Origin of the sequence: Pedobacter borealis DSM 19626 (assembly GCF_000708285.2) — a bacterium.
GTDB classification, from domain to species: Bacteria; Bacteroidota; Bacteroidia; order Sphingobacteriales; family Sphingobacteriaceae; genus Pedobacter; species Pedobacter borealis.
Map to the genome: position 1 here is coordinate 1 of NZ_JAUG01000010.1, position 57,671 is coordinate 57,671.

The 57,671-nt window shown below is 38.7% G+C and carries 56 protein-coding genes, 1 tRNA gene and 1 pseudogene (1 of these 58 running past the window's edge); 27 read left to right on the top strand and 31 right to left on the bottom strand.

Translation table 11 applies throughout. The features are described 5' to 3' along the window. Positions 1-502: 502 nt before the first annotated feature. The 3 genes from AW17_RS04585 to AW17_RS04595 form a co-directional block, all read right to left on the bottom strand. Positions 503-2,179 carry a sodium/sugar symporter gene (locus AW17_RS04585; protein WP_029274944.1) on the bottom strand — a complete coding sequence of 559 codons (1,677 nt, stop codon included), beginning with the start codon at positions 2,177-2,179 and terminating at the stop codon, positions 503-505. A gap of 267 nt (positions 2,180-2,446) precedes the next feature. After that, positions 2,447-3,778, bottom strand: a complete 1,332-nt coding sequence (gene xylA, locus AW17_RS04590) for a xylose isomerase (RefSeq protein WP_029274945.1) — start codon at positions 3,776-3,778, stop codon at positions 2,447-2,449. 72 nt (positions 3,779-3,850) lie between these two features. After that, positions 3,851-5,335: a xylulokinase gene (locus AW17_RS04595; protein WP_029274946.1), complete on the bottom strand. Its 1,485-nt coding sequence runs from the start codon at positions 5,333-5,335 to the stop codon at positions 3,851-3,853. A 192-nt stretch (positions 5,336-5,527) separates the two neighbouring features. Here AW17_RS04595 and AW17_RS04600 point away from each other — a divergent pair, with 192 nt between their 5' ends. The 5 genes from AW17_RS04600 (at position 5,528) to AW17_RS04620 (ending at position 8,298) form a co-directional block, all read left to right on the top strand. Next, a complete protein-coding gene (locus AW17_RS04600; RefSeq protein ID WP_029274947.1) occupies positions 5,528-5,863 on the top strand; it encodes a tRNA-binding protein in 336 nt (111 codons plus the stop codon). A 276-nt stretch (positions 5,864-6,139) separates the two neighbouring features. After that, complete coding sequence (locus AW17_RS04605; RefSeq protein ID WP_029274948.1) at positions 6,140-6,607, top strand: nucleoside deaminase; 468 nt, start codon at positions 6,140-6,142, stop codon at positions 6,605-6,607. Positions 6,608-6,852: 245 nt separating this feature from the next. Next, positions 6,853-7,461, top strand: coding sequence for a superoxide dismutase (locus AW17_RS04610; RefSeq protein ID WP_029274949.1), 609 nt, complete (start codon positions 6,853-6,855; stop codon positions 7,459-7,461). A 96-nt stretch (positions 7,462-7,557) separates the two neighbouring features. Continuing rightward, the gene (locus tag AW17_RS04615; protein ID WP_029274950.1) at positions 7,558-8,019 is read left to right on the top strand and encodes a hypothetical protein; all 462 of its coding nucleotides are present in this window, start codon (positions 7,558-7,560) and stop codon (positions 8,017-8,019) included. Between the two features lie 39 nt (positions 8,020-8,058). Further along, positions 8,059-8,298, top strand: coding sequence for a hypothetical protein (locus AW17_RS04620; RefSeq protein ID WP_029274951.1), 240 nt, complete (start codon positions 8,059-8,061; stop codon positions 8,296-8,298). A 267-nt stretch (positions 8,299-8,565) separates the two neighbouring features. Here AW17_RS04620 and AW17_RS04625 read toward each other — a convergent pair whose 3' ends face one another. Both AW17_RS04625 and fcl read right to left on the bottom strand, forming a co-directional pair. Then, the gene (locus tag AW17_RS04625) at positions 8,566-9,498 is read right to left on the bottom strand and encodes a hydrogen peroxide-inducible genes activator (RefSeq protein WP_029274952.1); all 933 of its coding nucleotides are present in this window, start codon (positions 9,496-9,498) and stop codon (positions 8,566-8,568) included. Between the two features lie 99 nt (positions 9,499-9,597). Further along, a complete protein-coding gene (gene fcl, locus AW17_RS04630) occupies positions 9,598-10,524 on the bottom strand; it encodes a GDP-L-fucose synthase (RefSeq protein ID WP_029274953.1) in 927 nt (308 codons plus the stop codon). A gap of 113 nt (positions 10,525-10,637) precedes the next feature. Here fcl and trmB point away from each other — a divergent pair, with 113 nt between their 5' ends. Beyond that, positions 10,638-11,288 (top strand): tRNA (guanosine(46)-N7)-methyltransferase TrmB, encoded by a 651-nt coding sequence (trmB, locus tag AW17_RS04635; RefSeq protein WP_029274954.1) that lies wholly within the window; start codon positions 10,638-10,640, stop codon positions 11,286-11,288. Then, on the top strand, positions 11,288-11,620 hold the full coding sequence (locus AW17_RS04640) for an MGMT family protein (RefSeq protein WP_029274955.1): 333 nt from the start codon (positions 11,288-11,290) through the stop codon (positions 11,618-11,620). Before trmB ends, AW17_RS04640 begins: the two co-directional genes overlap by 1 nt. Here the strand turns inward: AW17_RS04640 and AW17_RS04645 are convergent. Next, a complete protein-coding gene (locus tag AW17_RS04645) occupies positions 11,610-11,969 on the bottom strand; it encodes a hypothetical protein (protein ID WP_029274956.1) in 360 nt (119 codons plus the stop codon). The two genes, AW17_RS04640 and AW17_RS04645, sit on opposite strands and share 11 nt — an antisense overlap. Before the next feature lie 51 nt (positions 11,970-12,020). On the opposite strand from AW17_RS04645, the gene AW17_RS04650 reads away from it, so the two are divergent. From AW17_RS04650 to AW17_RS04660, 3 genes are all read left to right on the top strand, one after another. Next, entirely contained in the window at positions 12,021-12,374 is a 354-nt protein-coding gene (locus AW17_RS04650; protein ID WP_029274957.1) for a carboxymuconolactone decarboxylase family protein, read from the top strand. 103 nt (positions 12,375-12,477) lie between these two features. Beyond that, positions 12,478-12,852, top strand: a complete 375-nt coding sequence (locus tag AW17_RS04655) for a four helix bundle protein (RefSeq protein ID WP_029274958.1) — start codon at positions 12,478-12,480, stop codon at positions 12,850-12,852. Between the two features lie 40 nt (positions 12,853-12,892). After that, the gene (locus AW17_RS04660; protein WP_029274959.1) at positions 12,893-13,483 is read left to right on the top strand and encodes a DNA-3-methyladenine glycosylase I; all 591 of its coding nucleotides are present in this window, start codon (positions 12,893-12,895) and stop codon (positions 13,481-13,483) included. A 70-nt stretch (positions 13,484-13,553) separates the two neighbouring features. Here AW17_RS04660 and AW17_RS04665 read toward each other — a convergent pair whose 3' ends face one another. Next, the gene (locus AW17_RS04665; RefSeq protein ID WP_029274960.1) at positions 13,554-14,234 is read right to left on the bottom strand and encodes a hypothetical protein; all 681 of its coding nucleotides are present in this window, start codon (positions 14,232-14,234) and stop codon (positions 13,554-13,556) included. Positions 14,235-14,292: 58 nt separating this feature from the next. On the opposite strand from AW17_RS04665, the gene AW17_RS04670 reads away from it, so the two are divergent. The 4 genes from AW17_RS04670 (at position 14,293) to AW17_RS04685 (ending at position 19,267) form a co-directional block, all read left to right on the top strand. Further along, the gene (locus AW17_RS04670; protein WP_029274961.1) at positions 14,293-14,991 is read left to right on the top strand and encodes a CPBP family glutamic-type intramembrane protease; all 699 of its coding nucleotides are present in this window, start codon (positions 14,293-14,295) and stop codon (positions 14,989-14,991) included. A 95-nt stretch (positions 14,992-15,086) separates the two neighbouring features. Continuing rightward, positions 15,087-17,894, top strand: coding sequence for a DNA polymerase I (gene polA, locus AW17_RS04675; RefSeq protein ID WP_029274962.1), 2,808 nt, complete (start codon positions 15,087-15,089; stop codon positions 17,892-17,894). A gap of 1 nt (position 17,895) precedes the next feature. Continuing rightward, positions 17,896-18,762: an energy transducer TonB gene (locus AW17_RS04680; RefSeq protein ID WP_051691636.1), complete on the top strand. Its 867-nt coding sequence runs from the start codon at positions 17,896-17,898 to the stop codon at positions 18,760-18,762. 163 nt (positions 18,763-18,925) lie between these two features. Then, entirely contained in the window at positions 18,926-19,267 is a 342-nt protein-coding gene (locus AW17_RS04685) for a hypothetical protein (protein WP_029274964.1), read from the top strand. Between the two features lie 275 nt (positions 19,268-19,542). Here the strand turns inward: AW17_RS04685 and AW17_RS04690 are convergent, their stop codons facing one another. The 4 genes from AW17_RS04690 to AW17_RS04705 form a co-directional block, all read right to left on the bottom strand. Next, a complete protein-coding gene (locus tag AW17_RS04690) occupies positions 19,543-20,220 on the bottom strand; it encodes a metal-dependent hydrolase (RefSeq protein WP_029274965.1) in 678 nt (225 codons plus the stop codon). A gap of 78 nt (positions 20,221-20,298) precedes the next feature. Beyond that, positions 20,299-20,604 (bottom strand): YbaB/EbfC family nucleoid-associated protein, encoded by a 306-nt coding sequence (locus tag AW17_RS04695; protein WP_029274966.1) that lies wholly within the window; start codon positions 20,602-20,604, stop codon positions 20,299-20,301. 433 nt (positions 20,605-21,037) lie between these two features. Next, positions 21,038-22,270 (bottom strand): serine hydrolase domain-containing protein, encoded by a 1,233-nt coding sequence (locus tag AW17_RS04700; RefSeq protein WP_029274967.1) that lies wholly within the window; start codon positions 22,268-22,270, stop codon positions 21,038-21,040. A gap of 68 nt (positions 22,271-22,338) precedes the next feature. Continuing rightward, positions 22,339-22,890 carry a cupin domain-containing protein gene (locus AW17_RS04705; RefSeq protein WP_029274968.1) on the bottom strand — a complete coding sequence of 184 codons (552 nt, stop codon included), beginning with the start codon at positions 22,888-22,890 and terminating at the stop codon, positions 22,339-22,341. 285 nt (positions 22,891-23,175) lie between these two features. Here AW17_RS04705 and AW17_RS04710 point away from each other — a divergent pair, with 285 nt between their 5' ends. Next, positions 23,176-23,553, top strand: a complete 378-nt coding sequence (locus AW17_RS04710; RefSeq protein WP_029274969.1) for a GxxExxY protein — start codon at positions 23,176-23,178, stop codon at positions 23,551-23,553. A gap of 131 nt (positions 23,554-23,684) precedes the next feature. Here AW17_RS04710 and AW17_RS04715 read toward each other — a convergent pair whose 3' ends face one another. The 4 genes from AW17_RS04715 to pdhA all read right to left on the bottom strand — a co-directional run bounded on the left by AW17_RS04715 (position 23,685) and on the right by pdhA (position 29,756). Next, on the bottom strand, positions 23,685-24,890 hold the full coding sequence (locus AW17_RS04715) for a DUF418 domain-containing protein (RefSeq protein ID WP_051691637.1): 1,206 nt from the start codon (positions 24,888-24,890) through the stop codon (positions 23,685-23,687). Between the two features lie 236 nt (positions 24,891-25,126). Then, entirely contained in the window at positions 25,127-26,905 is a 1,779-nt protein-coding gene (locus AW17_RS04720; RefSeq protein ID WP_029274971.1) for a DUF885 domain-containing protein, read from the bottom strand. A gap of 148 nt (positions 26,906-27,053) precedes the next feature. Then, positions 27,054-28,730 carry a pyruvate dehydrogenase complex dihydrolipoamide acetyltransferase gene (locus AW17_RS04725; protein ID WP_029274972.1) on the bottom strand — a complete coding sequence of 559 codons (1,677 nt, stop codon included), beginning with the start codon at positions 28,728-28,730 and terminating at the stop codon, positions 27,054-27,056. Between the two features lie 30 nt (positions 28,731-28,760). Next, positions 28,761-29,756: a pyruvate dehydrogenase (acetyl-transferring) E1 component subunit alpha gene (pdhA, locus tag AW17_RS04730; RefSeq protein ID WP_029274973.1), complete on the bottom strand. Its 996-nt coding sequence runs from the start codon at positions 29,754-29,756 to the stop codon at positions 28,761-28,763. Between the two features lie 496 nt (positions 29,757-30,252). Between pdhA and AW17_RS04735 the strand changes: the two genes are divergently transcribed. The 3 genes from AW17_RS04735 to AW17_RS04745 all read left to right on the top strand — a co-directional run bounded on the left by AW17_RS04735 (position 30,253) and on the right by AW17_RS04745 (position 32,517). Next, positions 30,253-30,810: a C40 family peptidase gene (locus AW17_RS04735; RefSeq protein WP_029274974.1), complete on the top strand. Its 558-nt coding sequence runs from the start codon at positions 30,253-30,255 to the stop codon at positions 30,808-30,810. Between the two features lie 191 nt (positions 30,811-31,001). Beyond that, positions 31,002-32,099, top strand: a complete 1,098-nt coding sequence (locus tag AW17_RS04740; protein WP_029274975.1) for a CapA family protein — start codon at positions 31,002-31,004, stop codon at positions 32,097-32,099. Between the two features lie 235 nt (positions 32,100-32,334). Then, positions 32,335-32,517, top strand: a complete 183-nt coding sequence (locus AW17_RS04745) for a hypothetical protein (RefSeq protein ID WP_029274976.1) — start codon at positions 32,335-32,337, stop codon at positions 32,515-32,517. Positions 32,518-32,642: 125 nt separating this feature from the next. Here the strand turns inward: AW17_RS04745 and AW17_RS04750 are convergent, their stop codons facing one another. Both AW17_RS04750 and AW17_RS04755 read right to left on the bottom strand, forming a co-directional pair. Next, positions 32,643-32,828: a hypothetical protein gene (locus AW17_RS04750; RefSeq protein WP_029274977.1), complete on the bottom strand. Its 186-nt coding sequence runs from the start codon at positions 32,826-32,828 to the stop codon at positions 32,643-32,645. Positions 32,829-32,941: 113 nt separating this feature from the next. After that, positions 32,942-34,984 carry a M13 family metallopeptidase gene (locus tag AW17_RS04755; RefSeq protein ID WP_029274978.1) on the bottom strand — a complete coding sequence of 681 codons (2,043 nt, stop codon included), beginning with the start codon at positions 34,982-34,984 and terminating at the stop codon, positions 32,942-32,944. Between the two features lie 90 nt (positions 34,985-35,074). On the opposite strand from AW17_RS04755, the gene AW17_RS04760 reads away from it, so the two are divergent. Further along, a complete protein-coding gene (locus AW17_RS04760) occupies positions 35,075-36,013 on the top strand; it encodes an SPFH domain-containing protein (RefSeq protein ID WP_029274979.1) in 939 nt (312 codons plus the stop codon). An 856-nt stretch (positions 36,014-36,869) separates the two neighbouring features. On the opposite strand, the gene AW17_RS04765 is transcribed toward AW17_RS04760, so the two are convergent. Continuing rightward, positions 36,870-38,270, bottom strand: coding sequence for an MBL fold metallo-hydrolase RNA specificity domain-containing protein (locus tag AW17_RS04765; RefSeq protein WP_029274980.1), 1,401 nt, complete (start codon positions 38,268-38,270; stop codon positions 36,870-36,872). Between the two features lie 63 nt (positions 38,271-38,333). Next, on the bottom strand, positions 38,334-38,561 hold the full coding sequence (locus AW17_RS04770; RefSeq protein WP_029274981.1) for a YtxH domain-containing protein: 228 nt from the start codon (positions 38,559-38,561) through the stop codon (positions 38,334-38,336). Between the two features lie 78 nt (positions 38,562-38,639). Between AW17_RS04770 and AW17_RS04775 the strand changes: the two genes are divergently transcribed. Further along, a complete protein-coding gene (locus tag AW17_RS04775) occupies positions 38,640-39,263 on the top strand; it encodes an HAD family hydrolase (protein ID WP_029274982.1) in 624 nt (207 codons plus the stop codon). A 516-nt stretch (positions 39,264-39,779) separates the two neighbouring features. Here AW17_RS04775 and AW17_RS04780 read toward each other — a convergent pair. Continuing rightward, entirely contained in the window at positions 39,780-41,453 is a 1,674-nt protein-coding gene (locus AW17_RS04780) for a DUF6600 domain-containing protein (RefSeq protein ID WP_029274983.1), read from the bottom strand. Positions 41,454-41,732: 279 nt separating this feature from the next. Here AW17_RS04780 and AW17_RS04785 point away from each other — a divergent pair, with 279 nt between their 5' ends. Both AW17_RS04785 and AW17_RS04790 read left to right on the top strand, forming a co-directional pair. Beyond that, on the top strand, positions 41,733-42,434 hold the full coding sequence (locus tag AW17_RS04785) for an SAM-dependent methyltransferase (RefSeq protein ID WP_029274984.1): 702 nt from the start codon (positions 41,733-41,735) through the stop codon (positions 42,432-42,434). Positions 42,435-42,624: 190 nt separating this feature from the next. Continuing rightward, on the top strand, positions 42,625-42,804 hold the full coding sequence (locus AW17_RS04790; protein ID WP_029274985.1) for a hypothetical protein: 180 nt from the start codon (positions 42,625-42,627) through the stop codon (positions 42,802-42,804). An 89-nt stretch (positions 42,805-42,893) separates the two neighbouring features. On the opposite strand, the gene AW17_RS04795 is transcribed toward AW17_RS04790, so the two are convergent. After that, positions 42,894-43,418, bottom strand: coding sequence for a DinB family protein (locus AW17_RS04795; RefSeq protein ID WP_051691638.1), 525 nt, complete (start codon positions 43,416-43,418; stop codon positions 42,894-42,896). Positions 43,419-43,556: 138 nt separating this feature from the next. After that, entirely contained in the window at positions 43,557-43,874 is a 318-nt protein-coding gene (locus AW17_RS04800) for a hypothetical protein (RefSeq protein WP_029274987.1), read from the bottom strand. A gap of 309 nt (positions 43,875-44,183) precedes the next feature. Between AW17_RS04800 and AW17_RS04805 the strand changes: the two genes are divergently transcribed. Continuing rightward, positions 44,184-44,954 carry a M57 family metalloprotease gene (locus AW17_RS04805; protein ID WP_029274988.1) on the top strand — a complete coding sequence of 257 codons (771 nt, stop codon included), beginning with the start codon at positions 44,184-44,186 and terminating at the stop codon, positions 44,952-44,954. An 87-nt stretch (positions 44,955-45,041) separates the two neighbouring features. Here AW17_RS04805 and AW17_RS04810 read toward each other — a convergent pair whose 3' ends face one another. The 3 genes from AW17_RS04810 to ppsA all read right to left on the bottom strand — a co-directional run bounded on the left by AW17_RS04810 (position 45,042) and on the right by ppsA (position 50,907). Then, positions 45,042-45,713, bottom strand: coding sequence for an NAD-dependent epimerase/dehydratase family protein (locus AW17_RS04810; protein ID WP_029274989.1), 672 nt, complete (start codon positions 45,711-45,713; stop codon positions 45,042-45,044). A 101-nt stretch (positions 45,714-45,814) separates the two neighbouring features. Further along, the gene (locus tag AW17_RS04815; RefSeq protein WP_029274990.1) at positions 45,815-47,944 is read right to left on the bottom strand and encodes a S9 family peptidase; all 2,130 of its coding nucleotides are present in this window, start codon (positions 47,942-47,944) and stop codon (positions 45,815-45,817) included. Between the two features lie 347 nt (positions 47,945-48,291). After that, entirely contained in the window at positions 48,292-50,907 is a 2,616-nt protein-coding gene (gene ppsA / locus AW17_RS04820) for a phosphoenolpyruvate synthase (protein WP_029274991.1), read from the bottom strand. 310 nt (positions 50,908-51,217) lie between these two features. On the opposite strand from ppsA, the pseudogene AW17_RS04825 reads away from it, so the two are divergent. Beyond that, a pseudogene (locus AW17_RS04825) lies at positions 51,218-51,451 on the top strand (helix-turn-helix domain-containing protein); the annotation flags it as partial. A 19-nt stretch (positions 51,452-51,470) separates the two neighbouring features. On the opposite strand, the gene AW17_RS04830 reads toward AW17_RS04825, so the two are convergent. The 5 genes from AW17_RS04830 to AW17_RS04850 form a co-directional block, all read right to left on the bottom strand. Beyond that, positions 51,471-51,555 (bottom strand) — tRNA-Ser (locus tag AW17_RS04830). A 2-nt stretch (positions 51,556-51,557) separates the two neighbouring features. After that, positions 51,558-51,800, bottom strand: a complete 243-nt coding sequence (locus AW17_RS04835; protein WP_029274993.1) for a GIY-YIG nuclease family protein — start codon at positions 51,798-51,800, stop codon at positions 51,558-51,560. A gap of 220 nt (positions 51,801-52,020) precedes the next feature. Further along, complete coding sequence (locus AW17_RS04840; RefSeq protein ID WP_029274994.1) at positions 52,021-52,362, bottom strand: hypothetical protein; 342 nt, start codon at positions 52,360-52,362, stop codon at positions 52,021-52,023. Between the two features lie 222 nt (positions 52,363-52,584). After that, positions 52,585-54,015, bottom strand: a complete 1,431-nt coding sequence (gene pyk / locus AW17_RS04845; RefSeq protein ID WP_029274995.1) for a pyruvate kinase — start codon at positions 54,013-54,015, stop codon at positions 52,585-52,587. 147 nt (positions 54,016-54,162) lie between these two features. Continuing rightward, entirely contained in the window at positions 54,163-54,582 is a 420-nt protein-coding gene (locus AW17_RS04850) for an IPExxxVDY family protein (protein ID WP_029274996.1), read from the bottom strand. Positions 54,583-54,740: 158 nt separating this feature from the next. Here AW17_RS04850 and AW17_RS04855 point away from each other — a divergent pair, with 158 nt between their 5' ends. From AW17_RS04855 to rnc, 3 genes are all read left to right on the top strand, one after another. Further along, positions 54,741-54,977 carry an acyl carrier protein gene (locus AW17_RS04855; protein ID WP_008508386.1) on the top strand — a complete coding sequence of 79 codons (237 nt, stop codon included), beginning with the start codon at positions 54,741-54,743 and terminating at the stop codon, positions 54,975-54,977. Between the two features lie 21 nt (positions 54,978-54,998). After that, a complete protein-coding gene (gene fabF, locus AW17_RS04860; RefSeq protein ID WP_029274997.1) occupies positions 54,999-56,252 on the top strand; it encodes a beta-ketoacyl-ACP synthase II in 1,254 nt (417 codons plus the stop codon). Positions 56,253-56,347: 95 nt separating this feature from the next. Then, positions 56,348-57,076: a ribonuclease III gene (gene rnc / locus AW17_RS04865; RefSeq protein ID WP_029274998.1), complete on the top strand. Its 729-nt coding sequence runs from the start codon at positions 56,348-56,350 to the stop codon at positions 57,074-57,076. Positions 57,077-57,250: 174 nt separating this feature from the next. On the opposite strand, the gene AW17_RS04870 is transcribed toward rnc, so the two are convergent. Further along, positions 57,251-57,671, bottom strand: partial view of a hypothetical protein gene (locus AW17_RS04870; RefSeq protein WP_029274999.1) — the 3' portion only. The gene runs 290 nt beyond the window's last position; only the last 421 of its 711 coding nucleotides appear in the window; the start codon falls outside the window, past its right edge; its stop codon occupies positions 57,251-57,253.

The window sequence follows — 57,671 nt, forward strand, 5'->3', positions numbered from 1 at the left end:
AAATTATATCTTATTTACGCCTAATCCCGCTTTATCGTCCTGCTGAATTTATTTCAGCATCTTTTTAGCGTGAAAGACCCTGAAATAAATTCAGGGTGACGACCGTCTTAACAGAAAACTTGATTAAAACGCCACAAAATGAGATTTAATAATCGAACTCAGGTTACTATTAATGGCTGGGTCTCATAGCATAATTTCGCTACGCTCTGCAACCGTAAATAGTGCCTACCTCCCTTGCCATTTAAACCTGATCGTAGTGGTTCCGATCCTTTACCGATAAATTGGCACTAAACTAGCATCGGAAGTAGCGGAGAGCAGGGTTGTCATTAACCCGTGCTGCTGTATCTGCTTTCCAAAAAAAAATGATCACTTTCATAATTTGCTCAAATAAGCTTTTTTGGGAAAAATTTAATTGCCTATTGTAAATGATTAATTCGTATAAAAACAAAAAAGCTTTCCTGTTTCCAGAAAAGCGTTAGAAATTATAATAAAAAGATGTTTCCTACCAGTATATACTGTAAAGGGCTACCAATAAACCGATAATAATCAACGAACCAACAGCGAAACCTGTGGTGGTTTTGAACATTTTCGAATCGATTTCCAGTCCTTTTGGATTAACACTGTTTTTGTTTTCGAATAAACTGATAATCACCATACCGATCACACAGAATACGAATACAAAGCCCATTCTATCTAAGAATGGAATTTCATATACACCCACTCCGTTTTTAACCGAGAAACCCATTCCTGATAACCAGGAAAGATCGGTCCATGTAGGAAGAACCTTTAACAATAACGATAATCCGAAGCCACCAACTGTTGCAAAAAGTGCTGCATTTGAGGTTGCTCTTTTCCAGAAGAAACCGAGAATGAACATGGCAAATATACCCGGAGAAACAAAGCCTGTATACTCTTGGATATATTGGAATCCACCTTTTTTATCGATACCTAAGTATGGTGCAATAATAACGCCCAACACCATGGCTACAACTACGGCAATTTTACCTGTAAAAACGAGGTTCTTTTCAGAAGCATCGGTTTTTAATACTTTTTTGTAAATATCTAATGTGAAAATGGTTGCAATACTATTTGCTTTACCAGCTAATGAGGCTACAACCGCTGCAGTTAATGCTGCAAACGATAAACCTTTTAATCCGGCAGGTAATAAGTTTAACAGTACCGGGTAAGCACGGTCTGGATTAACAGCTCCATCCTGCAGCATTTCCGATTGGAAAGCCCCATCTTTATACAGTACATAAGCGGCAATACCTGGCAATACCACGATAATTGGCATTAATAACTTTAAGAATGCAGCAAATAAAATACCCCCACGGGCAGTTTTTAAATCTGCACCTAAAGCACGTTGCGTAATGTATTGATTACAGCCCCAATAGTTAAGGTTTACAATCCACATACCACCTACTAATACGCTTAATCCCGGTAAATCAATGTAATTTTCATTATCAGGTTTTAAGATCATGTGGAAGTGTTCTGATGCTTTTGAGGTCATAAGGCTATAACCTTCAAAAATACCTGAGGTTCCGTAATGGGTAGAAACCAGGTTTAATGCCAGGTATGTTGTGGCCAAACCACCCAGAATTAAGAAAAATACCTGAATAACATCAGTATAACCGATTACTTTCATTCCACCCAATGTAATTATAATGGCGAAAGCAGCAATAGCATACATACAGAACTTTAAATCGAATCCAGAGATACTGCTAACAGCTAAAGCACCTAAATAAAGAATTGATGTTAAGTTTACCACTACATACAACAATAACCAGAACACAGCCATAATCATGGCAACGGTTCCGTTGTAGCGTTGGTGTAAAAACTGCGGCATTGTGGCGATCTTGTTTTTCAGGTAAACCGGAATAAAAAAAACAGCAACAATAACCAGGGTAAGGGCAGCCATCCACTCGTAAGTTGCAATTGCCAATCCCATCTTAAAGCCCGATCCGCTCATGCCGATAAACTGTTCCGCAGAAATATTCGATGCAATTAAAGATGCACCGATTGCCCACCATGTAAGTGAACCTTCAGCTAAGAAATAATCTTTTGAGCCTGTGGATGCGGATTTTTTCTTATTGTAGATGTACAGACCGTAAGCAGCCACAATAACGAAGTACACCGCAAATACAATGTAATCCTTCGTGTCCAATAAATTGTTTTTCATTAATATAATAGTGGTTATTTGGTTTAGAAATCTAAATGTAGTAAAATCATAAATTAATCTCTGCTTTTTTTTTAATTAAAAAGTGTTAAAGTAACGTTTATTAATTTGAATATTTACTCTTACTGTCATTCTGAACGCAGTGAAGAATCTTTTACCTATGGAGACAGCACCCTGAAAGTAAAGGATAACCGTTTTAATGGCATAGGTAAATTACTAATCCGTGGTCTGTGAAGACACAGACCACGGAGATTACATTTTATAAATAAATTAAATATACCTGTTAATTAAGTTTTCCAGGTATTCTTGCTTTCCGCTGCGTACCTCTGGTTCGCCGTTTTCTGCAGCGTAATTTCTCAAATCTTCTAAACTTAGTTTACCTTGTTCAAACTCGGCACCCTTTCCACTATCAAATGAAGCGTAACGGTCTGTTCTTATTTTTTTGTAATCAGATTTTTGAAGAATGGCATCTGCAGTAATTAATGCCCTTGCGAAGATGTCCATGCCGCCAACGTGTGCATAGAAAAGGTCTTTGGGGTCTGTAGAGTTACGGCGGATTTTTGCATCGAAGTTTACACCTCCACCCTGTAAGCCACCACCTTCTAAAATGATCAACATCGTTTCCGTTAGTTCGTTAATATCGTTCGGGAACTGATCGGTATCCCAGCCATTTTGATAATCGCCACGGTTTGCGTCGATAGAACCTAATAAGCCGTTATCTACTGCAACCTGTAATTCATGCTGGAAAGTATGACCGGCCAAAGTAGCGTGGTTAACTTCTAAATTTAATTTGAAATCGGCGAGCAGATCGTATTGTTGTAAAAAGCCTTTTACGGTTGCCGCATCGTAATCATATTGATGTTTAGAAGGCTCACATGGTTTCGGTTCAATGAAGAATGTGCCTTTGAAACCCTGTTTGCGTGCATAATCTTTAGCGGTATGTAAGAATTTTGCCAGGTGTTCCTGCTCACGTTTCATGTTGGTGTTCAATAAACTCATATAGCCTTCTCTTCCTCCCCAGAACACATAATTTTCGCCACCAAGGGCAATGGTAGCATCTAAAGCAGCTTTAACCTGTGCAGCTCCGTGTGCCAGCACATGGAAATCGGGATTGGTAGATGCACCATTCATGTAGCGCTTATGGCTGAATAAATTTGCTGTTCCCCAAAGTAATTTTACCCCGCTATCTGCTTGTTTTTGCTTGGCGTATTCAACAAGGGCCTGTAATCTGCGCTCGTTTTCGGCAATATCGTCGCTATAATCTACCACATCCACATCATGGAAACAATAATAAGGGATCTGCATTTTAGTGATAAATTCAAAGGCAGCGTCCATTTTATCTTTTGCCCTTTCTACTGCATCTTTTTTCTCATCCCAAGGGAAAATGTGCGTTGCGCCACCAAACGGATCTGCACCATTGCCGTTAAATGAATGCCAATACGCGCAGGCAAATTTAAAATGCTCGTTCATGGTTTTGCCTGCTACTACTTTGTTGGCATCATACCATCTAAATGCTAATGGATTGTCACTTCCCAGGCCTTCAAACTTGATCTGCTCAATGCCCTTAAAAAATTCCTTTGCTCCTGTTACTACTTTTGTCATGTTATTTTGTTTTTTGGTTGGTGGTCTGTTGGTCAATAGTTCATAGTCGGTCTTGCTATGTACGATCAATCATTAACCAATTGCTAATTGTTTCTCTAATATTTTTTTCCAATCCTGATAAATGGGTTCGTATGTTGCCGAATGTTGTGGGATTAAAGTTTTAATTACTTCGTGGTTGTTAAAAGCTTCTTCTGCGTTTTTGAAAATCCCAGCCCCTATACCGGCACCTAAGGCTGCGCCAACACTGCCGTCGTTTTCGTAAAGTTCTACCGGAATGCCTGTAACGTCGACAAAAGTTTGTGCAAATACATCACTTAAAAAGAGGTTGGCCCTCCCAGCACGGATTACCTTAGGTTTCATGCCGTTTTCTCTCATAATATCCAGTCCATAGCGGAAAGAAAAGGCAATCCCTTCTTGTACTGCCCTAAAAATATCTGATTGATTGTGGAGGTTTAAGTCGATACCTAACAACTGGGCGCCAGTATACTTGTTGTTTAACATCCGCTCGGCACCGTTTCCGAAGGGGAGCACTTTTAAGCCATTGCTACCTATTGGCGCTTTTAATGCCAGGTTATTCAGTTCAGGATATGTAGACTGTGGTGCGAAATTATATTTTGCCCAACGGTACATGCTGCCAGTGCCATTGATACAAAGTAAAACGCCGGTATGTTTTTTCTCTTCTGAATAGGTTACATGTGCAAAGGTATTCACCCTTGATTGTTTATCGTAGGTAAGATTGTTGCTTACCCCGTAAATCACACCTGATGTTCCGGCCGTTGCAGCAACTTCCCCAGGCTTTAATACATTTAAAGAAAGCGCGTTATTGGGCTGATCGCCGGATTTATAAGCGACAGGGATACCGGCTGACAGGCCAAGAGACGTTGCAATATCGGCCTTTAAATGACCGTGTTCGGAAAATAAAGCTTTCACCTGTGGAATAACGTTGCCTGAGATTCCGTAATAATCCATTACATCTTCAGAAATTTCATGATTTTCAAAATCCCAGAAAATGCCTTCAGATAATGCAGAAATACTTGTTGTAATTTCTCCTGTTAATTTCATTGCGATGAAATCGCCAGGCAGCATTATTTTATCGATGCGGTTATAGATCTCTGGCTCATTTGCTTTTACCCAGGCCAGCTTGGAGGCTGTAAAGTTTCCCGGAGAGTTTAGGAGGTGTTTTAGCGATTTTTCCTCTCCAATGGCCTCAAAAGCACTATTGCCTAGCCCGACTGCCCTGCTATCGCACCAGATAATACTATCGCGGAGTACGTTTTGATCTTTATCTACTACAACCAGACCATGCATTTGGTAAGCAACACCAATGGCTTTAATCTCTTTAGGGTCAAATAAGCCGGTGGCATTTAATTTAAGGATTGCCTGTTGAACATTTTGCCACCAATCATCAGGTGATTGTTCTGCCCAGCCCGATTGCAAAGATTTAATTGTTGTTTCCTCTTCCGGGTATTGTGCTGTCGCAATGTTTTTTTGTGAAGCTACATCAACAACTGCAACTTTTATAGATGAGGTTCCTAAATCAATCCCTAATAAATACATGGTTTTAAATTATTTTAATATTTGGTTATGCAAACGGTTGCATAAAGATAGTAGTTAAAATATAAAACGCAAATTTTTTGTAAAATTCTATTCCGCTTTATGCAATCGGTTGAATTGAATGCTATTCCTAATTTAAACTACAATCGAATTATTTTAATAATTTATATTTTTGCCGTTACATTAAAATTATTTATGGAAGAGATTACCTGGAATGATTTCGAAAAGGTAGAATTGAGGGTAGGCACTATTTTAGAGGCTTTCGAGTTTCCTGAAGCCCGACGGCCTGCCTATAAAGTTAAGGTAGACTTCGGCGAATTCGGCATAAAAATGAGCAGTGCGCAGATTACCAAACATTATACTTTGGACGAATTACCAGGGAAACAGATTGTAGGGGTGATCAACTTCCCTAAAAAACAGATCGGCAAATTTATGTCCGAATTTTTGGTTACCGGTTTTGCCGACGAAAACGGTGATATCGTATTGACTGCCGTACAAAGTAAAGTTCCTAATGGGAGTAAACTTGTGTAATGCGCAGACTTCCGAAGTTTTGCTGGCCCCTGCCCTTGGGAACTTCGGAAGTCTGCGCTCAGGTCTTGCTAAATAGCCCTGATTGAAGTGAAAAGACCGCAAGCGAGGCACGAGTGCGGACTTGCAACGGAAAGCAGGACTGAAGCAGCCGACAGGCAGTAACATTGCGCTCCAAAACCTAATGAAATTTTCAACTTAGACTTCAGAAGTTTACCACGCCCATGGCTACCGAAACTTCGGAAGTCTTTTTGGCCAATATTACCCTATATTTGCTCCATGAGTTTTTACAACTTCGAAAATACCGACCCTGAAGAAGAGGATATCCATTATATGAAATTGGCTTTGGAAGAAGCAAAAAAAGCTTTGGCTGATGATGAAATTCCAATCGGCGCGATAGTGGTTAGTAAAAACAGGATTATTGGCCGTGGCTACAATTTAACGGAGCGCTTTAATGATGTTACTGCGCATGCTGAAATGCAGGCTTTTACCTCTGCAGCGCAAACGATAGGCGGCAAATATTTAAGGGATTGTACCTTATATGTAACCATCGAGCCTTGTGTAATGTGTGCCGGTGCAAGTTATTGGACACAGATTGGCCGCATTGTGTATGGTGCCAGGGAAGAAAAAAGAGGCTTTATATCCAAAAACGCGAATCTGCTGCATCCCAAAACGATATTGAAAGGAGGGATAATGGCAGAGGAATGTGCATTATTGATGAGGGATTTTTTTGCAAAGAAAAGATGAGTTAATGGCTCATGGTTTATAGTTCATAGGCAAGTGGGCTATCAACTATAAACCATGAACCATTGACCAATTTTTTTTATTATCCTACTATGGCTATCGTCCTGAACCTTACAGCTTTTAAATCCTCCCAGCTTTACAACAACTGAACAGAAAACGATTTGATGATAATAACATGAACAAATCTTAACGTTCTAATGTTATATTTGCTACAAGAAACATTTTTAAATCTTTAAACATAAAACATTATGGCTTTTGAATTACCTGCGTTACATTACGCAACCGATGCATTAGAACCGCATATTGATAAAACTACCATGGAAATCCACCATGACAAACACCATCAAGCTTACGTTACCAACCTAAATAAAGCTTTAGAAGGCAAGCCAGAAGCGACTTCTAGCATCGAGGAAATTGTAAAAAACATTTCAAAATTCCCGGCTGCTGTGAGAAACAACGGTGGAGGTCACTATAATCACTCTTTGTTCTGGAACATTTTAGGTCCAAATAAAGGTGGTGAGCCAACTGGCGATTTAGCTAAAGCAATTAACGAAACTTTTGGTTCATTTGCTGATCTTAAAACTAAATTACAAGAAGCTGGTGCTACCCGTTTTGGTTCTGGCTGGGCTTGGTTATCAGTAGGTGCTGATAAAAAACTTCAGGTTTCTTCTACACCAAACCAGGATAACCCTTTAATGGATGTTGCTGAAGTTAAAGGAACGCCAATTTTAGGTATCGATGTTTGGGAGCATGCATACTATTTAAAATACCAGAACAAACGCCCTGATTATTTAGCGGCAATTTGGAATGTAGTTAACTGGGATGCAGTTGCTGAGCTTTATAAAAAAGCTTTGTAAGCTAGAAGTTCAATGAAATTTAGAAAGTCCCGATGCAAATCGGGACTTTCTTGTTTTAAGATAATTAAGTAACTTCGCAGATATAAAATGTTCGAAATGAAAAGGCTTGTAATTTTATTTTTAATTATTGTTGGTGTAAATGGATTGGTGCGTGCACAGCAAAATAAAGTACCTACTCCAGGAGAAATTGCACAGAAGAATGTGGAGGATCTGGATAAGCGATTAAAACTAAATGGCACGCAAAAAAGCGTAATTTACAGCTTTACCTATAACCAGGCGAAGGAACAGGCTGATTTAATCAAAAGACAACAGGCAGGCAACTCGCGCGAAGAGGATGTAGATAAATTCTACAAACTACAGAACGAAACCTCAAAAAATATCCGCAATGTTTTAAGGCCAGAGCAACAAACCGAATATGATAAAATCATTGAGGAACGTTTAAGCGGTAAAGGCTTAAAAGCAAAAAATAAGAAAAAGAAAAAAGGCGAGGAAGAGGAAGTAGAGAGTGATATTAAAGGATTGTTATCAGCACCCCCAGTAGGAAAACAAGATCTCTAAGCAAGCTAGTGTTTTTGTAATCGATTAATTCAATAACAAATGCCAGAGATAATCGTAGGCACTATTGTACTCGGACTACTATTGTCGCCACAGTTACTTGCAGGTTTTTTGGCAAAGCGAACAGGCCGGAATTTTTGGTTCTGGTTTTTTATTTCCTTTTTAATCCCCATTATTTCATTAATTGTTTTGATCTTTTTAGAAGATAAAAACCCCGCTGCATCAGGCTATAAGTTGGCTGATCATGTAGATAGAGACCATGAGCTAACTCACGAAGTTTAAAAGCCTCTTTTATTGATTTAGTACTTATTAAGTATTATCAAAATACAGCAGTACAGTCGTCATTGCGAGGTACGAAGATAACCGAACGATTGAGCTCATGAATACCTTTAAAAAGAACTGCAAAAATGAATAATCTTAATGCACGTGCTACTAACGATCGTTGTAAGATTGCTTCGTCGGCTGAAAAAGCCTTCTCGCAATGACGACCATATTAAAAGCTTTCGAAGTTTTTCCATCGCTTCACCCTTTTAAACTTCGCAAGAAGAACTATATCCCAACAATATCTTTTTTCTTCTTTTGCTTCATGGCTTTTGGGATAATTTCTAAAATCTCATCTTTTAAAGCATTAAGCATCCGTTTTTTAATAAAGTTTTTATGGGTTACCAGGCTGATCTCACGCACAGGCTCAGGCGATTTAAAATGACGGATTTTGCTAGTCTGTTTTGCATTTAATTCTGCTATGGCCAGCTCAGGCAATAATGTTGCGCCACCGTTTAAATCGACCATTCTAACCAGCGTTTCTACACTGCCTGTATTGTATTCCAGTCCCTGTAATCTGTTGTTTTTTGTAGAGCGGCAAATGTTCAATACCTGATTGCGCATACAATGACCTTCGTTCAAAAGCCAGATGTTTTCATCATTCAGGTCTTCCGTATCAACGGCTTTCTTTTTATAAAGCTTGCTGTTTTTGCTGATATAGCTTACAAAGTTTTCGTAATATAATGGAATTTCGGTAATGTTCGGATCGGTAAGTGGTGTGGCTAAAATACCACAATCCAGTACACCTGTTTTGAGGTGGTGAATAATATCTTCGGTGGTATATTCCCAGATTAAAAGTTTTAATTCAGGATATTTATCCAGCATGGCAGAAATTACTTCGGGGAGCAGGTATGGCGCAACAGTTGGAATTACGCCTATTCTTAGTTCGCCTAAAACATCCTGCTGCTGACTGCTGATCAGTTCTTTTATTTTTCCGCTTTCCTGTAAAATAACCCTGGCCTGGGCAATAATCTGGGCGCCAATTTCGGTCGGACTTACCGGTTGTTTGCTCCTGTCGAAAATTTTAACGCTGATCAGTTCTTCCAGTTTTTGCACCTGCATACTTAAGGTAGGTTGCGTTACAAAACATTTATCTGCAGCGGTAACAAAACTTCTGTAAGTATCTACGGCAACGATATATTCTAGCTGAACTAAAGTCATATAGTTAAAATTTATTTATAAAAACAAATATATAAATTTTAACTATACAAAATAATCGAATGAGAGAATTGACTGGCAATTAAAGCATTCTCTCATTTCTTAATACCGGCTTTCAAAATCCTGATAAGCCAACGCAATACCTTCGCGAAGTTCTATTTGATGTTTCCAGCCTAAATTATGAAGTTTGCTTACGTCCATCAGCTTACGCGGTGTTCCATCTGGTTTACTCGCGTCAAATACCAATTTGCCTTCAAAACCCAAAACATCTTTGATCAATAAAGCCAGGTCTTTAATGGTTAGATCGTGTCCGGTACCAATATTGATCAGATGCGGTTCGTTATAGTTTTGCATCAGGAAATAACAGGCGTCTGCCAGATCATCGGCGAACAAAAATTCGCGCATGGGCGATCCTGATCCCCAAACCACAATCTCTTTTTCGTTATTTGCTTTTGCCTCGTGTACCTTACGGATCAAAGCAGGTAAAACATGCGAATTTTGAGGGTGATAATTATCATTAAAGCCATATAAATTTGTTGGCATCACCGAGATAAAATTACAGCCATACTGATCGCGGTAGGCATCGCACATTTTGATCCCTGCAATTTTTGCAATCGCATAAGGTTCATTGGTATGCTCTAATGTTCCGGTTAAAAGGTAATCTTCTTTTAAAGGCTGTGGGGCCATTTTTGGGTAAATACAGCTCGATCCCAAAAACATGAGTTTCTTAACGCCATTTACATAAGCATTGTGGATCACATTATTTTGTATGGCTAAATTCTCGTAGAGGAAATCGGCCCTGTATGTATTGTTGGCTACAATGCCACCTACCTTTGCTGCGGCAAGAAATACATAATCTGGTTTTTCTGCTGCAAAGAAATCGGTAACCGCCTGTTGGTTGCGTAAATCTAGCTCGCTCGAAGTTTTGGTTATAATATTCTCGTAACCCTCATTTTGCAGTTTGCGGTAAATGGCCGAACCCACCATACCACGATGACCCGCAACATATATTTTAGCGTTTTTTTCCACGGTATTTTTTATAGGGTACAAAAATACGATTCCTAAATAAGAATGACATTAATCTTTCTGGCAAAAGAAACTTCGATTATTGATTTAATTGTATTTTTGCAGAAAAAAAACTTTTGGGTAAAGATAAACTTAGGCGTTTTGCAGAAATTGAAACATTTGCAAACGTATATCAATTAGAACAAGGAAAAACTTTAAAGGGAAACTGGGCTTCAGCACATTTTAAAAATACGAACCCCATTGTGCTCGAACTGGCATGTGGAAAAGGCGAATATTCGGTAAACTTAGCCAGGTTATTTCCTGAAAAAAACTTTTTAGGTGTTGATTATAAAGGTAACCGCATTTGGAGAGGTGCAAAAACAGCTATTGAAGATGGAATTAACAACGTTGCTTTTTTAAGAATCCAGATTGAAAATTTATTGGATTATTTTAACGAAGGAGAAATTGACGAGATCTGGATCACTTTCCCCGATCCGCAACCACAAGATAGCCGTGAGAAAAAACGTTTGACTTTCCCCGCATTCCTGAACCGTTATAAACTTGTTTTAAAACCAGGTGGCAATGTTAATTTGAAAACGGATAACGACCATTTGTATACTTATACTTGCGAAAAGGTGGCAGAATTAGGATTACCTGTACATAAAAACACCGACCATCTGTATACTTCTGATCTGGTTGATGAAGTATTGTCGATCAAAACCTATTACGAAAAAAAATACTTGTTACACGATAAAAATATTAATTATATTCAGTTTTCTTTTGAATAATGGACACCAACTTTTACGAACAGGTTTATGAGATTGCCCGGTTAATTCCGAAAGGAAGGGTTACGTCTTATGGGGCTATCGCGAAAAGTTTAGGTGCAGCAAAATCATCAAGAATGGTGGGGCATGCCATGCTTTATGCCGGAACAGCCCACCCTGGTGTACCTGCCCATAGGGTGGTAAATAGTAGTGGTTTGCTTACCGGAAAGTTTCATTTCAAACCGCCCGAACTGATGGAGGAGCTGTTGAGGAACGAAGGCGTCGAAGTAAAGAACGATAAGGTGGTGAACTTTAAAAAAGTATTCTGGAATCCGCTCGAAGAAATTATAGTATAACGGGTAAACTTCGTTTATAATCGGTAAGGGTAAAAATAATCAGAATCAATAAACCTAAACAGGCGTAGAAAATTTCGTCGGTTAAATTCCCCTTAAAAAGCGTAAATGCTAAAATAACAAGAACAATACTGACGAAAAACTCGATAAGACCGTGAAGTTTAAGGTTAATGATCTTAAAAATACCCCCGCTGAAATTAGTGGTTATCGTTAATAAAAAATGAATGATGCCCAATGTGTAAGCCAGTGTTGAAGCGGTTTTAGAAAGACCAAAAATATCGGGCGAAGCCAATAAAAGCATTACCAATAGGTAATCTAAAACGGCATGAAATTTTGGAGATATCATTTTCATAATCAAATGTTTATATCCCTAACAAATAACAGTTAAAAAAGATTTTAAAATATGGGAAAGCTTGTAGAAGAATTTAATGGCTATCGTGAAAAAATGAACGATAGAATTATGGAGACAGCGAATACAAATATTAAACGATTTTTTGCGCTCGATACAACCTCCTATGCTGATGGAGCCTTAGATGTTAAAACGAAAGAGATGTTAGGGCTGGTCGCCTCGATGGTTTTGCGTTGTGATGATTGCATTAAATACCATTTGGGCAAATGTTTCGATGCAGGAGTAAATCATGATGAGATGAACGAAATTTTCATGATCGCCAATCTTGTAGGCGGTAGTATTGTAATTCCGCATTACAGGAGAGCGGTGGAGTATTGGGATGAGTTGAGTTTGGAGGCGGGAGTTTAGAGTTGGGAGTTTCCTTGCATGTCCCAGATTGGAACTGTGAGTTTTTAGAGTGGGAATTCTTAAAATCACTAAATAATGCAATTGAATGTTCTTATATTTAATCATGGGAACAATTAAGGATTTATTGGCTTATCAGAAAGGATTTAAACTTTCAATGGAAATATTCCATATCTCTAAAAGGTTTCCATCAGAAGAAAAATATAGTTTAACAGATCAGGTCAGAAGATGCTCAAGAAGTGTTTGCGCGAACCTAGCAGAGGCTTATAGAAAAAGGAAATATCCTAACCATTTTGTTAGTAAGCTTTCTGATGCTGATACTGAAAACGGTGAAACTCAAACTTGGCTAGAATTCGCTCTGGCCTGTAGTTACATTTCTGAGGATGAATTTAATATGTTAAATGGTCAAGCAGAGGAAGTTGCAAAGTTATTGGTATACATGATGAATAACCCAGAAAAGTTCTTAATCAAATTGTCTTAACGTGTTGCTTTGAATGACTCCAAGCGCCAAGCTTAGCCCTATGCCAACTCAAAACTCCCATCCCCAAACTCCCAACTCGATAATCCGCTGCAGCTGGGCAGGCTCCGATCCACTTTATATCAAATACCACGATGAAGAATGGGGAAAGCCTGTTTATGATGATAAAATTTTATTCGAATTCCTGATTCTCGAAGGTGCGCAGGCTGGCTTAAGCTGGATTACTATTCTCAGAAGGCGCGAAAACTATCGTAAGGCCTTCGCCGATTTTGAGGTTAACAAAGTAGCTGCTTTTACCGAAAAAGATGTAGAGCGGCTGATGAACGATGAAGGTATTATCCGCAATCGTTTAAAAGTTAACGGAGCCATTACCAACGCTAAACTGTTTATCGAAATCCAGAAAGAATTTGGCAGTTTTTCTAAATACATGTGGGCTTTTGTTCCAGGTGGCAAACCGATCCAAAATCACATCGAAAAAATGAGCGATGTTCCTCCACGAACTGAACTTTCCGATCAGATTAGTAAAGACATGAAAAAACGTGGCTTCAAATTTTTCGGCACCACCATCTGTTATGCACATATGCAGGCAACCGGAATGGTTAACGATCATTTATTAAACTGCTGCGCAAGATAAGACCTACGAATCTAATTAGAAACTTTAGGCGTAACGATCTTACAATCTTATAATCGCTTAATAATCCTATTTACTTTTTAGTCGCGTTATACTCCTTAACCCATTCTATTACATCTCTGCTATTAAAATCTGTTCCAGCTTCAACTTTAGCTTTTAAAGCAGGTTGGTCGCCCATTTTTTGCAATAAAATATTTTTAACTTCAGTTTTTTTAGTGTCTTCGGTTATCGCTTTCATCGGTACTTCCTGTAAAGGACCAGCGCCAGGTTTTTCAATAAAGTAGCGAACAACAGGCGCACCTGCAGGTCTTTCTGGTGCAGTATTACGACCACCGCCGATGCTAATGCCTCCGCCCATACCCATGCCGCCATACCCGCCGGTTCCCGTTCCAATACCAATTGATGGCCTGAATTTTACCTTTTTCTCTTTCACCTCAGGAACCAAGGTGCCTCCTCCAAAAGAATAAAGATTAACCGTTCCCATTTCGATTACCTTAACAAAACGGTATTCAAAATTGCGGCCATTTGCAAAACCTTTGCTCACAAAGCTATCACCGTTCCAAAAGAAGTTTTTAATGTCCTTTGCAGGCAAAATCACATCAGCCTCATCATTGGCACTGATAAAAACAGAAAAATAATCAGTACCCTTTATTGTTCCGCGGATGACCTCATCATTGTTTTTAACAATAAAATCCTGGGCATTACCGGTAATAATTATTGAAAAAAATAAAATAAAAAAGCTAAAAATCTTCATATGTTAGTAATCTCGGGATATAACGCAAGTTATTCAAAAATAATATTCAATTATACGAATGATACAAACGCTCTCTGCATTTTGGCAATTCTTAAAAAAGCCAAAACCTTTAAAACTCAGTAAAGATAATAAATCTCTTTGGAGAGATATGTTATGGCTGCTCATACTTGACCTTTTATTTGCAGGTTTAGTAATAAGCACCTACTGTATTCTAGTGCATTTTAACATTATTAAAGAATATGTTCAGGAAATCGATATCCTTAAAAAGTATGGGTTAATTGTGACCTTACTTTTGGTCTGTATTTTTGCTCCAGTACTAGAAGAGTTTTTATTTAGATGGCACCTGAGAAAGAAGTATCTGCCAATATACTTTGTGTGTTTTACCTTGGGCCTCATATCAAATTACTTCATAAAGAGCAGTTTTCTTACCTGGCCTGTTTATATCTTTTTTCTTTTTGTGGCATTAATTATTTCAGGATATTTTAAAAGGATAGACATACGCAAGAGGCTGGTTTTTCAGCAAAGATCATTTGGCTATCTCTTTTATTATTCTGCTATCATATTTGGTTTAACACACTTAGGCAATATTAAAGGTTTAACCCTAAGTGATCCTGCTTTCATTCTATTCGTCATTTCCCAAACATTTACAGGTATATCACTTGGTTTTATACGCATCAAATATGGCTTGGGCTATTCAATATTATTACATGGCTTCTTTAATTTTATCCTGGTATTATTAACGGTCTTTTTCTGTTAAATTGAAACTATATCTTTTCTAAACCTTTAACTTTGGTTACTTTTATCACCTGATAAATCCATTTATCAGTGTAATCATTAAATCGGTGTAATCACATGAATAAAAAACTCTTTCTCCTAGATGGTATGGCGCTGATGTACAGAGCGCATTTTGCATTAAGTAAAAACCCTCGTTTCACCTCTACAGGCATTAATACATCGGCAGTTATGGGCTTTACCAATACTTTGTTAGATGTTTTGAAGAAAGAAAAACCAACACACATTGCAGTTGTTTTCGATACCGAGGCGCCGACTGAAAGGCATACTTCTTTCGAAGCGTATAAAGCACACCGCCAGGCCATGCCCGAAGATCTGGCTGCGGCGATGCCTTATGTGATTAAATTAATTACGGGTTTTAATATTCCCGTGATCACCTCTGATGGTTATGAGGCCGATGATATTATTGGTACACTGGCTAAAAAAGCCGAACAGAAAGGCTATCAGGTTTATTGCATGACGCCAGATAAGGATTTTGCGCAATTGGTTTCTGAAAATATTTTTATTTACAAACCTGCCCGTATGGGTAACGATATGGAAATATTGGGCGTAAAAGAAATATTAGTGAAATGGGAGATCGAAAATGTATTACAGGTAATCGATATTTTAGGATTATGGGGCGATGCGGTAGATAATATACCGGGCATTCCAGGCATAGGAGAGAAAACGGCAAAAGCGCTGATTAAACAATACGGTTCTATGGAGAACATTATTGCAAATTCGCACGAACTAAAAGGCAAACAGCGCGAAAACGTAGAAAATTTTGCAGAACAAGGCTTAATCTCAAAAAAACTGGCAACAATTCTGTTGAATGTTCCTGTTGAATTGGATGAAGCGAGTTTGGAACTCTGCGATCCGAGCCGCGATTTATTAGAACCATTATTTACCGAATTAGAATTCAGAACTTTAGGGCGTAGGGTATTTGGCGATGAATTTTCGGTTACTACAGCACGCTTTCAGGAAGGTACGCAGACCGATTTATTCGGAAATCAAGCTGGCGAAGCCATTCAATACACCAACACACTTGAAGAAGAACCAGCAGAAAAGCTTCCGGCCAAAACCATCGAAAATACAGAACACGATTATCAGTTGGTTGATACTGCTGAGCAACGCGCCGATCTGATCAAATTATTGCTGGCCGAAAAAAGGATCTCATTTGATACAGAAACCACAGGTACCGATGCAAACATGGCCGATTTAGTTGGTTTATCTTTCTCCATAAAACCAGGCACAGGTTATTACATTCCGGTTCCGGCAGTGAGAGAAGAGGCTCAGCTTATTGTAGACGAATTTAGAGTCGTATTGGAAAATGAAGAAATTGAAAAAATTGGTCAGAATACCAAATACGATATTTTAGTGTTGAAATGGTATGGTGTTCAGGTGAAGGGTAAACTTTTTGATACCATGCTTGCGCACTATTTAATCGACCCTGATACCCGCCATGGTATGGATGTTTTATCAGAGAACTACCTTGGTTATTCACCGATCTCTATTACCAAATTGATTGGTGCAAAAGGCAAAAACCAAGGCACCATGCGTGATGTGCCTGTAATAGATGTGGTAGATTACGCGGCCGAAGATGCTGATGTGACATTACAATTAGCGCACATCTTTGAACCAAAATTAAAACAACTAAATGCAGCCAAGCTAGCCGAAGAGATTGAGAATCCGTTGGTTTATGTTTTGGCAGATATAGAAAAAGAAGGTGTTCGCATTGATATCGAAACCTTAAAAGCTTATTCTAAAGAGCTCGAAACTGAAATTATCAAGTTCGAACAGAATGTTTACGATAAAGCAGGAGTTAAATTTAATCTTGCCTCGCCAAAGCAATTGGGAGAGGTTTTATTTGATAAACTTCAGTTAGATCCGAAAGCAAAAAAAACGAAAACCGGTCAGTACCAAACCGGAGAAGACGTTTTAATGGCCTTAGCCAGCAAAAGTGATATTGTACAGGATATTTTAGACTTCCGCCAGTTACAGAAACTTAAATCAACCTATGTTGATGCATTGCCATTAATGGTTAACCCTAAAACAGGTAGAGTGCATACATCCTACAATCAGGCTGTTGCAGCAACGGGAAGATTAAGCTCCAATAACCCAAATTTACAGAATATTCCGATCCGTACCGAGCGTGGCAGAGAGGTGCGCAAAGCCTTTATTGCAAGGGATGAAAACCACATTTTGTTATCGGCCGATTATTCGCAGATAGAATTGCGCATTATTGCCGAAATCAGTAAGGAAGAGAATATGCTCGATGCTTTTAACAAAGGGATCGATATCCACACGGCAACTGCAGCTAAAGTGTATGGCGTAAGCATCGAAGAGGTAGATGGAACACAGCGCAGAAATGCCAAAGCCGTTAACTTCGGAATTATTTATGGTCAGTCTGCTTTTGGTTTATCGCAAAATTTAGGTATTCCACGTAAGGAAGCTGCAGAAATTATTGAACAATATTTTGCACAATACCCAGGTATTAAACGCTACATGAGCGATACCATGAACTTCGCACGCGAGAACGGATTTGTAGAAACCATAATGGGCAGAAGACGTTATTTAAGAGACATTAACTCTGCCAACCAAACCGTAAGAGGTTTTGCAGAACGAAATGCCATTAATGCACCCATTCAAGGTTCTGCAGCCGATATGATCAAGATTGCGATGATCAATATCCATAAAGAAATGAAAGCGCAGCATATGCAGTCAACCATGACCATGCAGGTGCATGATGAGTTGGTGTTTGATGTACTGAGATCAGAAAAAGAAGCGATGAAGGCAATTATTCAGGATAAAATGGCCAATGCCATTAAATTAACCGTGCCCATTGTTGTAGAAATTGGTGAAGGAGATAATTGGTTAGCTGCGCATTAAGATGAAACAGATACTATTTATTTTGATAAGTACGATTTGTACTAATGCTTTTGCACAAAAGAGTGACACTACTAGATTATATACTGATGCTAGTATGAAAACGGTTGAGGCTAAAGATGCCACATTCAAATTCAAATATTACAAAAAAGCTCCAAATCAATTCATTTTTGAAATGTTTGATAAAAATAATAGCATTTTGAAAAGTGAGAGTTATTTAGATAGTCTGATCCAAATAAAGCAAGGTCCGTTTATTGAATATATTGCGGGAAATCCAAGTGTTAAAGGTTCATATTTAAATAACCAATTACATGGCGATTTTAGTTATTATAACAAAGAGGTTTTAAAGCGAACGGCTAAATTTGAAAATAATTTATTAAACGGAGCAATGATAGAATATTTTGCAAACGGGCAGCCAGAGCTTACCGGGCAATTTATCAATGGAAAAAAAACCGGTGAATGGAAAGGTTATCTTGCTTCTGGACGACATTTTAAAACACAAAATTTTGACAATGATAAATTAGTTGATGAATTTTATTATGATGATAATGGGAAGAAATTAAAAAAAGAGGAATATGAACGCGTACCTCAATTCTATGGTGGAACAGTCGCGTTCTCAAAATTTATCTCCCAAAATCTAAAATACCCTAAAGAAGCTATCAGAGACAGAACTCAAGGAAAAGTAGTCGTATCGTTTGTGATTGATTTTGATGGGTCGGTTATAGATGTGAAAATTAGCAAAGGGGTAGATATGTTTCTTGATGATGAAGCCAAAAGGATTATCGAACTATCGCCAAAATGGATTCCAGGATTGCAAAATGGTAAGCCTGTTAAAGTTGCTTATTCAGTTCCTATTACATTCTCACTTTAATCTTTGGTATAGCATTATTAAGCCCAGTTTTTATAAAAAGATGTGATAATATTTTTTGGAGAAAATTAAACACCTTATTTTTATTGCTATCTTCATCATATCTTCATCCCGATTAATCAATTTTATATCAACAAATAAACGAGTAAAACAAAAATCGAAAATTATGAAAAAGTTATTGAGTTTAATCGCAATCGCAGCATTTGGTTTAACCACAGCATTTGCTCAAACGCCGGCTACCGCTCCTGCGGCTAAAGCTAAAACAGTAGTAAAAAAAGAAGTAAAAACAACAACAGCACCTGTTAAAGCAGGCGTAAAACAAGAGGCTAAAAAAGTAGAAACTAAAACAACTACTACAGCTGCTAAAGTAAAAGCAGATGGTACGCCAGATATGCGTTTTAAAGAAAATAAAGCAAAAGCGGTAACTAAAGTTGCTGGTCCAACAAAAAAAGACGGAACAGCCGATATGCGTTACAAAGCAAACAAAGCTGCAGCTAAAAAGAATTAGGTTCAGGTTTATAATTTGAAGGGTCTCCAATGAAAATCGGAGGCCCTTTTTTTGTTTTAATGGTGCCTGTTCGAACGACACATTAGGTGCATTCAAAGAGATGTCGTCATCTCGACTGAAGCGCAGCGGAACGGAGAGATCTATCTAGACAGATTTAGCTTCGCTGAGCAATCGTGGTTCTCGACTACGCTGCACTCCGCTCGAAATGACGGTTTTCGTTGGTCGTGATTTGCAATCACGACCGTTCAAACGGCGGATTTGTAATCCGCACGAGGCTATAAGTTTATTGTTTCACCAATTTCTGGCAATAATAAAGTTTTGTTTTCGCGTTTAAATTTATCTAACGCAGCCTGAGTATCAATTTCGATTACCGGAAAGGTATTGTAGTGTACGCCGATTACATGATCACAGTCGAAATATTTAGTCGCAACCAAAGCATCATCAACATCCATGGTATAATTTCCGCCGATAGGTAAAATGGCATAATCCAGGTTGTAAATATCAGCCAAAACTTTCATCTCGATGGTTAAACCTGTATCGCCTGCAAAGTAAATCTGTTTGCCATCCACTTCAAGTACAAAGCCTGCCGGGTTTCCTCCATAACTTCCATCTGGCAAACCCGATGAGTGGGTAGCTGGCACCATGCGTACCGTTCCCCAATCGAAAGTAAATTTGCCAAAATTCATTGCATGTACTTTTTCTACGCCTTGTTTCTCTGCCCAGCTGGTTACCTCTGGTATGGCAATAACGGTGGCTTGCGTTTGCTTGGCCAGTGCTACCAGATCGGCCACATGATCGCCATGGCCATGGCTAACCAGTATATAATCGGCCTCAATGGCTTTAATATCTATATGTTTAGCTAATGGATTATGTGATATAAAGGGATCGAATAGTAATTTTTTGCCGGCTGCCTCTAACAGGAAGCAAGATTGGCCGTAATAGGTATATTTCATAATAATAGTATCAAGATTTGAGTCTCGAGTAGCAAGATCGATTCTTCTTAGGATAAACAGTTAAGTTAACTAATGGTTTTATTGTCCAAACATACCGCCTAAGCTCCCGAGCATATCTTGTGCCGATGCCTGCATTTCGGCGGCACTTACCTGTTCGGCGCTAGCCATAGCCTTATTAATAGCCGTTAACAAAAGTTCTTCTAATTCTTCCTTATCGGCATTTTTCAAAAACTCCTCATCAATGGAAATTCCGGTGATGGCCTTGTTTGCTGTAGCGGTGATTTTTATGGCACCATTTTCAACTTCGCCAAATACTGAGATCGTATCCAGGCGTTTTTTAATTTCCTCGGCTTTTTGTTGAGCCGAAAATAATTTATCGAACATAACTTGTTGTTTTTATTATAAAACGAAATTAAGGTAAATTGATTTTTAGTGAAAGAAATATTTGTTTTTGAAGCGCAGGTGCAGCAACCAGATCAATGTTTGTTCCCGTTCTTCGTTATATCCTTTCGCTGCGCTACAGGGATACCACTTCGCCCAGGGCTATGCAGTTAAATCCTGTTCAATTAGGCTCTGCTAACAACCCAATCAATTAAACCTGATGGGCAATGTCAATGGAGTTGAGTACTCTGCCGTTGTCAGTCTGAGCTTGTCGAAGGCCTTTCTATAGTCAAAAACGAAAAAACATTTGTCCTTCGACAGGCTCTCCGTAGGAGTCCTTTGGACAGGATGACAATGTTTTTTGTTTTCTCTTTAACTTAATGACACTACTCGACAGGAGCAAAATGCTGATTTCTCTGTTGTCTAAATATCGTAATTAATCTTCATCACTTCCAGGTAAACTGCCATTGCCATGGTAAGCCCCTTTGCGGATAACCGGCATATTGAAGTGTTTGTACAGCTCGTCAAGATGCATCAAACTGCCATTAGTAAGGTTACCTAAAAATATGATTACAATATTCTTGTCTAAATCTCGCACATAAATATGGCGGAAACCATGCCACCAACCTGTGTGGTAAACTACTTTGTCCATCTTTTCACCATCGAACATCCTCCAACCATAGCCATAGTTAAAATGACCATTTATAGGTTTATTGCGACCCACATATGCCGAATCAAGGCTTTTTTTGGTCAGTAATCTTCCGTTTTTCAAGTATTTATCAAATAATACCAAATCGTGTACCGTGCTATAAATGCCTTTATCTCCAACAGGACCGTCTAAAAAATTCTGCGCAACAGAATATCTAAAACTATTGCGGTCATGACCAACCACATCAACCGGAATTTTTTCATACTCAGTGGTGCTATACACATGCGTGTGCTTTAATCCGGCTGGTTTAAACACATGCTCCATCATATACTGTGAGTAACGTTGTCCGGTAACCTTTTCTATAATGGCACCCAAAACCATAAAGTTTGAGTTGTTATAGTGAAAGCGGTTATCGGGTTTAGTATATGGGTTTGGTTTTCGCTCAGCAATAACATTCATTACTTCCTGATTGGTTACACCTTTTTTCATGTTGCGCTTTTCCTTACGCCAGATATCGTCAATAAAATAAACATAGTTCATCATGCCACTACGGTGAGAAAGTAATAACTTCACCGTTATGCCCTCATAGGGGAAATTAGGATAGAATTTTTTTACGTTATCGTTCAATGAAAGTTTGCCGGCTTCTACCAATTGCATAATCGCTGTACCGGTAAAGGTTTTGGTAATCGAAGCCAGTTCAAATTCCGAGTTGATGGTTAAACTATCGCGGTGCAGGTAATCGGCCCATCCGACGGCTTTTTCGTAAAGAATTTTTCCATCTTTGGCTACCAGCATATTTCCGTTGAAATTGAATTTCCGGTGTAGGTTATCTACAAAATCAGCAATCCATTTATCACCTTTTTGCGGATTATAAACCAGTAAGAGGCTATCAGCTTTGTCGTCGTCTTTGGTGCGGATTTTTTTTTCAGCGGCCTTTTTCTCTTCAGATTTTTTGCTTGAACATGCAGTTAGTAAAGTTACAGAGAGGGCTAATGCTGAACATATATATCGAAAATTCATTTATATTAGGGATAGTGTATTTAAAACCCGAAAATTAAAGAATTTTAGACGGTTAAAACGAAAGAGTTTTACACATTTTCGCAATTTTGATTGTACCAGCATTCAAATAAGTGACCTTTACTTCCATAAACGGGGTCGCTGTCTGGATTTTTTACTTTGGCTATGGTTTCATCTGCTTCAGGGCGCTCTTCGGCTTTGCCATATTTAATATCGTAGTCTGAGCCATTCGGGTATGCGCCAACAACAGTGAAGTCGTCGGTTGAGTTCAGTTTTTTATGTGCCACACCTGCAGGGATAATAATTACATCACCTTTATCCAGTTCTATACAAACACCATGATCGCCTCCAAACTGTACATCGGCCTTGCCACAAAATACCCCCATTACTTCGTGCGTATTGCTATGGTAGTGGTGGTAATCAAAAATACCATCAACCCAGGCATTGGTATACCCGTTCTGTGCAAAAACTTTCTTGATTACTTCTTCGGTATCATCAGGGTGCAACCTAAATGTACCTTTGTAAATCATTAACGGTAAAGTAGGATTGTTCGGAAAATTGCCATTCTCCTCTATTTTATGTGCAACTAAATAAGCTTCTTGTATCAATTTTTCTTTGTCCATGATTTGCGGGTGTTTAATAGTTAACAAAGTAATGGGCAAAGGGTTTACAGATCGCGATCTTTTCTCCCGCAGATCCAAGGAGATTATCGCAGATTGTGGTTCATTTATCTATCCGCGTCCGTTGCGATATCTGCGGGAACAATATTGCGTTTAGGTTTTCTCCCGCAGATTTAAGAAGATCGACGCAGAGTCGCTTTCTTTTTCTTAGAATTTTGATAATTACAGAGATTATAATATTTTTAGTTAATCATCCTGATTTAAGAATACCCATTAAATTTTTATACTATGGATGAGAACGATATCTCCTATCAAATAAGGGGTGCAATATTTACAGTTTACAATGCATTAGGCCCCGGGCTATTAGAATCCGTTTATGAAACGGTACTGGCTTATGTTTTAACCGGAAATGGCTTAGATGTTAAGCAACAGGTAAAATTGCCAGTTGTTTTTGAAGGTATAACCCTCGATGCTGGCTATCGGATAGATTTATTAATAAACGATTTGGTCATTATCGAAATAAAATCAGTAGAAATACTTGCGCCAGTTCACCATAAGCAAGTACTTACTTACCTGAAACTTTCTGGCTTACGACTTGGAATGCTTGTTAATTTTAATTCTTCAAACATATCACAATCAATCTGGAGAAAAGTGAACGGCCTTTAATAAATGTTTTCTATAGATCTAAGAAGATTAATTCAGATTTCAACTATTTTTATCTGCGCACTTTGTGATATCTGCGGGAAACAATTTGCTATTTGGGTTTTGTTCCACAGATTTAAGAAGATTCGCACAGATTAAGGTTGTTGATATTCAGTACTAGAGTTAAGAGGCTTCCCAGCTAACTTTTTAAGCGGTAATCTTTTTCCATAGCTTAACTGGCGCCAGATCCACTCGATGGGGCCATAATTATACCTCGAAAGCCACCATTTGCTAAAGTAAACCTGCAATGCGTAAATAATAATCGCCAATATTAAATAAAAGCCTATTGGCATTGATGTCCAGATACCAAGACCAAAGCCAGAAAAAATAAGCAGGCCGATCAGGTTTTGTACCATATAATTGGTCAGGGTCATTTTGCCCATAACTGCCAAATTACCCAAAAAGGTTTTGCATTTACCTGAAATATACAGCCAGCAAATGGCGCTGGAAATAAATAACATGGTGCTTAAAATTAGCCAATAACGTATGTTATAATAATCCTTAACGTTCCACTTTAATTTATCGATAATAGGAAAATAGGCAGAAAGCATTAGGGTAACACCCAATGAAATCCAAAACATTTTTTTTACCAGCTTTATTTTGGTTGGCAATGCATTAAAGAAATTGATCTTGTACAGGCTAAAACCCCATAAAAAACAACAGAACATTACAACATGTACGGTATATAAGTACGGCTTACTGATCATTTGGGCAACATAGGTGCCTTTTAGTCCGAAGTACAGTACATCTACCAGGTGATTGCTCCTGTAGAGGTAAAACAGTTTTGTGATATCCTCGCGGCCAGTGTCGTGCAGCGAGTTGACAAAAGCACTTAATGCCGGGATAATCAACAAGAGCACCAGGCTTACCGCAAAAGTGGTTTTAGCTGATCTTTGATAGAAAAATAACAGTAATATTCCTAAAATGGCGTAATCTTTTAGAATATCGCCAAAAAACAATGCACTGTTAATTAATGCGAGCACCAGCAGCCAGAACATGCGACCTGCAAAAAAAGTATAAGGATTCTGCCCCTTATTGCCTATGTTGTTCATTAGAACAGCAAAACCGTAGCCAAAAAGCAAACTCAACATTGTCCACGATTTGGCTGCAAAAACTGTTTTTGAGAAATACATCAAGCCGTCGGTTAAACCATCTGGCTTGAAGAGAACAGGGTCTTTATCCAGTACAAAAAAATCATAATAATTCATCAAAACAACACCTAAAAGCGCCCAGCCTCTAAGTATATCAATAATCATCGTGCGCTGATTGAGTTGAATAGGTTGGCTTGGTAAGGTATTCATACAGTAGAAATTAATTATCTTGCTTAAAGGCACGATAGAATATTTTATTAGAATCTAATGGTCCCGGTTACAAATAATATAATGATGATGAATGACAAAAAAGAGGCTGTGTCATAAAGGCGATTTCACCTCAGATGCTGTCATGTTGAGCCTGTCGAAACACCTTAAAGCGTATTTAAACGGGTCCTTCGACAAGCTCAGGATGACATATATATTTATGATACAGCCTCTCAATTTTACTTCTGGCTTTCTGCCCAGGTATCCATCTTCGCTTCAAAAACAGATAAAGGGAACGATCCATCTTTTAAAACTGCAGTATGAAAAGCGGCTAATTTAAATTTCGGACCTAATTCTTTTTCATATTTGGTTCTCAACTCTCTTATTTTCATTGCACCTGTTTTATAGCCTAAAGCTTGTGCAGGTATGCCCATGTAACGTTCAATTTCTGCTGTTGCACCTTCAGTGCTGATGGCTTCATTGTCTGTCATATATTTTATGGCTTCTTCCCTGCTCATGTTTTTGGTATGGATGGCCACATCAACCACTAAACGGATTGCCCTATGCATTTCATCGCCCAAAGCGCCCATATGCTGGTAAGGATCCTGGTATAGGCCTAATTCTTTACCTAATGATTCACAATATAATGCCCAACCCTCTACATAAGCATTATGTCCACCAAAACGGCGGAAATTAGGAAGTGATTTATTTTCTTGGGTTAAAGAAATCTGATAATGGTGACCTGGAATTGCCTCGTGAAGAAAAAGAGATTCCATGCCCGAGGTCGTGTTAAATGTTTTAGCGTCTAAAATTGGCACATAAAAGATTCCTGGGCGAGACCCATCAGCCGAACCTTGATTATACTCTGCACTGGCCGATGCTGCTCTGAAAGCTTCTGTTTGGCGGATTTCGAAAGGTGTTTTAGGTTCAACATCAAACATTTTTTTCAAATTAGGTTTCATGCGCTGATGGATGTTTTCAAAAGCAGCTAATACTTCTTTTGGTGTTTTATAAGGCATGAATTTTTTATCAGTTTTCATGTATTCGAAAAAAGCCTTCAAATCGCCCTTAAATCCAACTAAGTTTTTGATGCTATCCATTTGGCCTTTAATCCTGGCAACTTCTTTTAAGCCCGTTTGATAGATCTCTTCAGGCGTTTTACTGGTGGTAGTTTGTTGTTTAACCAGATAAGTATACCAGGCCAAGCCACCTGGCATGGCAGAATAGCCTGAGGTAGTTCTTGTTTTTGGCAAATATTCGTTCTGCAGGTAATCGCCCAATTTTTTATAGGTAGGGATAATTACTTTAGTGATCGAATTGCGGTAAGCTTCTGTAAGCTTCTGCTTATCTGCTGCAGAAAAACTTGCAGGCATTAATTTGATCGGCCCATAAAATAAACTTTCTTCGGGTTTAGCCACAACCATACTCTGCATTTGAGGAATCATTTTAATCACCAATGCTTTCGGCAATACAATACCGGCGGCAGCGCCTTTTTTAAAATTGCCAATGGCGGTATCAGCCCATACCGAAAACGCATCAATACGTTTTAACCAATCTTCGTAATTTTTTACCGTTTTAAAAGGCTGAATGCCTGTACCGGAACCAAACTGACCAATGGTTAAAGGCAAAGCAAACATCTGGTTAAACGGCAGGTATTCGAAGTGATATTTAAGCCCTTCGATATTGATATCCAACTGATCTTTTAAATAATCGAAAGATAATTTGTCGTTTGCACTTAGGCTTTCTCTATCATATTTGCCGAGGCTATCTAAATAACGTTCGTTATAGCTTTTAATTTCTTTTATATAGGCTTGCGACCCATCATTAGCTAAAAGGTCGTTATAACGCTCGTCGCCAATATAGGTGGCGTTAATGGGGTTCAGTTTTAATCCTTCCTGGTAGTATTGTTCGCACAAGGCTGCAAAAGCTTTGTTTTCGGTGGTATTGTCCGAGCTGCTTTTTTGTTTACAGGCAGCAAAAGCCGTAATACAGGCAGCAAAAAGAAATATCTTTTTCATTTATTTTGGGTTAAGGTTCTAATCAAAAATAGCAAATTATTAGCCATTTAAGTGTAGCCCTTCTTAACGCAAAAAAGCCATCCCTTTTTAAAGGATGGCTTTGAAGTTTTATAATGAGATCCTTCGACAAGCTCAGGATGACAAAGTATTATGCTAATAACCTGATCGGCTCTTCTAATAAACCTTTTAATGTTTGTAAGAACTGTGCTCCGGTTGCACCATCAACCACACGGTGATCGCAACCTAAAGTCAATTTCATTACGTTACCAGGAACAACAGCACCGTTTTTAACAACAGGAACCTGTTGTATAGCACCTACTGATAAAATTGCACCATCAGGAGAGTTGATAATTGAAGTAAACTCATCAATACCAAACATACCTAAGTTAGATACGGTGAAAGTAGAACCTTCCCAATCTGCTGGTTGTAATTTTTTAGCTTTTGCTTTACCACCAAAATCTTTTACTTCTGCAGAGATGTGTGATAAAGATTTGCCATCAGCGAAACGCACTACCGGCACCAATAAACCATCTTCAACAGCCATCGCTACACCAATGTTGGTATGTTCGTTAAATCTGATTTTATCGCCGCCCCATGATGAGTTAACAGCCGGGTGTTTTTTCAATGCAACAGCAACCGCTTTAATTACGATATCGTTGAAAGAAACCTTAACAGGAGCAACTGCGTTAATAGCCGTACGTGCAGCCATTGCATTATCCATATCAATGCTGATGGTTAAGTAGAAGTGTGGAGCAGTAAATAAACTTTCTGCTAAACGTTTTGCAATTACCTTACGCATCTGCGAAACCGGAGCTTCTGTAAATTTAACCTCACCCACAAATTGAGGAATAACTGGTGCTGGTGCAGCAGCTTTCTCGGCAGCCGGAGCTGATGCAGATTCTGCTTTTGCTGGCGCTGCACTTGGTTTAAAGTTTTCGATATCTTTTTTAATGATACGGCCACCTTCTGCACTACCCGCAACCTGTGCTAAATCGATCCCTTTATCTTTAGCAATTTTCTTAGCTAAAGGAGATGCTTTAACGCGGCTATCAGCGTTGTCTGCAGTTGTACCACATGATGAGGTTCTTGGTGTTTCAATTTCTGCAACATTTGCAGATTTTTCTTCTTGAGGTGCTTCAGCACTTTCGGCTTTTGGAGCCGGAGTTGAGCCGCCCGCTAAAATTCCACTCACATCAGTTCCTTCAGGACCAACGATTGCGATAATTCCGTTTACTTTTGCGGCAGCACCTTTCTCTACACCGATGTGTAATAAAGTTCCGGTTGCGTAGCCCATTACTTCCATAGTTGCCTTATCGGTTTCTACATCAGCAAGAACATCATCATCTTTTACTTTATCGCCAACTTTTTTATGCCATTCGGCAATTACGCCTTCAGTCATGGTATCGCTTAACAAAGGCATGCGGATAACCGTAACACCTTTTGCTGCTAATTCTTCTTCGCTTAAGCCACCGCCTTGAGCAGGTGCAGCCTCTTCTTTTTTATCTTCAGCTTTAGGAGCGTCAGCACTTTCGGCTTTTGGAGCCGCTGCACCTTTTTCTGCCTCTAATGCTGCTTTATAATCTTCGCCTTCTTTACCAATAACGGCCATGATTGCATCAACGGGAACAGCTGTTCCTTCTTCTACACCTACGTATAAAAGAGTTCCATCCCAATAAGATTCCATATCCATTGTTGCTTTGTCAGTTTCTACTTCTGCCAAAACATCGCCGCTTTTCACTTTATCGCCCACTTTTTTATGCCACTTCGCCAAAACCCCTTCGGTCATGGTGTCGCTCATTTTGGGCATTTTAATTACATCAGCCATTATATCTAATTAATTGAAATCTTATTAATATTAGTCCATTACATAAGGGTAGTCCTGTTGCATATATACATCTTTGTATAATTCAGATGCATCAGGCCAAGGAGATTCTTCAGCAAATTTTACTGCCTGATCTACAATTGCTTTTACTTTAGCTTCTACTTCTTCAATCCAGGCTTGGTCTGCATACTTTTCTTTAAGAATCGTTTCTCTTGCATGCTCAACCGGATCTTTTGCTTTATAATCTTCTAATTCTTCTTTGGTACGGTATTTTGCCGGATCTGACATGGAGTGACCACGGTAACGGTAAGTTCTCATTTCTAAGAAAGTAGGTCCTTCACCTTTACGTGCACGTTGGATTGCCTCGTCCATTGCATTGTGAACAGCAACCGGATCCATACCATCAACTGGCGCACATGGCATATCAAAACCTAAACCTATTTTATAAATATCGGTCATGTTAGTGGTACGTTGTACTGAGGTACCCATTGCATAACCATTGTTTTCGCAAACAAAAATAACAGGCAATTTCCAAAGCATGGCCATGTTAAAAGTTTCGTTTAATGCACCCTGGCGCACAGCACCATCGCCCATGTAACAAATGTTAACATTATCAGTTCCTTTGTATTTTTCTGCAAAAGCAACGCCGGCACCTAACGGAATCTGACCGCCAACAATTGCATGACCGCCGTAGAAGTTATGCTCTTTACTGAACATGTGCATTGAACCACCTTTACCTTTAGAGCAACCTGTAGCTTTACCATACATTTCTGCCATAATACTATCAGCACTAACTCCTAAAGCTAAGGCATGAGCATGATCACGGTATGTTGTAATCATTGAATCACCTTTTTGCATTGCAGATATAGCACCTGCAACTACAGCTTCTTGTCCAATGTATAAATGACAAAAGCCACGTATTTTTTGTTGTCCGTATAACTGGCCAGTTTTTTCTTCGAATTTGCGCATAAGCAACATCGACTCAAACCACTTTAACCAGGTATCTTTATTTATTTCTACTGCACTCATTTTAGGGTATTTGTTTTTTGCGACAGCAAATCTAATTTTTTTATTGTAATTTTTGGCACTTTTTAGTGTAAAAACATCATAGTATTAGGGTTATAATCAGATTTAACAGTTGTTTTACAATTAAATACAAATCCTGGTAACCGATATCGATTTAACACTGATTTCTTATAACTAAATCAACACCCTTTATCATAATATGGAATCAATTTATTCTGAAATTTAATTCTGTATATATGCTTATTCTCATAATTTAAAATAACATCGATTTATTCCTGTTTAGCGAACAGAAGTAAATCGTTTTTTTAGAAAAGATGAATTTTTTAGGAGGTGTTTATCACAAAAAATGATGGCGGGAAAACAAAAATGTTAATAACTTTCGTTTTTTAACGTCTAACATTTGGATAACATTTGTATAATTAATACTTTTGGCAACCAACAATAAGCCCATGTGGTGTACGTTAATGTGTAAGTGAATACCCAAACATAACTGTATAACATGATTAAAAAATTTTTGTTTTCTACTCTAATTGCTATTTGCACGCTCTCTGCCGCATTTGCGCAAACAAAAACAAAAGAATCTGGTAAAGAATTAAATGATCCTGACAACCTTGCATCACAATATTTTTCGCAGGTTATGGGTGTTGCGGTAGATGCAACTTCGAATTTAAAACTGTACAAGTTTATTTACGAATGGATCGGAACGCCTTATAGTTATGGTGGAAACACCAAAAGAGGGATCGATTGTTCGGCTTTCACTAAAGCGATTTACGATAAAGTTTTCAACACTACCATCAGAAGAAATTCGCGCGATATTTTTAGTATGGTGGATCCACTGTCTAAAGAAGATTTAAAAGAGGGCGATTTAGTTTTCTTCAAGATTAAAAGCAGAAGTATTTCACATGTTGGTATTTACCTGGGCGATAACAGATTTGCACATGCATCAAGTTCTCGTGGTGTAGTAATCAGCAACTTGAACGAGCCTTATTACAGCCGTTATTTTTACAAAGGCGGTCGCGTTTTAGAATCGTTTAAGAAAGAATTTACAGTAGAATAGTTCAGTTAACAGTTGGCCATTTTCGGTTGACAGTAAAAAACATATACAATCCTCCTAAAGAAATTTTGGAGGATTTTTTGTTGAACTAGCATTTTTCAAGCGATCGTCATCCTGAATTTATTTCAGGATCTTTCTCGCTATCTTTCTATCTTATTTAAGATAGCGAACAATATTTTAAAATAAAATTACTAATGAAGCTCATCAACACCATCTTAGTCCTTCCCTTTGTTCTCATTATCACAATCAGCTGCACGAGCAATAATGCGCAGATTACAACGCATGTAGCCAGGCAAGATACGTTAATCAGAAAAATAAAAGATACTATCTCCATTACTGCTGTAGGCGATATTATGCTCGGCTCCGCTTTTCCATCTAAAACCAACCTCCCTCCTGATGATGCTGTAAACAGCTTCCAGGCGATTGATCGTTTATTAAAAGGAGATATTGTTTTTGGAAACTTAGAGGGCTGTTTTCTCAACTCAGGCAATTCGAACAAATGTAACGGCATTAATCCGAATAACTGCTATGCTTTTAGAATGCCGGAGCGCTATGCCGGGATATACAAGGATGTAGGATTTAATGTTTTGAGCATTGCCAACAACCATGTTGGTGATTTTGATGCCAGGGGAAGAAAAAATACGGCAAGGATTTTAGATTCGCTGCAGATCCATTATGCCGGGCAGGTAAACAAACCTTTTGAAGTTTTTGAAAAAGATAGTATAAAATATGCATTCTGTGCCTTTGCGCCAAACGAAAATACGGTATCGATTAATAAAATCGACAGTGCCAAGGCTTTGGTTGCCCGCTTAAAATTGATGGCCGATATTGTGATTGTTTCTTTTCACGGCGGTGGTGAAGGCGCAAGGTTTGAACATGTTCCCCGTAAAAACGAAATTTTTTATAAAGAGAACAGAGGTAATGTTTATGCCTTTGCACATGCTGTTATTGATGCCGGTGCCGATGTAGTGCTGGGGCATGGCCCGCATGTAACCCGGGCTGTTGAAGTGTATAAAAATAAATTCATCGCTTACAGCCTGGGTAATTTTTGCACTTATGGGATGTTTAGCTTAAAAGGCAATAATGCTATTGCGCCCTTGCTTCAACTAAAAATAAATGCGAAGGGCGATTTTCTATATGCAGATATCACATCAGTTAAACAGGATAAGATTAACCGTTTAACTCTGGATGATAATTATGGTGCCTTTAAACGGATTAAAGAATTGACAGATATTGATTTCATTGGCCATCAGCTAAAATTCGCTGATAACAAGATCAGTTTAAAAGATTAATCTTCTGCGACATCAATCTCAATTTATTTCAGAATATTTGTCGTATGAAACCATCATGATTTTTCAAAGCACATTAGTGGGATGAATAAACGGCTCAAGCCTTCTTGAAAACCGTTACAACAGCTACATTGGTGAAAAACCTGATCGCTTCATCACCTTTAAAAATAAACCGAGCTTTTGCAGGCTCATTAATGCCATTGAAGACAATGAGCAATAAATTAATAATTATATAACGATGAAAAAAGGATTAATACTTCATTATATTATAGGTATTGCAGCTGCAATTTTAGTATTGGTAGCAGCCTACTACATCAACCAAAATTCCGAGAACCTATTGTCTGCAGGAATTATTATTCTGGCGGGTTGCCTGGTTGCTTTTAGCCAGTACCAGATCATCAAGCACAAAAAGAAGCAATAGTATGATTGCAATTATATTACAGGCTACGAAGGCTGATAACTTTAAAGATCGGATCTATCTTGGTTTAGCCATCGGAGCTGCTTTGTATTGTTTGTGCTATCTAAAAAGTTTAGGAGAAACCTAGTTTAACTTTCGTCCTTTGTGTTCTTCACCAAGCCAATTCCTGATACAAAGAATATAAGTCCGATGATGCCATAAACCATTAATCCCCTTGTATTTTCGCTGTGGCTTACAAAACCATAGCCAGCGTATATTAAACCAATTATACCAAGTACGGTTAATATGGTTCCAAAAGTGCGTTTTACATTCATATGATTATTATTTAATAAGGTAAAGACAAAATATCATCGTTTTTGTTTTAAGGAAACAAAGAAGTCCATCTCATTGACTGAAATGGACTTCTTTTATTAAATGAAAAGGTAACTTACCAAACACCTAATCTGTTTGCCGGAGTTACATACATTTTTGCTGTTGCAGGAATATTGAATGCCTTGTAAAATGCTTCCATATTGTAAACAGGACCGTTTACACGGAACATCTCCGGGCTATGCGGATCTGTTTTTAACCTTACACGCATACTTTCATCGCGGGTTTTGATTCTCCATACCTGGGCAAAGCTTAAAAAGAAACGTTGGTCAGGAGTAAAACCATCAATCTTTTTATCGCCTTTTCCTTGCTCAGTTAATTTAAAGGCATCGTATGCAATGTTTAAGCCACCAATATCGGCAAGGTTTTCGCCCAATGTTAATGAACCGTTTACATGCTGATTATCCAACAGCGAGAAGTTATTGTAAAATGTTTCTACTTTACCGGCTTTAGCTTTAAATTTATCAGCATCGGCTTTTGTCCACCATTCTTTTAAATTGCCTACTGCATCGTACTGGCGACCTTGATCGTCAAAACCATGCGTCATTTCGTGACCAATTACAGCACCTATTGCACCATAGTTAATGGCGTCATCTGCGGTAAAATCAAAGAACGGGAACTGTAAAATTCCGGCCGGGAAAACAATTTCGTTGAAAGACGGATTGTAATAGGCATTAACCGTCGGTGGAGTCATTCCCCACTCGGTTTTATCAACATTTTTGCCGAGTTTATCCATCATTTCTTTGTAGGCATGTTTACTTGCCGACTGAAGATTTGCATAATAAGTGTTTTTCGAAACCTCAACATCATCATACTTTTTCCATTTATCAGGATAGCCGATTTTTTTGATAAAAGCGTTTAGTTTTTCTAAAGCTTTCTTTTTGGTTTCAGGTGTCATCCAATCTACCTTCTGGATTCTTTCTGCATATACTTTCTGTAAATTGTTTACCAGGGTTAACATACGCTCTTTGGCCTCTGGTTTGAAATACTTTTCGGCATATAATTGACCTAAAAGCTCGCCCAAATTACGATCGGTAGAATTTACGATAGCTTTCCATCTTTCTGTTGGTGCTTGTTGACCGTATAGTGTTTTAGAGAAAAAATCGAATTTTGCATCTCTGAACTTTTTGGTAAAGGCATTAGCCGATCTGTTTAAAGCATCGAACTTTAATTTTTCTTTCCAGATTTCGATAGGCTGGCTTTTTACCAGGGCCGATAAAGTTTGATAATATTTTGGCTGCCTAACAATAACGGTATCCGTGTTTGCACCCAGTTTACTTAAAACAGATTTCCACTCTATGTTCGGGGTCTGTTTTTGAAAATCAGCCACAGTCATTTTGTTATAATTCTTCTGTGGATCGCGCAGTTGAACAGGAGTTGAATGCGACTGTGCAATCGCCGTTTCCAGTTTTAAAATATTGTCAGCATATTTAGCTGCATTAGCAGAATCGCCTGCCAGGCTAAAAATTTTTGTGATGTATTTAATGTATTCGGCTCTGATTTTTTTTGCCTTCTCATCTTGCTCTAAATAATAGCTGCGATCAGGCAGGGTAAGACCGGCCTGCGAAAATGATAAAGCATTTTTAGTGCTTAATTTATCATCTGGTTCTACACCAAAGCCCAATAAATCTCCCTCACCATCTTTATAGCCGTCGGCAACAAAATTAATTAAATCCTTATCGTTTTTAATCCCATCTATTTTACTTAAGAGCGGCTTTATAGGTTCAATGCCCAATTTCTCAATGGTAAGGGTATCCATTCCACTGGTATAGAAATCGCCAACTTTCTGTTCGGTACTTCCTTTGGCAGCATTAGCTTTTGAAGCATTTTCAAGAATACTGTTCAGATTTTTCAGGTTATCGTTATATAAAGTATAAAAAGAACCCCAGCCTGTTTCGGTTTTTGGAATTTCGGTATTTTTCATCCATTTCCCATTGGCATACAGGAAAAAGTTATCACCAGGTTTTACAGTGGTATCCATGCCGGCTTTATCGAAAAATTCGGTGCGTGCATTCGCAACATCGGCATCTTGATGGCTTTTATTCTGGCAAGCAGCAAAAAGCAATACGCCGGCCGCGGGAAGAAATAATTTAATTTTCATTGTTTATGAATTAGTTAGAAAAACTTAAAGCTACAAAATGTCTGATGTAGTTTGTATGAATTTTTTATAACTTCATAAAAAAATCTAATTATGCAATACACCATTTACCTTATAGCTGTTATAGGATTTATTATCCTGCTGAGCTCGTTTGTTACCGTTAAACAGGGAACCATTGCGGTGGTAACCGTTTTCGGCAAGTACCGCCGCCAGTTAAGGCCAGGCTTAAATTTTAAAATTCCATTAATAGAGCAGATTTATTCTCGTATTTCCATTCAAAACCGCTCTGTAGAGCTGTCGTTTCAAGCGGTAACACAAGATCAGGCCAATGTATATTTCAAGGCCATGCTATTGTATTCTGTGGTAAACCAGGATGAAGAAACGATCAAAAATGTAGCTTTTAAGTTTGTAGATGCGACCAACTTAATGCAGGCACTAATCAGGACCATTGAAGGTTCGATCAGGGCTTACGTGGCCACACAAAAGCAGGCAAACGTATTGGCCCAACGCAACGAAATTGTACTTCACGTTAAGGAACAGATCGATCAGGTTTTAGACGGATGGGGTTATCATCTTCAGGATCTTCAATTGAATGATATTACCTTTGATGAGGAAATTATGCGTTCAATGAGTCGTGTGGTCGCTTCAAACAACTTAAAAGCAGCGGCTGAGAACGAAGGACAGGCATTATTAATTACTAAAACCAAGGCCGCTGAGGCGGATGGTAATGCGATTAAAATTGCAGCTACAGCCGAGCGCGAGGCTGCACAGTTACGCGGGCAGGGTATCGCTTTATTCCGTGCAGAGGTAGCTCATGGTATGAGTAAAGCCGCTCAGGAAATGGAGCAGGCCAACCTGGATATTTCGGTAATCTTATTTACCATGTGGACTGAATCGATTAAACATTTTGCAGAAAACGGAGATGGAAACGTTATTTTTCTTGATGGCAGTGCCGATGGCATGAATAAAACCATGAAAGAAATGATGGCCATGCAGTTGAATAAACAAACTGAGCCAACGGCGAAGAAATAAGTATATTTAGACCTCGGAGGTTTGTCGTGCTGTCAGATGTTACCATCTGACAGTTAAATAGATTAAAGATAATATTGTTTAGCGTCGGATAGGAATATCCGACACCACAAAATTCCAAATGTCTAATATGCCTTTAGAGTTGTCAACTTTCTAGCGAATTGGTTATTAAAGTTGACAACTCTGAAATCTAATTACAAAAAAGGCCACTTTAGTTTTGCTAAAGCGGCCTTTTTTTATGTGCGCCCGGCACGGGCGCAAACTCTAGGGTGGAAGTCCCGAACGCGCCTTGATAGTGGGAAGCGTTAACTTAAGGCAAGGGTGTCCTCTGTGAGGAGGAATCTGAAGGAAGCCGGCGGTAAATCTCCGGCCTGACGAACAGGAAGCGAATTAGGCAGTTGGATGTGGGTGAGTTTGCATAACAAAACAAAGCCCTAAACTATCCGAAACATCCTGCTGTATATTCGACAGGTATATGGAGAGAAAGTTTGCGTTCTTACCCGGGGAGATCTGCCGGGCCGTTGCCGGAGGGAGATGCGCCTCCCGAAGGAACAAGGTTCTGTAGCGATACATAACTGGTCCCGCAGAAGTCAGCAGAGGCCATAGTACTTTTTTTTTTTTTAGAAAGGAAGGGCTGAACATTAAACGTCCGAGTAGTACTACCGGAAATGGGATTACCGTAAAGAAAGCAGAAAACTCCGAATGGAGAGCTGGCCTGTAAGGAATATGCTGGAAGCAGAAAGGTCCGGATTACAAATCCAGACCAGCATACTGTTAGTCGGGATTTGTAATCCCGTCTTAAGAACTTAGGATTTATAATCCTATTAGAACAATTAAAAACCAAACCAGCACCTCAAAATTATTCAATCTCAAATACCTGATGGTATTCGGGGATAGCCACATGTTTAAAACCTGCATCTTTCAATTTGCTGGCGAAATGTTGCTGTACTTCGTATTCTCCATGTACCAAAAACAGCTGTTTTACCTTAGCTGGATCCTGACCTGATAAAAAATGCAATAAATCTTCATAGTCGCCATGTGCGCTCATCGATTTTATCGATTGCACTTCGGCCTTAACCTCATATTCATCGCGGAAAATCTCCACAACTTTTTGTCCGGCAATTAACCTACCCCCAAGCGATTTAGGTTCGCAATAGCCCACCATTAAAATGGTATTTTTCTGGTTGCCAATATTGTTCCTGATGTGGTGCTTTACCCTGCCGGCCTCTGCCATGCCTGATGCAGAAATAATTACACATGGCCTGGGATCGGCATTTAAAGCTTTCGATTCTTCTACACTTTCGATAAAACGCAGGCCTTTAAAACCAAATATATCATGATCAACCTTTAAAGTCTCTTTAACCCCATTATTGTATACCTCAGGGTGGTTTTTAAGAATTTCAGTCGCTTTTGATGATAAAGGACTATCTACATAGTATAATACATCAGGCAGTTTACCTTTTAACTCAAGCCCATTTAAAGCATAAAGCAGCTCTTGAGTACGGCCAACGGCAAAGGCAGGAATAATTACCTTGCCCTTTTTTACTTTGCAGGTATTATTAATAATCTCTAAAAGCATGTTTTCGATCGGATCGAGATCTTTATGTAGCGAATCGCCGTAGGTTGATTCCATTAAGATATAATCGGCCTGATCAAACTGCTGCGGACTTTTTAAAAGCAGATCGCCATAACGGCCAACATCGCCAGAAAAGGTAATCCGCGTAGGTTTTCCATCTTCGGTAATGGTAAGATGAACCGCAGCGCTGCCTAAAATGTGACCTGCATCTGTAAACTTTAATCGGATTCCCGCTTCAATCTCAAAGTCCTCTTCATACTCCACAATCTTCATCTGACTAACCGTTTTGGTAACGTCTTCATCGGTGTACAGTGGTTCTTCCATTTCTTCGCCTTCGCGCAGATGGCGGTTAGAAAACTCTGCATCCTGCATCTGGATTTTGGCAGAATCCATCATTAAAATGCGGGCCAGATCCATCGTTGCCGAAGTACAGAAAATTTTACCTTCAAATCCTTCTGCAACCAATTTAGGCAATAAGCCACAATGATCTATATGCGCATGTGATAAAACCAGGTAAGTAACCTTTTTGGCATCAAAGCCGAAAAGATCATTTAATTTATCGGTAACACGGCCCATTCCCTGGAATAAGCCACAGTCTAATAAAATCTGGGTGCCGTTTTTTAAGGTAATAAGGTGCTTACTCCCCGTAACAGTACGGGCGGCACCATGAAAAGCAATGTTCATCGAGATGGTGGTTAGAAAATATATAGAATAAAAATGCCGGATATTTCCGGCACTTCCAATTCTTTATGCATTTATTTCTGCTATTTTATCTTTCACCTTATCAGCTACACCCGATGCTTTGTCTGCTAAACCAGCAAGTTTATCTTTTGAAGAATCTAAAATATCTGCTAACCAATCTGATACTTTACCTTTTAAATCGCTTGTCGAATCTGAAGATAATGCCAATGCGATTGTTGCACCAAGTGCTGCTCCAGCTAATACGCCTACTATAATTTTTGTTTCCTTTGTCATAACTTTATTCTTTAATAATTAAACATTAATTGGCACTTGTTGTTTTGCTTTTATTACAACATAAATCATTCCATTTACATGAAGCATATTTTTTTTATCGATTTAGACAATACCATCTATTTTACCAAACCTAACGAAGCGCAGTTAATGAGCGGTTTATACCAGCTTTTAGATGAGGAAGATTTAGGGATTACTGATGAGATATATCAAACATCGAAAAAAGAAATGCTGAGAACACCTTTCCAAAAAGTAGCCAAAAAATATGGCTTTAAACAACTTGCTATAGATCGGGCAGTTGATTATTTAAAAAACCGCGAAGTAACCAGCCCCTTAAACCCAAGTGATGATTATCATTACATTAAAAGTCTTAAAGGCCGGAAATTTATTGTAACTGCAGGTTTCTCAAAACAGCAAACTTCAAAAGTAAAGATGTTGGGCATTGCTGATGATTTTGAAGCCGTGCATGTTGTGGATGTTTCGACCACCAATAAAAAAGAAGCTTTTAAACTACTTATTGACAAGTACGACTTAAACACAGATGATATTTTAATTATAGGTGATGATGCAGAATCGGAAATTAAATTCGGACTTGAACTCGGTATTGAGACATTTTTATTAGACCCCGAAAACCTGCATCCAAATGCCGAAAGTACTTTTAGGGGAACTGATTTAAGCAAGCTTCATGCAGCGGCGGGACAGTAACATAACCACATTTTTTCTCGTGACATTGAAATTAAGGAGATGATAACCTTGGAAAGTATCGTCATTGAGAAGGCTTTTTCAGCCGACGAAGCAATCTTATAACTATCGCCAGTAGCGTGTGCTTTAAGATTGCTTCGTGCCTCGCAATGACGACCTATCTATTAGAAGAGCAGCTCTCTACAACTATTTGGGTTTCTTCCCACTTTCTGTTTTATCCCGATGAAGGATCGGAATGTTCACTCCAATCGGGTCTAGGTGGCCCGTTAGGTGGTGCTATTTTTGATTGGGTGCTTAACTGCACAGTCCTTTGTTTCTAAACCCGGTAGCAGCGGCAGCTCCTCCCGGGTTTACATCGGGATTTATCGGAGCTATAGCGGATAACGGGACTGCTGTTCCCGAAGCAATACTGAATGTTCATTTCCAAAACAGTAGAGTGAACAAAATCTTTAATTCTTATTTTAAGATTACAAAGTCTTTAAAATAAAAAAGTCCCGATTTTCATCGGGACTTATCAATCTATCCTCTACCACCTCTTGATGGTCTTCCTCCTTCAGAGCCGCTTCTTTCACCACCTCTTTGTTGCTGTTGTTGTGGTGCTTCCGTTCTTCTTTGTTCTTGTCTTTGTTGCTGCTGCTGTACTCTTTGTTGTTGAGCCTGGGCATCACGCTGTGCGCGTTCCTGCTGTTGTTGCTGCGCTTGTTGAGTGCGTTGCTGCTGTGCCTGAGCATCGCGTTGCGCCCTTTCCTGTTGCTGTGCCTGAGCCTGCTGCGCACGTTGTTGTTGCATCTGCTCATTTCTTTGCTGTTGCATCTGTGCGTCACGTTGAGTCCTTTCCTGTTGTTGGGCCTGGGCTTGTTGTGCACGTTGCTGTTGCATCTGCTCATTACGTTGTTGCTGTCCCTGAGCATCACGTTGCGTACGCTGTTGTTGAAATTGCTCGTTACGCTGTGCCCTTTGTTGCTCCATTTGAGCCGCACGTTGTTGTTGGTCTGCCTGACCACGTTGCTGTGTTTGAGCATCGCGCTGTGTACGTTGCTGATCTTGGCTCATACGGTCTTGCTGTGAACGCTGCTGTCTCATCTGCTCCAAACGTTGCTGATCTTGACCACGGTTTACGTTTTCCTGTCCGTTTCTTCCGTCTATACCATTGGTATTGCCACGACTAACACGTCCGTTAGCATCTCTATTATAAACTTCACCTCTGTTATTAGGCTGATTATTATTATCTCTGCCTATAATGCCGTTGTTCCTATCGGATTGCCCGGTACGGTTATCTCCTCTCGATCCAAAACGGTTATCGTTATTATTGCTATTACCGCCTCTTTGATCGCGATTGGTATAACCTTCATTCCTTCCACCCCTGCTAATGCCAGCATTACCTTGCTCAAATTTTCTAGGTGCAGCACTACGGTTATCAGCATTACGCTCTGGTCTAGGTCTGTAAATAGATACTTCCCTGCTATTAATCCTGCTTGCACCTGGCCTAGAACCTTGCGCATATCTATAAACGGTTACATCTCTATTGGTTGCACGTCTGATATCTTCTACCCTTGGGCCACCATAATAGCTCCTTCTGTTATAAACATAAGTATTATTAATAATGGTGGTATTGCGGATATATACATTATTGCGCCCGTAATCATATCTTGGGAAAGTATTGATATAAATATTACGTTGTGGAATAAAGTTCCAGCAAAATTCTGGCACAGAATAACGACGGCCAAAGCTCAGATTTATACTGATACTTGGCGCCATTGGAGCCCATCCGTAATAACCATCGCCGCTTCTCCAATCTACCCAGGCTGGTCCCCAATTGGTATCAGGTAACCAGATCCATTGTCTGTAACTGTTAATTACCCAACGACCATAGTGGAAAGGTGCCCAGCCCCAATCATAATTGGAAACCCAGGTATTACCATATTCGGTCATTGCCCAACGTCCGTTTGTATAATATGGACGAAATTCGCTTTGATCTACATCAGGGCGCCAAACATATCCATATTGAGGGTCTTGTATCCAGGTACCATAAGGCGAAAGTTCATCATAAAAAGTCTGTAAAGAAACATTGCCAGTGCTGTAACCATCATCCTGGTAATCGTTTTGATAGTCTTGTGCCCTGACAAGGGTTGTGGTTCCGGCAAGGAGCGCAAAGAGCCCCAGCACAAGTGCCGTAGATTTCAGTGTTTTCATTTGTGTGTTTTATTTTAATAACCTAATGTGTGTGTATCAATTAGAGAACCAAAAATGCAGAAGGTTTAATATGCATGCATAGTTTCTGTGTTTTCCTTCAAATATTGCCCTATGAGGCATATTTAACTAATATTTAACGTTTTAAGCACATTTTAATTGTGCAGAAAATAAGTCAGTTAGAAATAAAATTTGCTACACCTTTGTTCACAAAAGAGATTATATTGCCATTACTGTAAACTTTAGAACTTAAATTCTATTTATTGTGAGTATTTTTGTAGCATGCAAAAAGGCACTTTATACCTTATTCCCGTACCATTGGCTGAAGAGGTAGCACATAAAACTTTTACCCCTTATTTGGTTGATACCATTAACCAGATTGATACCTACATTGTAGAAAACAGTAAGACAGCCCGTCGGTTTTTGAAAGAGGCTGGTTTAAAAACACCACAAAAAGATTTGATCGTACACGATTATGGCAAACATAACCGGACAGATTTAGGTCAGTTTTTTGTTGAGCTTGCTGCCGGAAAAGATGTAGGCTTAATGAGCGAAGCCGGTTGCCCGGGCATTGCCGATCCTGGAGCTGATATTGTTGCCGAAGCACATAAACGCGGCATTAAAGTGGTACCATTGGTGGGGCCAAGTTCGATTTTGCTGGCTTTAATGGCCTCAGGTTTTAACGGACAGAGTTTCGCCTTTTGGGGTTATTTACCGATCGATAAAGAGCAACGTACCAAACGGATTAAAGATTTAGATTTATCGGCAAGCCGTTATAAACAAACACAGATATTCATCGAAACACCTTTCCGCAACAACCAGCTTTTTGAAGAAGTGCTGAAAAGCTGCAAACCCAATACGCAGGTTTGTGTAGCCAGCAATCTTACTGCAGAAGATGAATTTATTAAAACTCAAAGTGTTTATAATTGGCGCAAAGAGGAGATAGATCTTCATAAACAGCCTACCATATTTTTGTTATACTAGGTTTCCTTAGTCGAGCGTCATTCCCTCGAAGGAGGGAATCTTAAAGCTTATTGCATTACGATTCCCAATCAAGTTGGGAATGACGGACTACGCCATGAGAAATATTAGAATTTCAAAAAATCAAAACATATCCAATCCCACATTGGTTGTAATAACAGCGCTCTATAACTTATTCAAAAACTTTATAGCGATGAAAAATACGAGCATACCAAAAAACAATCCAACGGTTCAAGGCAGTTCAATAGCTGACCGGGCTAACCACGATGTTAAAACAGATAAAAAAATACAGGGAATAACCAATGGAGGTGGCCAACGGTCAGATCAAACTTCCAACAAGGACAATCAAAGAAAATACGACAATAAAAAATAATAGTAGGTAGCTAATATACCAAAAAGGCTTGTCGGAAGATCCATATTGAATGAGATTTTCCGACAAGTCATTATTTAACGAATGGCATTTTATTTCGCCATTACATTATAGAAATTATAATCCGTCATAGGGGCACCCGTTATTCCCAAATTATGGCAAATGGTAATGATCTGGCCACGATGGTAGGTACTGTGGTTGAACACATGTAAAACATATTCAAAATTCTGAAAGTCGGAAGTAAACCAAGGACTTTGAATTTCTGTTTTCTCATTAAATCTATCTTCACTGATTGCAGTAATATAAACGGCTAAATTTTCTGACTGCTTCAACAGCGCATTAAAAATATCATTCAAACTTCCATATTCGCGAAATTCGAATTCGGTTTTAGTAAGAATTGAATACCAATACTCCTGTGCCTGTAAAATATGGGCGAGCGTTAACTTTACACTTTTAAAACTCGATAATACTTCCTGTTCCAATAATTCTTCAGGATGATTTTTTAACCAATTTACCAAGGTTAAATTTGCCCAGAAATTATAGTTTGCATAATTTTTCATTAAATACACAAGGGAAGTTTCTTCCATTGTTTCTGCGAATAATTGTTCCTGTACCATGTCTTTTTTGTTTTAGTTACACAAAGAAAACACGGGCGACTGACAACCCTATGGCAGTCTAAAAATCAACATAAAAATATTTTTAAAATAAAGTGTTTTCTTCATTTCAGTTTACATTTCCATCATGCATTTTCCCTCTTACCTGATCATCCTGTCAGGAGAAAAAGCAATAAAATATTCTGATCCGGTTTGGATACTAACATTAAGATCTGGCACATTAATTTTAGGTTGTTCTTTAAGCTGCGATAATACGCTTGCTGCAAAATCATGTATCTTTTTTGGGTCTACCTGAACAGAAACCGTAGGGAAGAAATCGTGTTCTATTTCTGCCTTTCCCTGCTCACTTACCTGGCTGAACTTCCACGATTCTTTGGTCCGAAAACCATTTTCGTTGTTGGCATTGTTTAAATGATATAAAAACACTTTCGCCTGTAAGGCTATACTCTCATTTTGCATATTATAAAATTTGGGCTTTTTTGGCCATAATTTGGCAAGGTAAGAAGAATTAATCGGTAGTACCCTTTTTTTGGTTGGTAAGCGATATGGAATTAATCTCGTTTTTCTTTGACAACTCTTATTTAACTAAAATATTATCGATAAAACAGATTGTTGATATAAATTTTTAAATACAAACATAACTTTAAAACATTACAAAGCATATCGATTAAGTTTTCGTGTAAAATTATCCTACAGCCAAAAATTAATGTAACAAGTTCTGTTACATTTGTTTATCAGCTCCGAAAGGACTTAACTAACTTAAACTTCATGAAAAATAATCTAAAAAAGATTGCCGTCGTTGCCATGGTAGCATTGGTAATTGCGGCCTGTAAAAAAAATCAGGAATCGACCACTGAGCCACAAGAAACGGTAAAAAATTCGGACAAAGTTTTGCAGTACATTAAAGACCTTGGTTTTCCTGCAACAAGTATTGTTGATAATGGAAATGAATTTATCGTAGAAGAAGATATTACATTTCCCAAAAACATGGAAATCCCCACTAATGGCGCTGGAGCGAAAACAGAGCAGTATTATACCGGAAGCATTGTAAACAGTACTAAAAAGCTAAACATTAGAATTTTTGTAGATCCGTCTATGACTTCGATGAGCAGCGAGATCAATAGTGCAATTGCGCAATGGAATGGTGTAACCGGCTCTACGCTAAGGTTTAGTATTGTAACTACAGCTCCTTACGACATCTTAATAAAGGATGAAGCCTTAACAGCGCCTCCGGGATATGTTACCTGCGGAATGGCACAATTCCCTTCGGGCGGAAGTGCTGGTGCCCTGGTAAGAATTAACAAAGCAGGCATAGCAGGTAATTCATTTGCACAACGTGCCAGAACGATTTGCCATGAATTTGGACACTGTATTTCTTTCAGGCACACTAACTGGTCTGCTCAGGGCGAATCTACTGCTACAAATGTTCCTGGTGTTACAGGAACAGATGCTTTATCATTAATGAATGGTGGCCAATGCGGATCAGGTGCAACAGTATTATCGCAAAAAGATAAAGATGCTACTGCTGTATTATATTAAAATTTGCTAAAAACAAAAAACAAACCTAAACTGGTCTATAAGGAGCTGATAATTAATAAGCCCGGGAGTTCATTGTAGCACCCGGGCTTATTCTTTTGATAAGGCAATAATGTCTTTTCCTTCTAAAATGCGCCGCTCGCCATTGTGGCTTAAAGTATTAATCATGGCATTGGCCAGTTCGGCCATGGTGCAGAATCCACTCGGATAAATAGCTCTTCCAATAGGAAATAACCAATTAATATAAGTATAAAATTTATGTGCATATTTTTGTCCTGGCAGTGGTTTAATAAAACCCGGGCGAAAATTAAACACCTGTGCAAAAGGCAATCTCATTAAATCATGCTCTGTTTTACCCTTTACCTGCGCCCATTTCAACCGTCCATTTTCATTGGTTCCCCCTCCGGAAACATAACAAAAAGTCATCCCCTCATTTAGCTTACTTAACGTTTCTGCAACATGCATGGTTAGCGTATAAGTCATTTTGTAATAGATATCGTTATTAACACCTACCGAAGTAATCCCTAAACAAAAAAAACATGCATTGTAACCCAAAAGCTGATTTTCAATCTGCGAAAAATCAAAAAAATCGGGATGGATGATCTCCTTAAGCTTTGGATGGTTATAACCACATGGCTTGCGGTTAATCACTAAAACAGTATCAATTTCAGGGCTGTTTAGGCACTGCATTAATACCCCTTCGCCAACCATCCCAGTAGCACCCGTTATGATTACATTATTCTGATCTCTGGTTTTTCCCATAATATGATTTGCTTAATAAACAAAAGCTAAAAAAGAGGTTCTTTGTTCATTGCTAAAGGTAATATAAATAAAAAGAGCAACTGATTAGGTTGCTCTTAAAGTTATTTTATACTGGCTTTCATTTGATAATCTTTAGGTGGTTCTGTTCCTAAAAGATGTTGTACAAAATAATCCCAACGGCGACGTGTCATATAAGGTGAGTATTCACCATAACCATGTGCACTATTTGGAAAAATAACCAGATCGAAAGATTTATTTGCTTTTTCTAATGCCTCCACAACTAATAATGTGTTGTAAGGTGGCACATTATCATCCATCATACCATGTACCAACATCAGTTTTCCTTTTAGGTTTTTAGCATAGTTCTGGTTGGCCTGTGCTTCGTAATCGGCGTTTTCTACTAAACCATTGTAACGTTCGCCCCAATCATCCTCGTAGTTCCTGTTGTCGTGGTTACCTGATTCGGAAATTCCTACTTTAAAGAAATCCGGATAACGGAACATGGCTGCAGCAGTAGCAAAACCTCCACCAGAGTGTCCCCAGATACCTACCTTATTCGTATCAATAGGGTATTTAGCAGAGAGCTGCCTGATAGCCGCAATCTGGTCAGGCAAAGTATTCTCAGCCATATTGCCATAGCTCATATCATGAAAACTTTTAGAGCGGTCTGGGTTACTGGTCCCCTCTATTACCACTACAATAAAGCCCAGTTCGGCCAAAGCCTGATTATCGCCTCGTGAAGCAGCAAAGGACCAACTGCCAACGCTACCACCCTGAGGACCTGGATAAATATAATCGATAACCGGATATTTCTGCCCTGCATCCATTTTTGTCGGTGTGAAAACCAATCCGTAGATATCGGTTTTACCATCTTTGGCTTTAACAGAAACCGGGATAGGTGCTTTCCAGCCTGTAGCAGTTAACCTGGATACATCTGTTTTCTCTAAGGTGTTGATCAGTTTACCATTTATACTTCTTAAAACCGTAACGGCTGGTACATCTGGTTGTGAATAAGTATCTACAAAATATTCGAACGATGGAGAAAATACCACCTGATGATTACCTTCTTCGGGGGTTAACAATGCTAGATTTTTTCCGTCGAAACCGATCTTGTACAAATGGCTAAAATAAGGATTTCCTTTTTCCCGGCCATTAGCCATGAAGTAAAGCGTGCGTGTTTTTTCGTCTACTTTAACTAAACGGGTTACTACGAAATCGCCTTTCGTAATCTGGTTCTTCAATTTTCCATTGGTAGCATCATATAAGTATAAATGGCCCCAGTTATCTCTTTCCGAATACCAGATAATCTCTTTAGACGCAGGAAGGTAACGCCAGTTGATGGCTCCCTGACCAGATTCGTACTGTGTTTTTACCGTTTCTTCGAAAACTTCGCGAACGGCACCAGTTGTGGTATTGGCAATACGGAATTTTTCATTTTTATGATCGCGGGAGGTAGACAAAAATGCCACTTCAGTGCCATCGGCTTTCCAATCGATATCATCAAAAGTACCACTGCTCGAAATATCATCGCTTAAGGTTGCACGGTGTTGATCTGCAGGGATGTTTAGCGAAACCATCTTCGCGTTTTCTACGTCAATTACTACTCTTCTAATGGTTGCAATCTGTTTATCGCCAGGTAAAGGATATTTCCAGGCTTTTAATACTGGCGCACCCACATTTGTGGTTACCAGGTACATGTCTTTTGAGTTTCTTTGGTCTTGTTGAAAAGTGGCTATCTTTTTCGAATCAGGCGACCAGCGCAAAATTGGTGCATCGCTATGCTTCCATCCCGCATTATCGGTAGCATAACCATAATCTTTAATGCCGTCAGTGGTCAATTGCGTTAATTTTCCAGTAGCTACATCTTTAACAAAGAGGTTATAATCTTTAATTAAAATGGCTTTTTTCCCATCGGGAGATAGAACTTCATTCCGGCTGGCCCCACGTCGAGATGGTGTTGCACTGCCTTTATAATCGGTAGTTAAAGTTTTTGTTTTCTTTACCGGATCTACCAAAAAAGTCTGTTCAGTGCCATTGGTTTTAGTAGTATACCAGAATTTATCGCCCTCGAGCCAGTTAGGTTGCACGCTGGCATGGTCGATATACTTTGCGGTATTATAACCCATAAAACTTTCCGCCCTTTCGTAATCTTTAACGGTTAGGGCCTTCTGCTGAGCATTTGCGGTAATGACCAAAGTACAAGCCGTTACGGTAAGCCAATATTTATTCATCATGTTAGTTAATCTTGCGCTAAAAATAAGACTGTTTTAGGAAATGATTGGTATTAATCGTGATACAAATTTTTCGGGTGAATGATCTGTTTAACCGCAAAGAGAAAAAGCAAATGCCACAAAGTTAAATTTTTCTTTTTTGCATAATCCACTCCACACCACGTACTAACATCAACATCCATCTTTTTAAAGATCCTTCACTGCGTTCAGGATGACAAATCACAAGTCAGCTACGAACTCTAGGCTCCGGAATAATTGACCAGTTAATCCACTCCAAACCCTCAACTCCAAACGCCCGACTCAAGATAAATCGACTCATGACTCCGAACTAAAGACTCCGGACTTAATTATAAAATCTCTACGTATCCATCCGTTCCGTTCAACCTGATTCGCTGCCCGTTTTTGATCAGTTTGGTGGCATTCTCTATACCAACCACCGCCGGCAGGCCATATTCTCTTGCAATTACAGCACCATGCGTCATTAATCCACCAACTTCGGTAACCAGGCCTTTTATTGAGACGAACAACGGCGTCCAGCTGGGATCTGTAAATGGGGTAACCAGTATATCTCCATCTTCCAGATCAGCATCTTCCATGTTTAGGATTACGCGTGCCCGTCCTTCAATCAATCCTGAAGAAACCGCTAAACCTACAATGGCCTCTGCCGGAAGGTGCTCGCGATTGTATTTACCCGTAATAACTTCGCCATCAGAGGTAATTACCCGTGGCGGCGTAAGTTTTTCATATTTGCTGCACTCTTCTTTTCGTTCAGCAATAAGCTGGTAATCAACTTTATGTGCACGCACCACTTCAAGAAGTTCTTCAAAAGTGAGGTAATAGCTATCTTCTTTTTCATGAAAAACATGAGCATCTACGAGTTTTTCGACTTCTTTTAGTAAAGCCTCCTTATAAATAAAAAAGCGGTTAACTATGCCATATTTTGGATATTCACGATAACCCGCAAAATTTCTGAGCAGACTGATCATTTGCTTTGTTTCCAGGGCTTTTTGTTCACCATCTGGTAATAGCGTCAATCGCTCCAGTAATTCATTTTCCTTTTTTAAAGCCTCCTGTTTCCCTTGCTCAAATTTTCGCTTACCAGCATTGGGCTCAAAGTTTTTGATATTGCTAAGGATTAAGGGAATTAATATCGATGGTTTTTCGCTCCAGCGTGTGTTCGTAATATCAATTTCTCCCGCACATCGCATTCCGTATTTTTCGAGATATGCATAGATTGCATTCCGCGTTTCCTTTCCACCATCAAATTGAATCAGATCATCTAAAAAATTACCCTTCTTTGTCTCTTGTAAATAATTAATTAGCGCTGGATAAGGACGGATTACATCTGCAACATCCAATAATGCCAGGCCCATTTCTGAAGTAATATTGTTGGGTGCCGACTGAGACAGTGCATCTGCCGGATTTTTTTCACCTAACCATTCTTCCATCTTTTCATTGAGCCAGGATGAAGCATTCATCGCGGCTATGATCACCCCCATATGTTGCGAATCAAATATCATCTTCTTTGATTGCTCGATGTCTTCCAGGATAAAATCAAAAAGATCTGGTCCTGATTTCGTTTGGATATTTTGTTTTAGTGTTTCTACTGATGCCTCATTAGTTTTGATCAGACCAGCAACGATAGCAGGGTCGTTTCCTATCTGCGCTAAAATATCGGCAGCCGACAAGCCCTTAGTACTCTTGACCAGCACTGGTCCTTTTCCATCATCTGGTAGTTGTTTTATAAAGTCGCCTCTTTCTGTGATGGTGATCAATGCATCTTTTATGAGCGGATCATGTTGCCCCATCGCATCTAATAAATTCGTCCTCCCAGCTGCAGTGGCCAAACTATCTGTTACATCAACAAACAACCTTTCTCCGGCTTTAAACATTGGCCTGGCTGCCCTTAACTGCCATAACGATAGCCCTAATGGCTTCATGGCATCAGTCATCATTTGCTGATGTCCGACAGATATGTAAACGTGGTTTCCCTGATCGTTCCCTTCGGGGATTGGGTATAATGTAGTGATTGGCCTACTTTGAACAACATAAAACCTACCATCAACCAAACACCATTCGATGTCTTGGGGATGGCCGAAGTGCTCCTCAATCTTTCTACCCAGTTGCTCAAGCTGTAAAATCTGTTCATATGTAAGCACTTGACTATTTTGCTCCCCAGCTGAAAGCCCTTGAGATTTTGTACCACCGTCTTTTAAGGCATAAATAGCCAGTTTCTTAGTTGATATTTTTTTATTGATAATTCTGCCACTGCACACCTGATAATTATCGGCATTTACCAGGCCCGAAACCATGGCCTCTCCTAATCCAAAACTGGCATCAATAGATAACATTTTCCGATTTCCTGAAACTGGGTCGGCAGTAAACAAAATTCCTGCCGCTTGCGGAAAGGCCATTTGCTGAACAACAACGCACAGCTGCACTTTACGGTGATCGAAACCGTTTTGAATGCGGTAAATTATCGCCCTATCGGTAAATAATGATGCCCAGCACTTGCTGATATGTTTTAAGATGGCTGTTTTTCCGATAATGTTCAGGTAGGTATCCTGCTGACCCGCAAAAGATGCTGATGGAAGGTCTTCGGCGGTAGCACTAGATCGGATAGCAAAGGCTTCATATTTGTCAAAACTGGCAAGATACCTTCCGATCTCTTGGACAATATCATCCGGAATGGATATGTTTTCAATAAGTGTCCTGATTTTTGCACTCGTTTTACTAACCGCTTGCAGATCTCCTGTTTTAAGCTGGCTCAATTCATCCAATAAACCATTAAGTCCACTATTGTTTGCCGTTATTTTTTTATAGGCTTCAGTGCTTATACAAAAGCCTTGGGGTACTTGTATCCCATCAATTTTGGATAGCTCACCAAGATTGGCGCCCTTGCCCCCAACTTCTAAAACATCAGACCTGTCGATTTCCTGAAAACCAATTACATATTTACCCATATTTTCCCTGTTTTAATCTGGTAGAAATTCATTCTTTATTAATCACATTTTTAAGGAACAAATCCAAAAATATAGGCTATAATACATGAAAACAACGTTTTTTAACTATATTTTTTCAAGTGCAATAATGGTAGAAGTATTGGCGTTATCCTTACAACAAAGCGATAATAATTAATGCTATACTATCCACTTATTTCCTCCAAATAATTTTTCTCAGTCTTAAATATTGAAGAAGCTAGAATGTTATTGCAACTATGCGAAATACAGAAAAGGACACAAAATTAGCTGCATTACCCCTGCAGCAGAGGCCAAAGTTTCGCCACGTTATTTAAGCGATATGCTCAGGGCTTTGACTGGACAAAATACCCAGCAACTTATTCACGAAAAGTTAGTTAAAAAAGCAAAAGAAAAACTTTCGACGCCTGAATTGTCGGTGAGTGAAATTGCCTACCAGCTGGGGTTTGAGCATCCACAATCATTTGGTAAGCTCTTTAAAACAAAAACGCATTTATCGCCTTTGGAGTTTAGGCATTCTTTTAATTAGAACTGGGATAGATCTAAAGCGGAGAGGGCGGGATTCGAACCCGCGGTACCTTGCAGTACACACGCTTTCCAAGCGTGCTCGATCGACCACTCTGACACCTCTCCGGTTATATGATTTTATTTTGTTTCAAATAAATGTAGCCATTTACAGACTTATAATATTGTTCTCTTCTAAAAGCTTCACTTCTTGAATTAAATTCTTCAAAAAAGTGAATGATGAAAGGGCGCCTAGCTTTCGTTGATTTTACATCTCCCCTATTATGTTTGATTAATCTTATTTCCAGGTTTTCAGTACTCCCATAATAGTACTTCCCATCTTTCTCGCTTTTCAAAATATAACTATAAAACATAATTATCTTTATTGCACAAAGATTAATTTATTAGTCCCTACTTTCCAAGCGTGCTCGATCAACACTCCCCATAGGGGTCCTTTGGACTGACACCTCTCCTGTTTGGATTGTGAATATAAATAATTAATTAAAAAGCGTAGAGTGGTCCGGTATATATTTTTTAGTCTGTAATAAAAGTAGTTGAGATAGACCAACTACTTTTATTAGTGTATGATCTCAATTATAGATCTTGTAATTCCATATTTGCAATCCGGACTTCAGAGGTAGTTGATCCATCTGTAAATCTCACCTTAAACCCTTTAACGGTATATCTACCCGTTGATGAATCATAAGTAATATCTGTATTTAAAAAAGCAAGAACAGTAAAGCCACCTTCCATAGTTACGTTGTCTAACGAGGTGCTATTAGAATCGAAAAATATATTATAAGTGTACGTTCCATCTCCATAAACAAATGATAATGGACTTCTTTTTTGTACAGTATAAACTGTATTAGCAAAACTTGTACTGACATTAATTAAGCTAGTTGAACACAAGCAGGCAATTAAAAATAATTTTTTCATAGGATCATTTTTTTAAAATTAGAATAACTAATCTAATTTAACATTTAAATACCTTAACAACAAATTAGAACATAAAGTAAGTAAAATTTACAAATGCGATCCGCAAAACTAATTCAGACATTTGTTAAGCCAAATAAAATAGGAGTCATAACTTATTGCATAAAAGAAGAGGTTGCGCCAATTTAATCTGATGCAACCTCTTTAATTATTGAACGTTAGAACTTAATCTATAACCGTAATTTTTAACATGTTGGTTTTACCTTTTGCTTCCATTGGGATAGCAGCAGTATTGATGATGATATCACCTTGTTTAACCAATTTCTTGCTTTTCAAAAATTCGTTAACCTCGATGATGGTGTTATCGGTACTTTCCCACTTATCATAGTAGAAGCCTCTTACACCCCAAAGTAAACTTACTGCGTTTAATAAAGCCCTGTTACTGGTAAAAATAAAGGTTAAAGCCTCCGGACGGTGGCTTGAGATTTCGAAAGCAGTGTAACCGCTTAAAGTCATCGATACAATACCTACCGCGTTAGTTTGTTTCGCTAAGAAACAAGCTGAATCGCAAATGGCATCGCTTAAGAAAGAAGGCGATTTTGGTTTTAAAAACTTATCAGGATTGAAAGGATAGTTGTTCTGTTCAATGTTCTGGATAATTTTCTGCATGGTTTCGATTACGATCAGTGGAAATTCTCCAACTGAAGTTTCGCCGCTTAACATCACTGCATCAGCACCATCCAAAACAGAATTCGCCACATCATTCACCTCTGCACGTGTTGGGCGAGGTGTAGTGATCATACTCTCTAACATTTGTGTAGCCACAATTACAGGTTTAGAAGCTGCTCTACATTTAGCAACGATCATTTTTTGTAATAATGGAACTTCTTCCATCGGACATTCAACACCTAAATCGCCACGGGCAACCATAATTCCATCTGAAACAGCGATAATTTCATCGATGTTAGCGATAGCTTCCGGTTTTTCTATTTTAGCAATTACACGGGCAGTTTTGCCACGCTCTGCAATAATCTTTTTAAGTTCGATAATATCATCAGCCTTGCGCACGAAAGATAAACCGATCCATTCTACATCGTTTTCCAGTACAAATTCTAAATTTTCACGGTCTTCTGGTGTTAATGAAGGGATAGAAACTTTAGTATTTGGCAGGTTTACACCTTTTCTTGAAGTTAAAATACCACCATGAACAATCTCGCAAACTACTTCATCCTTTAAGTTGGTAGAAATCACTTTCATTTGAAGCTTTCCATCATCCAAAAGGATAATTTCGCCCGCCTGAACATCCTGAGGGAAGCTTTGGTAAGTGATGTAAATCCGCTCTTCGTTACCTACACATTCGGTAGTTGTAATTACGGTAGTTTTACCATTGATCAGGTTAATACCACCTTCTTTTACTAAACCGATGCGGATTTTAGGACCTTGTAAATCGGCAAGGATACCTACATTATAATCGTATTTTTTGTTTAAATCGCGGATGGTATCCAAAACCGCTTGGTGATCTGCTTGTGATCCGTGCGAAAAGTTTAAGCGGCAAACATCTAAACCAGCGTTAAACATACTATATAATACATCTGGTTTTGCTGATGCAGGCCCAAGCGTGGCAACAATTTTAGTTCTCGAATGAAAAGGTTTCATTTAATTAATTGATTTTAGCAATGCAGTTTAAAGCATTAATTATTATCTAAAATAATCAAACTGCATCAAATTTTATATATTTTGTTCTTTTGTTCTTTGTTTGTAACCGTCAAATATAGTGTATTTAATACACCAAGTATATAATTTTTATATTACCAAATTCTCACGGCTCTTTAACTTGGCCGGATCTATCTTTGCAGCCACCTGTATATCAGGCAGTTTATTTAAACCGTTAATTAAATAATCCAAATCTTCCTTATCAATAAATTCTTTAATAATAATAAAAAAATCTACCTTGTTCATCTCCGGAATTAGAAACCCATCGCTGCTTTTATTGCAAATTAAGTAGTATTCTACCTCACCTTGCTCTACAAAAAAGTAATATTTCGAGAAAGACCAGGCTGGTTCGTCGATATTAAAAAATATTTCATGGTCTTCTATTTTTTCAAATTGAGTATTTAACCGGGTATTAATTTTGTGGCAAAGCACATAGTCTTTTAAGGGTGCTGTGATCGCAATTAGTATAAAATCAAGGTCTAAGGTAAGTTTTAGGTAAGTCTTATTCAAAGCGAAATAAATTATTTACAGAACGAAATTAAAAAACTAATTCTATATTCGCTGTGTTATTGAGATACCAAAATTACGTATCGAAATAAAAACATTTGAAAATTGTAAGAATTTATTTTTCTTTGCACAGAATTATTTAACCATTAAATTATAAAATTATGTCTGATATTGCTTCAAGAGTTAAGGCTATTATCGTAGAAAAACTAGGTGTTGACGAAAGCGAAGTTACGCCAGAGGCTTCATTCACCAACGATTTAGGTGCAGATTCTTTAGATACCGTAGAGTTGATTATGGAATTTGAAAAAGAATTCAATGTAGCTATTCCTGATGATCAGGCTGAAACCATCGGTACAGTTGGTCAAGCGATTGCTTATTTGGAAAAAAACGTTAAATAGAATTACGCTTTTTCAGTATAAATGGAATTAAAAAGAGTAGTAGTAACAGGGTTGGGTGCGCTCACTCCTATAGGCAATAATGTTCCTGATTTTTGGGAAGGATTGACTAACGGGGTGAGTGGCGCTGCTCCTATTAAAGGTTTTGACACTGAAAAGTTCAAAACCAAATTCGCATGCGAGGTTAAAAATTTTAATCCGGAAGATTTTTTGGAGAAAAAAGAAGCCCGCAAGCTAGATCCGTTTGTACAATATGCTCTTGTAGCAACAGATGAGGCTGTGAAGGATGGTGGTTTTGATTTTGAAAAATTAGATACCAACCGGATCGGTGTAATCTGGGGCGCGGGCATAGGTGGATTGAAAACTTTCCTGGATGAAATTTCGAATTTCGCCAAGGGAGATGGTACGCCAAGATACAATCCATTTTTTATCCCTAAAATGATTATTGATATTGCTCCAGGGCATATCTCGATCAAATACGGCTTACGTGGGCCAAATTTTGCAACCGTTTCGGCATGTGCTTCTTCAACAAACGCAATGATTGATGCATTTAACTATATCCGCTTGGGTATGGCTGATGTAATTATCAGTGGCGGTTCTGAAGCCATCATTAACGAAGCGGGTATGGGTGGTTTTAATGCCATGCATGCATTATCAACACGGAACGAAGATCCGGCAACGGCATCACGCCCTTTTGATAAAGACCGTGATGGTTTCGTAGCCGGTGAGGGTGCCGGAACGATTATTTTAGAAGAACTTGAACATGCAAAAGCAAGAGGTGCAAAAATTTATGCAGAGCTTGTTGGCGGTGGAATGAGTGCCGATGCTAATCACATCACTGCACCACATCCTGAAGGTTTAGGCGCTAGAATGGTAATGACCAATGCACTAAAAGATGCTGGTTTAACAACTGCGGATATAGATTATATCAATGTACACGGTACTTCTACACCTCTGGGTGATATTAGTGAAACCAAAGCCATTGGTACATTATTTGGTGAGGATGCTTATCGTTTAAACATCAGCTCAACCAAATCGATGACTGGCCACCTTTTGGGTGCAGCTGGAGCTATTGAGGCTATTGCAGCAATTCTTTCTGTTAAAAATGATATTGTTCCTCCAACAATCAATCACTTTACAGATGATCCTGCATTTGACCCTAAATTGAATTTTACTTTTAACAAAGCGCAAAAACGTACCGTTAGAGCTGCTTTAAGTAATACATTCGGTTTTGGCGGCCATAACGCTTCTGTTATTTTTAAGAAATACGAAGATTAATTTAAAACAGCCCTGCTATATAATTTTGTATGCTAATTAAAAATAGATAACTTAGTTAAATATGCTAATTAGCCGTTAATTGTGTTATTTATTTAATGCCGATATTAAAATTATATAAACTTTACCTCTCTCCCGAAAAGGAGTTTGTTAAAAAGCTGAAAAACATTTTAGGCTTTGTTCCAGGCAATGTTACGCTCTATAAAATGGCGTTCAGGCATCGTTCTGTAGCAAAAGTTTTAAAAAATGGAAGCAGGAGCAGCAACGAACGCTTAGAATTTTTAGGCGACGCTGTTTTAGGTTCGGTGATAGCAGAGCTGCTTTTTAAGCATTACCCCTACAAAGAAGAAGGTTTTTTAACCGAAATGCGTTCGAAGATTGTAAACCGGGCCAATTTAAATCAGCTGGCGAAGAAAATTGGTTTTGATAAGCTTATTCAGTTCGATCAGCGTTCAGTGAGCGTACAAACCAAGCACAATTCGATGCTGGGCGATGCTTTTGAAGCCATAGTGGGCGCCATCTACATGGATAAGGGCTATAACTTTACCAAAGAATTTTTATTGCGCAGGATCGTAAAACCACACATCGACATCCACACTTTAGAACTTACAGAAACCAATTTCAAAAGTAAATTGATCGAATGGTGCCAACGCCATGGTAAGGATGTAATGTTCGAACTGGCAGAGAATGGCGAAGGCGAAAGCGCTAAATTATTTACCATTAGTGCTGTAGTAAAGGGCGAAAAAGTAGGTACCGGACGGGATTATAACAAGAAAAATGCTGAAAAATTAGCCGCAGAGAAAGCTTGCGAAGCGTTGAGTATATAAGTTCGTTGATTCGGTAGTTGTCATTGGTTTATTTGGTTAATTGTATAAACTGGTTAGTCGGTTAACTGTAATGGCAAAGCCTTAAAACTTTCGATTTTTGCTAATGACACGCTCAACCCGAGCGCTAAACTGACTAAAGACTTCGGACTAAGAACTCTCGACTGAGGACTAAAACTATTTCCCTTTCCCTAACGTATCGGTAAATTTCTTCGAAGATTCTTTAATGTATTTAATGTAATCGTAGCTGTTCCAATGTTCTGCCTTATCAAATTCCGGACGACAGTTTAACATGTATTTCTCTAAAGTATCACCTCTTAGTTCGGTATTGTTTTTAATGATACTCTGATTGAAGTATACATCAATTTGCGATTGTTTAATTTCATTGTCGGCATACCTGCCAAATCTTCGTGCATTTTTAGGATCAGTGCCAAATAAGTTATATAGTGCATTTAACGGACTGAATATAGCAGACAAAACGGTTGTTTTACCCCCATTATATACACCCTTATTCTTAAATTCGCGTTTAATTTCGTTCAGATCCTCTTTTTTGGTATTCCCCCTAATGGTAACATCGGCTAGCGTGGTACTTCCTCTA

What these genes read in the sequence shown, in the direction of transcription:
- AW17_RS04705 (WP_029274968.1), bottom strand. Translation starts at nt 22,890, where the DNA reads ATGGACAAAGAAAAATTGATACAAGAAGCTTATTTAGTTGCACATAAA.
- AW17_RS04660 (WP_029274959.1), top strand. Translation starts at nt 12,893, where the DNA reads ATGCCAACTCAAAACTCCCATCCCCAAACTCCCAACTCGATAATCCGC.
- AW17_RS04655 (WP_029274958.1), top strand. Translation starts at nt 12,478, where the DNA reads ATGGGAACAATTAAGGATTTATTGGCTTATCAGAAAGGATTTAAACTT.
- AW17_RS04700 (WP_029274967.1), bottom strand. Translation starts at nt 22,270, where the DNA reads ATGAATTTTCGATATATATGTTCAGCATTAGCCCTCTCTGTAACTTTA.
- polA (WP_029274962.1), top strand. Translation starts at nt 15,087, where the DNA reads ATGAATAAAAAACTCTTTCTCCTAGATGGTATGGCGCTGATGTACAGA.
- xylA (WP_029274945.1), bottom strand. Translation starts at nt 3,778, where the DNA reads ATGACAAAAGTAGTAACAGGAGCAAAGGAATTTTTTAAGGGCATTGAG.
- AW17_RS04680 (WP_051691636.1), top strand. Translation starts at nt 17,896, where the DNA reads ATGAAACAGATACTATTTATTTTGATAAGTACGATTTGTACTAATGCT.
- AW17_RS04665 (WP_029274960.1), bottom strand. Translation starts at nt 14,234, where the DNA reads ATGAAGATTTTTAGCTTTTTTATTTTATTTTTTTCAATAATTATTACC.
- AW17_RS04690 (WP_029274965.1), bottom strand. Translation starts at nt 20,220, where the DNA reads ATGAAATATACCTATTACGGCCAATCTTGCTTCCTGTTAGAGGCAGCC.
- rnc (WP_029274998.1), top strand. Translation starts at nt 56,348, where the DNA reads ATGCCGATATTAAAATTATATAAACTTTACCTCTCTCCCGAAAAGGAG.
- AW17_RS04745 (WP_029274976.1), top strand. Translation starts at nt 32,335, where the DNA reads ATGAAAAAAGGATTAATACTTCATTATATTATAGGTATTGCAGCTGCA.
- AW17_RS04625 (WP_029274952.1), bottom strand. Translation starts at nt 9,498, where the DNA reads ATGACTTTAGTTCAGCTAGAATATATCGTTGCCGTAGATACTTACAGA.
- AW17_RS04650 (WP_029274957.1), top strand. Translation starts at nt 12,021, where the DNA reads ATGGGAAAGCTTGTAGAAGAATTTAATGGCTATCGTGAAAAAATGAAC.
- AW17_RS04740 (WP_029274975.1), top strand. Translation starts at nt 31,002, where the DNA reads ATGAAGCTCATCAACACCATCTTAGTCCTTCCCTTTGTTCTCATTATC.
- AW17_RS04605 (WP_029274948.1), top strand. Translation starts at nt 6,140, where the DNA reads ATGAGTTTTTACAACTTCGAAAATACCGACCCTGAAGAAGAGGATATC.
- AW17_RS04785 (WP_029274984.1), top strand. Translation starts at nt 41,733, where the DNA reads ATGCAAAAAGGCACTTTATACCTTATTCCCGTACCATTGGCTGAAGAG.
- AW17_RS04855 (WP_008508386.1), top strand. Translation starts at nt 54,741, where the DNA reads ATGTCTGATATTGCTTCAAGAGTTAAGGCTATTATCGTAGAAAAACTA.
- AW17_RS04715 (WP_051691637.1), bottom strand. Translation starts at nt 24,890, where the DNA reads ATGAATACCTTACCAAGCCAACCTATTCAACTCAATCAGCGCACGATG.
- AW17_RS04775 (WP_029274982.1), top strand. Translation starts at nt 38,640, where the DNA reads ATGAAGCATATTTTTTTTATCGATTTAGACAATACCATCTATTTTACC.
- AW17_RS04725 (WP_029274972.1), bottom strand. Translation starts at nt 28,730, where the DNA reads ATGGCTGATGTAATTAAAATGCCCAAAATGAGCGACACCATGACCGAA.
- AW17_RS04810 (WP_029274989.1), bottom strand. Translation starts at nt 45,713, where the DNA reads ATGGGAAAAACCAGAGATCAGAATAATGTAATCATAACGGGTGCTACT.
- AW17_RS04585 (WP_029274944.1), bottom strand. Translation starts at nt 2,179, where the DNA reads ATGAAAAACAATTTATTGGACACGAAGGATTACATTGTATTTGCGGTG.
- AW17_RS04670 (WP_029274961.1), top strand. Translation starts at nt 14,293, where the DNA reads ATGATACAAACGCTCTCTGCATTTTGGCAATTCTTAAAAAAGCCAAAA.
- AW17_RS04800 (WP_029274987.1), bottom strand. Translation starts at nt 43,874, where the DNA reads ATGCAAAATGAGAGTATAGCCTTACAGGCGAAAGTGTTTTTATATCAT.
- pyk (WP_029274995.1), bottom strand. Translation starts at nt 54,015, where the DNA reads ATGAAACCTTTTCATTCGAGAACTAAAATTGTTGCCACGCTTGGGCCT.
- AW17_RS04615 (WP_029274950.1), top strand. Translation starts at nt 7,558, where the DNA reads ATGAAAAGGCTTGTAATTTTATTTTTAATTATTGTTGGTGTAAATGGA.
- AW17_RS04685 (WP_029274964.1), top strand. Translation starts at nt 18,926, where the DNA reads ATGAAAAAGTTATTGAGTTTAATCGCAATCGCAGCATTTGGTTTAACC.
- AW17_RS04795 (WP_051691638.1), bottom strand. Translation starts at nt 43,418, where the DNA reads ATGGTACAGGAACAATTATTCGCAGAAACAATGGAAGAAACTTCCCTT.
- AW17_RS04600 (WP_029274947.1), top strand. Translation starts at nt 5,528, where the DNA reads ATGGAAGAGATTACCTGGAATGATTTCGAAAAGGTAGAATTGAGGGTA.
- AW17_RS04595 (WP_029274946.1), bottom strand. Translation starts at nt 5,335, where the DNA reads ATGTATTTATTAGGGATTGATTTAGGAACCTCATCTATAAAAGTTGCA.
- AW17_RS04735 (WP_029274974.1), top strand. Translation starts at nt 30,253, where the DNA reads ATGATTAAAAAATTTTTGTTTTCTACTCTAATTGCTATTTGCACGCTC.
- AW17_RS04640 (WP_029274955.1), top strand. Translation starts at nt 11,288, where the DNA reads ATGGACACCAACTTTTACGAACAGGTTTATGAGATTGCCCGGTTAATT.
- ppsA (WP_029274991.1), bottom strand. Translation starts at nt 50,907, where the DNA reads ATGGGTAAATATGTAATTGGTTTTCAGGAAATCGACAGGTCTGATGTT.
- AW17_RS04610 (WP_029274949.1), top strand. Translation starts at nt 6,853, where the DNA reads ATGGCTTTTGAATTACCTGCGTTACATTACGCAACCGATGCATTAGAA.
- AW17_RS04720 (WP_029274971.1), bottom strand. Translation starts at nt 26,905, where the DNA reads ATGAAAAAGATATTTCTTTTTGCTGCCTGTATTACGGCTTTTGCTGCC.
- AW17_RS04710 (WP_029274969.1), top strand. Translation starts at nt 23,176, where the DNA reads ATGGATGAGAACGATATCTCCTATCAAATAAGGGGTGCAATATTTACA.
- AW17_RS04695 (WP_029274966.1), bottom strand. Translation starts at nt 20,604, where the DNA reads ATGTTCGATAAATTATTTTCGGCTCAACAAAAAGCCGAGGAAATTAAA.
- AW17_RS04780 (WP_029274983.1), bottom strand. Translation starts at nt 41,453, where the DNA reads ATGAAAACACTGAAATCTACGGCACTTGTGCTGGGGCTCTTTGCGCTC.
- AW17_RS04790 (WP_029274985.1), top strand. Translation starts at nt 42,625, where the DNA reads ATGAAAAATACGAGCATACCAAAAAACAATCCAACGGTTCAAGGCAGT.
- AW17_RS04840 (WP_029274994.1), bottom strand. Translation starts at nt 52,362, where the DNA reads ATGAAAAAATTATTTTTAATTGCCTGCTTGTGTTCAACTAGCTTAATT.
- AW17_RS04760 (WP_029274979.1), top strand. Translation starts at nt 35,075, where the DNA reads ATGCAATACACCATTTACCTTATAGCTGTTATAGGATTTATTATCCTG.
- AW17_RS04750 (WP_029274977.1), bottom strand. Translation starts at nt 32,828, where the DNA reads ATGAATGTAAAACGCACTTTTGGAACCATATTAACCGTACTTGGTATA.
- AW17_RS04765 (WP_029274980.1), bottom strand. Translation starts at nt 38,270, where the DNA reads ATGAACATTGCTTTTCATGGTGCCGCCCGTACTGTTACGGGGAGTAAG.
- pdhA (WP_029274973.1), bottom strand. Translation starts at nt 29,756, where the DNA reads ATGAGTGCAGTAGAAATAAATAAAGATACCTGGTTAAAGTGGTTTGAG.
- AW17_RS04755 (WP_029274978.1), bottom strand. Translation starts at nt 34,984, where the DNA reads ATGAAAATTAAATTATTTCTTCCCGCGGCCGGCGTATTGCTTTTTGCT.
- AW17_RS04815 (WP_029274990.1), bottom strand. Translation starts at nt 47,944, where the DNA reads ATGAATAAATATTGGCTTACCGTAACGGCTTGTACTTTGGTCATTACC.
- fabF (WP_029274997.1), top strand. Translation starts at nt 54,999, where the DNA reads ATGGAATTAAAAAGAGTAGTAGTAACAGGGTTGGGTGCGCTCACTCCT.
- AW17_RS04805 (WP_029274988.1), top strand. Translation starts at nt 44,184, where the DNA reads ATGAAAAATAATCTAAAAAAGATTGCCGTCGTTGCCATGGTAGCATTG.
- AW17_RS04835 (WP_029274993.1), bottom strand. Translation starts at nt 51,800, where the DNA reads ATGTTTTATAGTTATATTTTGAAAAGCGAGAAAGATGGGAAGTACTAT.
- AW17_RS04770 (WP_029274981.1), bottom strand. Translation starts at nt 38,561, where the DNA reads ATGACAAAGGAAACAAAAATTATAGTAGGCGTATTAGCTGGAGCAGCA.
- AW17_RS04620 (WP_029274951.1), top strand. Translation starts at nt 8,059, where the DNA reads ATGCCAGAGATAATCGTAGGCACTATTGTACTCGGACTACTATTGTCG.
- AW17_RS04645 (WP_029274956.1), bottom strand. Translation starts at nt 11,969, where the DNA reads ATGAAAATGATATCTCCAAAATTTCATGCCGTTTTAGATTACCTATTG.